This window comes from Mariniflexile soesokkakense, from assembly GCF_039650365.1.
Taxonomy (GTDB): domain Bacteria; phylum Bacteroidota; class Bacteroidia; order Flavobacteriales; family Flavobacteriaceae; genus Mariniflexile; species Mariniflexile soesokkakense.
Genome location: NZ_JAZHYP010000003.1, coordinates 230,685 through 288,355, shown reverse-complemented (window position 1 = coordinate 288,355; position 57,671 = coordinate 230,685). Strand labels below are relative to the sequence as shown.

Annotated in this window: 52 protein-coding genes and 1 tRNA gene (2 of these 53 cut by a window edge); 30 read left to right on the top strand and 23 right to left on the bottom strand. The window is 33.5% G+C overall.

All coding sequences use genetic code 11. The annotated features are described in order from the left end of the window. The 6 genes from VP395_RS08000 to VP395_RS07975 all read right to left on the bottom strand — a co-directional run. Positions 1–1,621, bottom strand: partial view of a glycoside hydrolase family 97 protein gene (locus tag VP395_RS08000; RefSeq protein ID WP_346241302.1) — the 5' portion only. The gene continues 299 nt to the left of window position 1, outside the view; 1,621 of the gene's 1,920 nt are visible here — the first part of the coding sequence; its start codon is at positions 1,619–1,621; its stop codon lies beyond the left edge, outside the window. A gap of 84 nt (positions 1,622–1,705) precedes the next feature. Then, positions 1,706–2,548 (bottom strand): alpha/beta hydrolase family protein, encoded by an 843-nt coding sequence (locus VP395_RS07995; RefSeq protein WP_346241300.1) that lies wholly within the window; start codon positions 2,546–2,548, stop codon positions 1,706–1,708. Beyond that, positions 2,549–5,314, bottom strand: a complete 2,766-nt coding sequence (locus VP395_RS07990) for a PD-(D/E)XK nuclease family protein (protein ID WP_346241298.1) — start codon at positions 5,312–5,314, stop codon at positions 2,549–2,551. Between the two features lie 71 nt (positions 5,315–5,385). Further along, on the bottom strand, positions 5,386–6,735 hold the full coding sequence (locus tag VP395_RS07985) for an OmpA family protein (protein WP_346241297.1): 1,350 nt from the start codon (positions 6,733–6,735) through the stop codon (positions 5,386–5,388). A 144-nt stretch (positions 6,736–6,879) separates the two neighbouring features. Further along, positions 6,880–8,073 carry a glycine C-acetyltransferase gene (gene kbl / locus VP395_RS07980; protein ID WP_346241296.1) on the bottom strand — a complete coding sequence of 398 codons (1,194 nt, stop codon included), beginning with the start codon at positions 8,071–8,073 and terminating at the stop codon, positions 6,880–6,882. Between the two features lie 21 nt (positions 8,074–8,094). Beyond that, the gene (locus tag VP395_RS07975; RefSeq protein ID WP_346241294.1) at positions 8,095–11,226 is read right to left on the bottom strand and encodes a UvrD-helicase domain-containing protein; all 3,132 of its coding nucleotides are present in this window, start codon (positions 11,224–11,226) and stop codon (positions 8,095–8,097) included. Between the two features lie 129 nt (positions 11,227–11,355). Here VP395_RS07975 and VP395_RS07970 point away from each other — a divergent pair, with 129 nt between their 5' ends. After that, positions 11,356–11,964 (top strand): superoxide dismutase, encoded by a 609-nt coding sequence (locus VP395_RS07970; protein ID WP_346241292.1) that lies wholly within the window; start codon positions 11,356–11,358, stop codon positions 11,962–11,964. Positions 11,965–12,355: 391 nt separating this feature from the next. Here the strand turns inward: VP395_RS07970 and VP395_RS07965 are convergent, their stop codons facing one another. The 5 genes from VP395_RS07965 to purN form a co-directional block, all read right to left on the bottom strand. Beyond that, positions 12,356–12,955: a hypothetical protein gene (locus VP395_RS07965; RefSeq protein WP_346241290.1), complete on the bottom strand. Its 600-nt coding sequence runs from the start codon at positions 12,953–12,955 to the stop codon at positions 12,356–12,358. A gap of 559 nt (positions 12,956–13,514) precedes the next feature. Continuing rightward, a complete protein-coding gene (locus VP395_RS07960; RefSeq protein ID WP_346241288.1) occupies positions 13,515–15,413 on the bottom strand; it encodes an amidophosphoribosyltransferase in 1,899 nt (632 codons plus the stop codon). 79 nt (positions 15,414–15,492) lie between these two features. Then, complete coding sequence (locus tag VP395_RS07955) at positions 15,493–16,419, bottom strand: PfkB family carbohydrate kinase (RefSeq protein WP_346241286.1); 927 nt, start codon at positions 16,417–16,419, stop codon at positions 15,493–15,495. A 100-nt stretch (positions 16,420–16,519) separates the two neighbouring features. Continuing rightward, on the bottom strand, positions 16,520–17,161 hold the full coding sequence (locus VP395_RS07950; protein ID WP_346241284.1) for a ribonuclease H1 domain-containing protein: 642 nt from the start codon (positions 17,159–17,161) through the stop codon (positions 16,520–16,522). A gap of 43 nt (positions 17,162–17,204) precedes the next feature. Next, positions 17,205–17,777, bottom strand: coding sequence for a phosphoribosylglycinamide formyltransferase (gene purN, locus VP395_RS07945; protein WP_346241282.1), 573 nt, complete (start codon positions 17,775–17,777; stop codon positions 17,205–17,207). A gap of 272 nt (positions 17,778–18,049) precedes the next feature. Here purN and VP395_RS07940 point away from each other — a divergent pair, with 272 nt between their 5' ends. From VP395_RS07940 to pyk, 5 genes are all read left to right on the top strand, one after another. Next, positions 18,050–18,283: an acyl carrier protein gene (locus VP395_RS07940; RefSeq protein ID WP_007647141.1), complete on the top strand. Its 234-nt coding sequence runs from the start codon at positions 18,050–18,052 to the stop codon at positions 18,281–18,283. Between the two features lie 13 nt (positions 18,284–18,296). Further along, on the top strand, positions 18,297–19,547 hold the full coding sequence (gene fabF, locus VP395_RS07935) for a beta-ketoacyl-ACP synthase II (RefSeq protein ID WP_346241280.1): 1,251 nt from the start codon (positions 18,297–18,299) through the stop codon (positions 19,545–19,547). A 7-nt stretch (positions 19,548–19,554) separates the two neighbouring features. Beyond that, on the top strand, positions 19,555–20,295 hold the full coding sequence (rnc, locus tag VP395_RS07930) for a ribonuclease III (RefSeq protein WP_346241278.1): 741 nt from the start codon (positions 19,555–19,557) through the stop codon (positions 20,293–20,295). Positions 20,296–20,411: 116 nt separating this feature from the next. Next, positions 20,412–20,897, top strand: a complete 486-nt coding sequence (locus VP395_RS07925) for an IPExxxVDY family protein (protein ID WP_346241277.1) — start codon at positions 20,412–20,414, stop codon at positions 20,895–20,897. Beyond that, the gene (gene pyk / locus VP395_RS07920; protein WP_346241275.1) at positions 20,897–22,330 is read left to right on the top strand and encodes a pyruvate kinase; all 1,434 of its coding nucleotides are present in this window, start codon (positions 20,897–20,899) and stop codon (positions 22,328–22,330) included. Before VP395_RS07925 ends, pyk begins: the two co-directional genes overlap by 1 nt. A gap of 77 nt (positions 22,331–22,407) precedes the next feature. Here the strand turns inward: pyk and dinB are convergent, their stop codons facing one another. Further along, entirely contained in the window at positions 22,408–23,505 is a 1,098-nt protein-coding gene (dinB, locus tag VP395_RS07915) for a DNA polymerase IV (protein WP_346241274.1), read from the bottom strand. A 69-nt stretch (positions 23,506–23,574) separates the two neighbouring features. Between dinB and VP395_RS07910 the strand changes: the two genes are divergently transcribed. The 3 genes from VP395_RS07910 to VP395_RS07900 are packed head-to-tail and all read left to right on the top strand — an operon-like array spanning position 23,575 to position 25,458. Beyond that, on the top strand, positions 23,575–24,042 hold the full coding sequence (locus VP395_RS07910; protein ID WP_346241273.1) for a CYTH domain-containing protein: 468 nt from the start codon (positions 23,575–23,577) through the stop codon (positions 24,040–24,042). A gap of 22 nt (positions 24,043–24,064) precedes the next feature. After that, positions 24,065–24,589: a YciI family protein gene (locus VP395_RS07905; protein WP_346241272.1), complete on the top strand. Its 525-nt coding sequence runs from the start codon at positions 24,065–24,067 to the stop codon at positions 24,587–24,589. Next, entirely contained in the window at positions 24,589–25,458 is an 870-nt protein-coding gene (locus VP395_RS07900) for an endonuclease/exonuclease/phosphatase family protein (protein ID WP_346241271.1), read from the top strand. Before VP395_RS07905 ends, VP395_RS07900 begins: the two co-directional genes overlap by 1 nt. On the opposite strand, the gene VP395_RS07895 is transcribed toward VP395_RS07900, so the two are convergent. Beyond that, positions 25,448–25,771, bottom strand: a complete 324-nt coding sequence (locus VP395_RS07895; RefSeq protein WP_346241270.1) for an antibiotic biosynthesis monooxygenase family protein — start codon at positions 25,769–25,771, stop codon at positions 25,448–25,450. The genes VP395_RS07900 and VP395_RS07895 overlap by 11 nt on opposite strands. Before the next feature lie 134 nt (positions 25,772–25,905). Between VP395_RS07895 and amaB the strand changes: the two genes are divergently transcribed. From amaB to VP395_RS07880, 3 genes are all read left to right on the top strand, one after another. Then, positions 25,906–27,459 (top strand): L-piperidine-6-carboxylate dehydrogenase, encoded by a 1,554-nt coding sequence (gene amaB, locus VP395_RS07890; RefSeq protein WP_346241268.1) that lies wholly within the window; start codon positions 25,906–25,908, stop codon positions 27,457–27,459. A gap of 91 nt (positions 27,460–27,550) precedes the next feature. After that, the gene (locus VP395_RS07885; RefSeq protein ID WP_346241266.1) at positions 27,551–28,930 is read left to right on the top strand and encodes a DUF1800 domain-containing protein; all 1,380 of its coding nucleotides are present in this window, start codon (positions 27,551–27,553) and stop codon (positions 28,928–28,930) included. 2 nt (positions 28,931–28,932) lie between these two features. Beyond that, entirely contained in the window at positions 28,933–30,123 is a 1,191-nt protein-coding gene (locus VP395_RS07880) for a DUF1501 domain-containing protein (protein ID WP_346241264.1), read from the top strand. 148 nt (positions 30,124–30,271) lie between these two features. On the opposite strand, the gene VP395_RS07875 is transcribed toward VP395_RS07880, so the two are convergent. Together VP395_RS07875 and VP395_RS07870 are read right to left on the bottom strand one after the other, a co-directional pair. Next, positions 30,272–31,405, bottom strand: a complete 1,134-nt coding sequence (locus tag VP395_RS07875; protein ID WP_346241262.1) for an ATP-binding protein — start codon at positions 31,403–31,405, stop codon at positions 30,272–30,274. Between the two features lie 85 nt (positions 31,406–31,490). Continuing rightward, the gene (locus tag VP395_RS07870; RefSeq protein ID WP_346241260.1) at positions 31,491–32,246 is read right to left on the bottom strand and encodes an SDR family NAD(P)-dependent oxidoreductase; all 756 of its coding nucleotides are present in this window, start codon (positions 32,244–32,246) and stop codon (positions 31,491–31,493) included. 253 nt (positions 32,247–32,499) lie between these two features. Here VP395_RS07870 and VP395_RS07865 point away from each other — a divergent pair, with 253 nt between their 5' ends. The 10 genes from VP395_RS07865 to VP395_RS07820 all read left to right on the top strand — a co-directional run bounded on the left by VP395_RS07865 (position 32,500) and on the right by VP395_RS07820 (position 43,818). Then, the gene (locus tag VP395_RS07865; RefSeq protein ID WP_346241258.1) at positions 32,500–33,492 is read left to right on the top strand and encodes a DUF4382 domain-containing protein; all 993 of its coding nucleotides are present in this window, start codon (positions 32,500–32,502) and stop codon (positions 33,490–33,492) included. A gap of 285 nt (positions 33,493–33,777) precedes the next feature. Continuing rightward, on the top strand, positions 33,778–34,779 hold the full coding sequence (locus VP395_RS07860) for an AAA family ATPase (RefSeq protein ID WP_346241786.1): 1,002 nt from the start codon (positions 33,778–33,780) through the stop codon (positions 34,777–34,779). A gap of 77 nt (positions 34,780–34,856) precedes the next feature. Then, on the top strand, positions 34,857–35,723 hold the full coding sequence (locus VP395_RS07855) for a DUF58 domain-containing protein (protein WP_346241256.1): 867 nt from the start codon (positions 34,857–34,859) through the stop codon (positions 35,721–35,723). A gap of 7 nt (positions 35,724–35,730) precedes the next feature. Then, positions 35,731–37,392 (top strand): BatD family protein, encoded by a 1,662-nt coding sequence (locus tag VP395_RS07850; RefSeq protein WP_346241254.1) that lies wholly within the window; start codon positions 35,731–35,733, stop codon positions 37,390–37,392. Next, entirely contained in the window at positions 37,392–38,399 is a 1,008-nt protein-coding gene (locus VP395_RS07845) for a vWA domain-containing protein (protein ID WP_346241253.1), read from the top strand. Before VP395_RS07850 ends, VP395_RS07845 begins: the two co-directional genes overlap by 1 nt. Before the next feature lie 55 nt (positions 38,400–38,454). Continuing rightward, positions 38,455–39,492: a vWA domain-containing protein gene (locus VP395_RS07840; RefSeq protein ID WP_346241251.1), complete on the top strand. Its 1,038-nt coding sequence runs from the start codon at positions 38,455–38,457 to the stop codon at positions 39,490–39,492. 152 nt (positions 39,493–39,644) lie between these two features. Then, positions 39,645–40,469 (top strand): tetratricopeptide repeat protein, encoded by an 825-nt coding sequence (locus VP395_RS07835; RefSeq protein ID WP_346241250.1) that lies wholly within the window; start codon positions 39,645–39,647, stop codon positions 40,467–40,469. 61 nt (positions 40,470–40,530) lie between these two features. Continuing rightward, the gene (locus VP395_RS07830) at positions 40,531–42,303 is read left to right on the top strand and encodes a BatD family protein (protein ID WP_346241249.1); all 1,773 of its coding nucleotides are present in this window, start codon (positions 40,531–40,533) and stop codon (positions 42,301–42,303) included. A 1-nt stretch (position 42,304) separates the two neighbouring features. After that, positions 42,305–43,054 carry an SH3 domain-containing protein gene (locus tag VP395_RS07825; protein WP_346241248.1) on the top strand — a complete coding sequence of 250 codons (750 nt, stop codon included), beginning with the start codon at positions 42,305–42,307 and terminating at the stop codon, positions 43,052–43,054. A 137-nt stretch (positions 43,055–43,191) separates the two neighbouring features. Beyond that, positions 43,192–43,818, top strand: a complete 627-nt coding sequence (locus tag VP395_RS07820; protein ID WP_346241247.1) for a carbonic anhydrase — start codon at positions 43,192–43,194, stop codon at positions 43,816–43,818. A 25-nt stretch (positions 43,819–43,843) separates the two neighbouring features. Here VP395_RS07820 and VP395_RS07815 read toward each other — a convergent pair whose 3' ends face one another. Beyond that, positions 43,844–44,377 (bottom strand): CvpA family protein, encoded by a 534-nt coding sequence (locus VP395_RS07815; RefSeq protein WP_346241245.1) that lies wholly within the window; start codon positions 44,375–44,377, stop codon positions 43,844–43,846. A 105-nt stretch (positions 44,378–44,482) separates the two neighbouring features. Between VP395_RS07815 and VP395_RS07810 the strand changes: the two genes are divergently transcribed. The 3 genes from VP395_RS07810 to VP395_RS07800 all read left to right on the top strand — a co-directional run bounded on the left by VP395_RS07810 (position 44,483) and on the right by VP395_RS07800 (position 46,438). Beyond that, positions 44,483–44,839 (top strand): hypothetical protein, encoded by a 357-nt coding sequence (locus VP395_RS07810; protein ID WP_346241243.1) that lies wholly within the window; start codon positions 44,483–44,485, stop codon positions 44,837–44,839. A gap of 181 nt (positions 44,840–45,020) precedes the next feature. Further along, positions 45,021–46,040 (top strand): phenylalanine--tRNA ligase subunit alpha, encoded by a 1,020-nt coding sequence (gene pheS, locus VP395_RS07805; RefSeq protein ID WP_346241241.1) that lies wholly within the window; start codon positions 45,021–45,023, stop codon positions 46,038–46,040. Positions 46,041–46,042: 2 nt separating this feature from the next. Further along, positions 46,043–46,438, top strand: coding sequence for a hypothetical protein (locus tag VP395_RS07800; RefSeq protein WP_346241239.1), 396 nt, complete (start codon positions 46,043–46,045; stop codon positions 46,436–46,438). Positions 46,439–46,515: 77 nt separating this feature from the next. Here VP395_RS07800 and VP395_RS07795 read toward each other — a convergent pair whose 3' ends face one another. After that, positions 46,516–47,517 (bottom strand): NAD(P)H-dependent glycerol-3-phosphate dehydrogenase, encoded by a 1,002-nt coding sequence (locus tag VP395_RS07795; protein WP_346241237.1) that lies wholly within the window; start codon positions 47,515–47,517, stop codon positions 46,516–46,518. Between the two features lie 187 nt (positions 47,518–47,704). Here VP395_RS07795 and VP395_RS07790 point away from each other — a divergent pair, with 187 nt between their 5' ends. Then, on the top strand, positions 47,705–48,646 hold the full coding sequence (locus tag VP395_RS07790; protein ID WP_346241235.1) for a nicotinic acid mononucleotide adenyltransferase: 942 nt from the start codon (positions 47,705–47,707) through the stop codon (positions 48,644–48,646). 213 nt (positions 48,647–48,859) lie between these two features. Beyond that, a complete protein-coding gene (locus tag VP395_RS07785; protein WP_346241234.1) occupies positions 48,860–50,386 on the top strand; it encodes a polysaccharide lyase in 1,527 nt (508 codons plus the stop codon). A 102-nt stretch (positions 50,387–50,488) separates the two neighbouring features. Here the strand turns inward: VP395_RS07785 and VP395_RS07780 are convergent, their stop codons facing one another. From VP395_RS07780 to VP395_RS07760, 5 genes are all read right to left on the bottom strand, one after another. Then, the gene (locus tag VP395_RS07780) at positions 50,489–51,103 is read right to left on the bottom strand and encodes a hypothetical protein (RefSeq protein ID WP_346241232.1); all 615 of its coding nucleotides are present in this window, start codon (positions 51,101–51,103) and stop codon (positions 50,489–50,491) included. 105 nt (positions 51,104–51,208) lie between these two features. Then, entirely contained in the window at positions 51,209–51,787 is a 579-nt protein-coding gene (gene nadD / locus VP395_RS07775) for a nicotinate (nicotinamide) nucleotide adenylyltransferase (RefSeq protein WP_346241230.1), read from the bottom strand. A gap of 159 nt (positions 51,788–51,946) precedes the next feature. After that, positions 51,947–52,534 carry a guanylate kinase gene (gene gmk / locus VP395_RS07770; protein WP_379884246.1) on the bottom strand — a complete coding sequence of 196 codons (588 nt, stop codon included), beginning with the start codon at positions 52,532–52,534 and terminating at the stop codon, positions 51,947–51,949. A 73-nt stretch (positions 52,535–52,607) separates the two neighbouring features. Continuing rightward, positions 52,608–53,465 (bottom strand): YicC/YloC family endoribonuclease, encoded by an 858-nt coding sequence (locus tag VP395_RS07765; protein WP_346241229.1) that lies wholly within the window; start codon positions 53,463–53,465, stop codon positions 52,608–52,610. Between the two features lie 151 nt (positions 53,466–53,616). Beyond that, positions 53,617–53,696 (bottom strand) — tRNA-Leu (locus VP395_RS07760). 147 nt (positions 53,697–53,843) lie between these two features. On the opposite strand from VP395_RS07760, the gene VP395_RS07755 reads away from it, so the two are divergent. The 3 genes from VP395_RS07755 (at position 53,844) to pth (ending at position 56,350) form a co-directional block, all read left to right on the top strand. After that, positions 53,844–54,785: a ribose-phosphate pyrophosphokinase gene (locus VP395_RS07755; protein WP_346241227.1), complete on the top strand. Its 942-nt coding sequence runs from the start codon at positions 53,844–53,846 to the stop codon at positions 54,783–54,785. 56 nt (positions 54,786–54,841) lie between these two features. Beyond that, the gene (locus VP395_RS07750) at positions 54,842–55,474 is read left to right on the top strand and encodes a 50S ribosomal protein L25/general stress protein Ctc (RefSeq protein ID WP_346241225.1); all 633 of its coding nucleotides are present in this window, start codon (positions 54,842–54,844) and stop codon (positions 55,472–55,474) included. A 249-nt stretch (positions 55,475–55,723) separates the two neighbouring features. Continuing rightward, positions 55,724–56,350: an aminoacyl-tRNA hydrolase gene (gene pth, locus VP395_RS07745; protein ID WP_346241224.1), complete on the top strand. Its 627-nt coding sequence runs from the start codon at positions 55,724–55,726 to the stop codon at positions 56,348–56,350. A 114-nt stretch (positions 56,351–56,464) separates the two neighbouring features. On the opposite strand, the gene VP395_RS07740 is transcribed toward pth, so the two are convergent. Next, on the bottom strand, positions 56,465–57,671 hold the 3' portion of the coding sequence (locus VP395_RS07740; RefSeq protein ID WP_346241222.1) for a zinc-dependent metalloprotease. Its footprint extends 1,859 nt past the window's final position; only the last 1,207 of its 3,066 coding nucleotides appear in the window; the start codon falls outside the window, past its right edge; its stop codon occupies positions 56,465–56,467.

Here is a 57,671-nt window from a genome sequence, read left to right as displayed (position 1 = left end):
TTGGTTGTTTAGCCATCCCTTCTGGGATTTCGGCAATATGTTGTATACCAGATAAAAACAAAACAGGAAGTGCCAATTCAAAAGCAGCAGTCGTTTTTCTTGTAATGTTTGGAATGGAATCCAAAACCATTGGTGTAAAATCCATAGGATCAAAAACATTACGAGTAAATGGTAACATAGCACAGTGGCTAGGTTGTAAATCGGCAGTTTCTTGAGTAAAAGTTATAAACTCTTGTCCTTTTATGGCTTCGGTGGTTAGTAAATGTGGGTAAGTACGTTGCCAGCCCCTAGGTAATGTAGCTCCATGAAAATTAATCGTCAATTTATGTGCTGCAGCATCTTTTAGAATACCGTGATAATAAGCAATCATAGATTGCCCGTCGCCTCCAAAAAAATCAATTTTTAATCCTGAAACACCTATATTATTAAGTTTTGTAAACTCCTCAACTCTATTTTTATGGGTAAGTAATTTACTTTTTGGATGATAGGGTGTGGTGTTCCAAGAACCAGAAGAGTTGTACCAAAGAATTAATTTTACATTTTTTGTTTTTGCATAATCTGCAAGTTCTTTTATTTTTTCATAACCAATTTTTGTGTCCCAATCGGCATCAATTAAGCAATAGGGCCAATGCATTTCTGAAGCATAATCTATAAACCTCATAGTTGTTTCAAAAGTTGTAAAGTCATCTTTTAACAACACCCAACTCCAAGAGCTTAATCCACTTTTAATAAATGAAGTATCCAAATCTATAGCTTTATCGGCTAAATCTGTACCCAAAGTACTCTCTGTGATGGTTTTTAACGATCCTATTGTAATAATACGCCAAGGTGTAAGCCAAGGTAGTTTAGACTCTGGGTTTAATGCGCCATTAGGGAAAACTTCTTCTTTTTGAGGAAACGTTACCTGTAATGCACTTGCAGTATCGCTGTATTTTAATCTGCTTCCGCAGTAATTTTCGTTTAATGCAGTTTCAGAAATTAAAATCCACGTGTCATCTGTGTTAAATAAAGCAGGATATACCCAACCTTCACCAATGGGTGATTTTGTAGCTACAGGAATACCCATTTGATAATGTTCTTCATAGGATGGATTTGTACTTTCCCAACCTGTTTTTGCTTTGGACATGGGTTGTAACCATGCTTTAGTGTCTTCATTAAAATTATAGGTTGTTTTTTCTTCAACAATATATTTTATATTGTTTGATGATTCAGGAAATTCATATCTAAACGCTATGCCGTTATTAGATAATTGGAAAATGATGTTAATTAGATTTCCTTTTTTATTTTGAAGTTCAACTGTATATTGATTGGCAGTATATGATATATCCTTTCGTTTCCCTTGAAGCATTGAGTAAGAATCAGAAATCAATTTGGGCTGAGAAATCTTAACAATTTTTAAGTTGTTATAAAAGTTAGCATCTTCTCTAATGATGCCGAGTTGTGAAGAGTCTATAACAGTTTTATTGTTATAAAAGGCTTTGTAAAAAGGTGTTTTGTTTGTGCTTAAATTGAATTCTAATTGAATGCTTTTATCTGGGCTTTCAAATACTGTAATGGCTTTTTCTTTATTACAAGCAACTAAAAATAGACTGTAAATAAATAGAATCATGTTGGTTTTCATATATAAGTGTTTAATGTACACTTGTAAAAATACGGAATTGTATCCAATTATATAATATTTCTAGAATTGTTTTTTATAAATGGGTTATTTCATTAAAAAAGTAAGACACTTTTTTACAACTTCCTTTAAATGACTTGGTAAATATTCTTTTTTCCAAGGGTGGTTTGCTCCAAAAACATGATTAGCTCCATCAATAATTTGTAATTCACTATTTGAATTCCATAAGTGAATATTTTCTGCTTCATCCATTAAAACACTGGTATCGTTATTACCATGAATTATAAGATGCGGTATGTTTAGGTTTGAAACAGCACGTTTAATAGTTAGGCGTTCTTCATTAGCTTTAAAATCTTCATAAAACTGATAAAAATGTGGCATTTGTTGGTTGGTTCTGCCATTTATAATATAGGTGACACCAGTTTGTTTCCAAGATTCTAAATCGCAAAGCGCTGTCATTCTACTGCCAAAATCAGAGACACTTGCTAAACTAATTAACTTTTTTACTCTACTATCTTCTTCAGCTTTAATGGAAGCAATGCCGCCGCCTCTACTATGACCTATTATTGAGAGGTTATTTGTATTTGACATTTTTTTTACATCTTCATTATTAAAAACCCAATCTATAACCGTTTCTATATCGTCTAGTTCTTTTGTGTAGTTGTTGTTTCCAAAAGATTCTAAATCGGGAAAATCAATAGGTTGCTTAGCAGTGCCACCATTATATGAAAAGTTGAATTTTATAAAACAAAATCCAGCTTTAGCAAATTCTTTTGCCATTAAGTTCCATGCTCCCCAATCTTTAAAACCTTTGTAACCATGGCAAAATATAATAACGGGTAGGTTTGTTTTATTTTCGGTATACGTAACATCAATTACTATGGGGTTTTGGTGTTTTCCGTTTATAACAATATGTTGTTGTGCGAGCATTTAAACTTCTTTTTCAGTGAAGGGGATTTGCGGGTTACAAATTTCTAAAATAAGCTGTTTTAATTCAACTTCAAAATTATTGATAGCTTCGTTAGTAATCAAGAAATCTTTTTTTGCACCATTGCCAGTTTTGTCTTTTTTAGCAAATTTTAAAAAGCCTGCGCTTAAATTTTTAAAGGACATGATGCCTGCTTCAACAGGTAGATTAATAGCACCCATAAGATGCATCATATAAGCATAAGAAAGTATTTGAAAAGATTTGCTATATTTTTTGTAATCTGTTGTGAGTTCTTCCCAATTTACAATCTCTACTTGGTTTTGTTCTACACGCCCAGTTTTATAATCAATAATTCTAGTAATACCATTGTGCTCGTCAACTCTATCTACTTTTCCAACCAATTTAATTGGGAAATTAAGTTCGGGAATATCAACCATAACTTCGTTATTCGCTTCAATGGCTATTATTTTAATTTGGTTTCCAGCTTTTAAATCTTGAATTTCTAAATCTAAAAAATTGGAGACGTAACGTTTGGCAATTTCAAATACAATTAGGTTTTTCCCTTTTGTAATTTCCCCTTCTTTGTATTCGTTTTTAAAGTGAAATGATACTTTTTCTTCAATTTGAGATTTTAAATTTTTAATAATTTCAGCTGTTATAAACGAGCCAATTAATGGTTTGTAAAAATCTTCAAGTGTATTGTGAATAACGGTTCCTAAAGTGTTGGCAGCAACGGTTTCTTCAACATCATCGTGTTCTTTTATTTTTAATATTTTCTGATAATAAAAATCGATGGGGTTTCTAATATAAGATGTTAATGATGAAGGAGAAAACCCTTTACTTGCAACTTCAACAAGTGCTTCCAAAAGTTTTACATTTTTATCAATTGTTTGTAATGAAGCCTCTATAACGGGTACTTGAGGTGCTATAATTTGGTGATTTATTTTGTGAATGTTTTCTAACTCTAATTGGGTTATAAACCTGCTTTTTTCGCCACCGGTTAATACATCAGCTTCGGTATTGTATAAAATATAAATGTTTTTGGCCCGCTGCAAAAGTCGGTAAAAGTGATAGGTATAAACCGCGTCTTTTTCCTTGTAAGTAGGAAGCTTGTTTTCCAATTTTACGTCAAAAGGTATAAACGAATTATTGCTTTTTCCTGATGGTAATACACCTTCGTTTACTGACGAAATAATAACCGTTTCAAAATCCAAAACCCGGGATTCCAACATTCCCATAATTTGCAAACCCTGTAAAGGTTCGCCTTGAAAATCTAAAGTTTCAGAACTTAATAATTCTTTATAGATACTAAATAGGGTAGAAACATCTTTTATATGTTGGTACTTGGTGTTTAAACGAGAGAGTTCATTAAACAATTCATTAAAGCGAAATAAATACTCTAATGAGAGCAAATTAGCGGCTTTATTACCGTCTAAGTATGTTTTTATACTTAGTATAAGCTGAAAACAATTTTGCAGCGCTAAATCGATTGTTTTGCCCCAATTAGAAAATAAGAGGTTGATAATGGTAATGGACTCTGGCGCTATTTCCTTTAGGCGGTTGGTAGTAAGATAAATAATATTATTGGCATCTATGGTTTCAATTATTTTTGAAGCATAATCTACTTGATCAATATTAAAAAGTGGTCTTATAAATTGATGTGACATCACATTAATAACATCTTTATAATAAAAGCTATTGGAAGGTGTTTTGTGTATGTAAAATAATGCTTCAAATAACCAAGCCAAAGGGATAGACTTTAACGGAAAGCCCATGGTTATATTTAGTGCATCAATATTTTCAGGAAGTGCATTAAGAACAGGAATTAGTAAATTTTCGTCTCCTAAAACAACGGCTGTATTTTGCAATGTTGCGTTTTCATTTTTTAAGCTGTTTAATAATGAACCAATATATTTTGCTTGCCCAATATTTTTAGGAATGCCAAAAGTGGAAATATTTTTTTCTTTTGAATAATTGGTCGTTAACCAATTAAAAGGGTTGTTTTTAAAGTAAGTCCAGTTTTGTTTGTGTTGCCTTGTAAACAAAGCGGCATCGTGGTTTACACTGTTAAAAAAGGTAGTGTCAATATCCCAATAAATTTTTGCTAAATCGTTTTGCAGCAATTTTTGAATAATAGTTTCTTCACAAGTATTAAGAGCGTTAAACCCTAAAAACACATGTTGGTTTTTAGGGTTGTTTTGAATGTAAGTTTCCAAATTCTCAACAGCTTCTCTGTAAATCAATCCTTGGTAGCCTATTTTTTTATTTAGAAGTTGCTTAGTAAAATTGGTGTAATATGTGTGTAGTTTGTTCCAAAAAGACAAATAGTTTTTAATAAAAGTAGTTTGGTTTTCTTCTAAAGACCAATGATGGTTTTCAATTTCCTTAATAGCACTTAAATAATTGAAAATATTTTTTTGAGGAATAAGGTAACGATCAATTTCATTAAAATCTTGAAGTAGAATTTGAGCCCATTTAGAAAACACTTCGAAACTATCGGTTTCTTCTTTTTTTGTTAATTGATTGTAAGTATTGTAAAATTCAAACAGTAATTCAGTATTTGAAATGTTTTTAAGTTGAGATAGTTCTTCAACAAACTCTTCAATACTAATAATGGTGGGTGAAAAAATAGTTTGACTACTAACTCTATGTAGTTGATGTTTTAAAAAAAGACCAGCCCTTTTGCTGGGTAGAATAAACGTTAATTCGGAAAGGTTTTTGTTCTGGTTTTTTAAATCGGTTAGAACATCAAAAATAAAAGTTGTCATTGTATAAAAATAAAAAACGCTTCGGATATCCGAAGCGTTTTAAACTTATTTATTTTTTACTTTAAAAAGTATTATTTAGCTAAGTTAATTTCAACACGTCTGTTGTTAGCTCTACCTTTAGAAGTAGTGTTTTTGTCAATTGGTTTAGACTCACCGTAGCCTTTAGAAGAAAGTCTGAACTCATCAATGCCATTTTTAGTTAAGTAATCTTTAACTGAAAGTGCTCTTGCTTCTGAAAGCTCTTGATTTAATTTATCGCTACCAACGCTATCAGTGTGCCCTTCAACTGTAAATTTAGAATTAGGGTACTCTTTAAGGATTTTAATGATATCAGCTAATACAACTTCTGATTGAGATTTGATAGAAGATTTGCCAGTATCAAATAAAATCGTTTTAGCGTAAGCGTTTAAAGTTTTTTGAACTTCTTCAGAAACTTCAGGACAACCGTTGTTAGCAACAGTTCCTTTTACAGAAGGACATTTATCATCTTTGTCTAATACACCGTCACCGTCAGTATCTGGCCAAGGACATCCTTGGTTAGCAGCAGGACCAGCAGTAGTAGGACATTTATCATCAGCATCGGTTACACCGTCACCATCAGCATCAGGACAACCAGCTAAAGCTTTTAAACCAGCAACAGAAGGACATTTGTCATCTTTATCGGCAACACCATCACCGTCAGCATCAGGACAGCCATTAAGTTCAGCTGAACCAGCCTCGTTAGGACAAGAATCTTTACTGTCTTCAATACCATCACCATCAGTATCAGGACATCCGTTAAAAGCAGCAATACCAGCTACGTCTGGACAAGCATCATCTTTGTCGTATATACCATCACCATCAGTATCTGTTCCACCAAATTTGATAGAAATACCAGCAGTGTGTTGGAAATGAGTACTTAAGTAATCTTCAAATGCATGTTTGTAAGCGGTTTGTAGTGTTAAACCAACATTTTCACTAAACCAAATGTTTAAACCTAAAGTTCCGTTTAATGTTCCTGCTCCAATTTCGTCAACCCAAGTGTAACCACCACCAACACCTAAATAAGGATCGATAGTTGTTCCTTGTAGGAAGTTATATTTAATTGTACCGTCAACACCATAATAAGATAAATCATCTACTGAGGCATCACCAAAGTTTTCTATTTTGTTTAACGAACCCGCTACTCCAAAAGAGAAACCATCACCTAAGTGTTTAGACACAGAAATAGATGATAAAGAAGGTAAAATATTCCAGTGGTCGCTTACATTAAAGAAATCACTAAACATGTCTCCAAGAGGAGCATCTTCTCCCGTTGGGAAGAAATCAACTGCGTTTGCTGCAATTGTAATTTGCCATGGGTTGTTTTTGTCTTGCGCATTAGCGTTGCTATAACCAAGTATAAGCAACATAGCGAACAATAATCTGCTAAGATTTTTCATATTCAAAAGTTTAATTTTTAAGTGTTAATTGTAAACAAAAGTAAGTTGTTAAATTTTATTAACAAAGACAAATATATAAAAAAATTGAAGATTTCGCTTATTCATCCCTATTTCACAATGATTTTACATGATTACAGATTTTTTTTATATAATACCCATTAGCCTTCCAACTTTGGTGAATGCAATAATTGCTTTATCAAGTTGTTGTTTGGTGTGTGCTGCTGATAATTGTACTCTAATTCTTGCTTTTTCTTTTGGCACCACCGGAAAAAAGAACCCGATAACATAAATACCTTCTTTTAGTAGCATATTTGCCATAGTTTGAGATGATTTAGCATCATAAAGCATAACAGGAACTATAGCCGAATCGCCGTCTATAATATCAAAACCGGCCTTTTTCATCCCTTTTTTAAAATAATTGGTATTCCATTCTAAAGCATCTCGCAATTCAGTTTTGTTTGCTAACATATCAAATACTTTTATGGAGGCACCCACAATGGCAGGAGCTAACGAGTTTGAAAACAAATACGGGCGTGAACGCTGACGAAGCATTTCGATTATTTCCTTTTTACCTGTTGTATAGCCACCCATAGCGCCACCTAAAGCTTTTCCTAATGTACCTGTTATAATGTCAATTCTGTTAAAAACATCTTTCTCTTCAAGGGTTCCTCTACCTGTTTTACCTATAAAACCCGCAGCATGACATTCATCTATCATTACCAAGGCATCATACTTATCAGCTAAATCGCAAATTTTGTCAAGCGGTGCCACTAATCCATCCATTGAAAAAACACCATCGGTCACTATTATTTTAAATCGCGCCCCGTTTTTATTAGCTTCAATAAGTTGATTTTCTAAATCTTGCATGTTGCTATTTTCATAACGGTATCTGGCAGCCTTACACAAACGAACACCATCAATAATAGAGGCATGGTTTAAGGAATCTGAAATAATAGCATCTTCAGTGCCTAATAAGGGCTCAAAAACGCCACCATTGGCATCAAAAGCAGCAGCGTATAAAATGGTGTCTTCGGTTTGGTAGAAATCGGCAATTTTTTGCTCCAATTCTTTGTGAATATCTTGAGTGCCACAAATAAATCGTACTGAACTCATTCCGAATCCGTGTGTATCCATAGCATCTTTAGCAGCTTGAATAACATCGGGGTGTGATGATAACCCCAAATAATTATTGGCACAAAAGTTTAAAACGGTTTCGCCTGTATTTAAAGTTATTTCGGGGCCTTGAGCAGAAGTAATGATGCGTTCTTCTTTATAAAGTCCGTCGTTTTTTATGTCTTGAAGTTCTAATTGAAGATGATTTTTTAGTTTTCCGTACATAATTTTGCGTTTTTAGCAAAGTTATACTTCTTTTACTGAAATATCACTATTCACATAAACAAGAATTTTCTTTTTAACATTTATGTTCATATCCTGTAAAACATCTTGATACGATTGTAATTGCTGTACGTATTTTTTATCTTCAGAACCCGTTTTGTAATCAATAATTATCGCTTCGTTTTCAGGGTTTATAACTACTCTATCAGGTCTTAGAATAATACCTTCTTTGGTAATAATATCGTGTTCGTTGTAAATAATATTGCTTGACGTGTAAAAGGCATTAAGTTTTGGATGATTCACTATTTGTACGACCAATTTCTTCAATTTTTCAGCTTGTTTTGCATTAATAGTGGCGGTGTTTGTATAATCGTCCATTACAAAACCAATATCATCTTTGGTGTAAATTTTAGACATGATATTGTGAAGCAGATTTCCTTTTTCAATAGCTTCTTCTTGGTTGGTGTCCCATAGCATGCCCGATTTTGTTACTACTTTTATATGGTGTGTTTCTTTTGCTGTAGAGATAAATTCGTTTTGAACCGTAGTATTGGTTGAAGTTTTTTTTGCTTTTGAAGTTTTTTTGATGTTCCCAAAAGTGTAAACAGTTTGCGCTTCGTTCCAAACGCCTAAATGCTCTAAATAATTAATAAACAGCCCAGAATATTTTTTACTGTTCACATCGCCTTTTGCTGAAATATCTTTAGTTGAAATAACATAGAGCTGTTCCACAGCACGGGTTAATGCTACATATAATAAGTTGATGTTATCCAACTCTTGTTCAGATTTATGGTTGTTGAAAATTTCCAATCCAGCATCACCAAAATTTTCGAAATCTTTATTGAAGTTTAACAGCGTATGCGAGAAACCATTGTAAACATCTTTGTTTATAGGAAACCATTCTTTAGCCTCAAATTCTTTGTAAATATCCAAATCGGCATACGGAAAAATAACCACCGGAAACTCCAAACCTTTCGATTTGTGGATGGTCATAATTTGAACCGCATTTTGTCCTTTAGGCGATACAATACTTAAACTGTCTTTTTTCTTATTGAAATAGTCTAAAAACCCGGAAATATCGGAGCCTTTTTTCTGTGAAAAATCTAAAACAACATCTAAATAAAATTGAATATAAGCGTTGGATGTATTTACTAAATTGAAGCTTCTAACAATAGTTTCGGCCAAATCGTAAAGCGGAAGTTGCAGCAAATTTTGATTATTAATGAACACCTGGTGCGCTTCAAAACTTTTGAAAAGTTGCGATAACGGTAACGGTAAATGGCTGCTAAAAAAATCGTGCTTGTTTTCAATATTAAATAAGCTGGCTAAATAGTTTAAAACAGCAATTTTCAGTTCGTTGTTTTTAGGCTGAATTAACAATCCCAACAAATTGTTTATAAACTGTACTTCGGGCGCATTGTTAATTAACAACGTTTCAGATGATACTATAGGGATGTGGTGTTGGCTTAAATAGTTGGCTATAGCAACTCCTTCTTTTTTCTTTCGTACCAAAATACAAATATCGGCTAGTGTAAAATTGTTCTCTAAACAACGCTCCATGGTTTTTAAAGTGTTTTCACAAAATAACTCGTATCTATCATCATCTTTTTCAATATCTAAAAATGATAATTCAACATAACCATCTTCTTGCTTACTAATATTTTGATGGGCGTTTTCGTATAGATTTCTATAAGTTTCGTTGCTAAAAACCTGATTGGATAAATAATTAAAAAAACCATTGTTGAACGTAACAACTTCTTTAAAACTCCTAAAATTTGAAGGTAAATTTCTTAAATCTTTTTCAACATGAAACGGATTATCATTATGAAATAATCCAATAAACTGTTCAGCTTTTCCACCGCGCCAACGGTAAATAGCTTGTTTAGCATCGCCTACCAACATGGCGGTTCCTTTGTCTGAAGCTAATGAATTGCCTACCAACGGAATTAAATTTTGCCATTGAATGGTTGAGGTATCTTGAAACTCATCAATAAAAAAATGATTGAATTTTTCGCCAATGCGTTCGTAAATAAACGGTGTGGGCTGGTTGCTTATTTCTTTGCTGATAATGCTATTAAATTCTGAAATAAGCATTTTGTTTTGGTCTAATTTTAGTGTGCTTAATTCGTTATTAATAGCGTTTAAAACCGATAATGGCGTAATGTTTCTATAAAAAGCCTTTAGAAATTTAAGATGAAAAACAGCTTGTTTGCTCAAATTAAAAACTGAAGCTATTTGTGGTTGTATTTGTTCTATAGTAGCAGCAATGTTTGGGGTAACACGTTTTGGGTATAAGGTGCTGTTTTCTAAATTTTCTTGCCATTTTGTGCCAAATGAAGCATCAAAATTTTTGTCAGCCAGTTTTTGAAAATGTTTTGGCAAATAGCTTCCAGAGAAATCGTTAAATTCCAATCCACATTCTTCAATTAAAGTTAAAACACTTTGGGCGGTTTCAACAATAGTGGTTTCTGTGGTTTTAGCTTCAGCGGTCAGTTGTTTTTTCAAAGCCAAAAAATCTTCTAAAGTTTTGTCTTTTAAAGTTTCTATAAAAGGCACATCGTTTTCATTCACCAACAGTTTAGCTATTTTATTAAAATCGAACGATACGTCCCAACTTTTATCGTCATCGGCTTTTTCAATAGCAAAATCAACCAACACATTGGTAAGCACTTTATCCGTTCCTGCCTTAGCAATTAAACTGTCCACTGCTTCATTCAAAAGAAATTCTTGGTCCAATTCTACTTCAAAATTTAAAGGCAATTTTAAATCGTAAGCAAAAGTTCTTATAATCCTATGCGTAAAACCATCAATAGTCGAAATATCAAACGCCGCATAATTATGGATAATGTTATTTAAAAGTTTTTTAGATTTTTGGTTAAGGTCGTTTGGCTGCATTTGCAATTCATTACAAATAACTTCAAACATGCTATCTGGTTTTTCTAAAATCTCAATATCAGAAAACGTTTTAAGCACCTCAATAATGCGCTCCTTCATTTCGGCCACGGCTTTATTGGTAAAAGTAATGGCTAGAATCTGTCTGTATTGATTGGGGTTGCTCGATTGAAATAAAATTTTTAAATATTCTTTAACCAACGTAAAGGTTTTGCCACTACCTGCGGAGGCATTGTATATAGTAAATGGATGTTTTTGAGGCATGAATTTTAAAATTTTGCATACAAGATAAAAACTATCAATGGTTTGATAACAATTAATTATTTTTAATTGATGTGTTTTATACGTAAATTTGAAAAAGAAAATAAATACTAATAATAAAAACAAAAAATTATGGCTTTCGAATTACCAGAATTAGGATATGCTTATGATGCTTTAGAGCCTCATATAGACGCTCGTACAATGGAGATACACCACACAAAACATCACCAAGGATATACTACCAATTTAAATAATGCAATTTCAGGAACCGATTTAGATGGAAAATCTATTGAGGATATTCTTGCAAATTTAGATATGAACAATGCCGCAGTAAGAAATAATGGAGGTGGGTTTTACAACCATTCCTTATTTTGGAATGTAATGAACCCAGAAGGAAAAGGTTATTTATCTGGTGAACTAAAAGATGCCATTGAAGCAGCTTACGGTTCTAAAGAAGGATTTATAGATGCATTCTCAAAAGCAGCAGCAACCCGTTTTGGTTCAGGATGGGCATGGTTATGCGTGCAAAAAGGTGGAAAGGTAGAAGTTTGCTCGTCGCCAAACCAAGACAATCCATTAATGCCAGGAGTTGGTTGCGGAGGCACGCCAATTTTAGGGTTGGATGTTTGGGAACACGCTTATTACTTAAACTACCAAAACCGTCGTCCAGATTATATCAATGCGTTTTTTAACGTAATTAACTGGAACGAAGTTGAAAAACGTTACGCAGCAGCGAAATAACATATTTTCACATATTAAAATTAAAGCAAGTTCATAATCGAACTTGCTTTTTTTTTGGCGTTACCCAAAAGGGGTCGGGCTTTCCGTTACAAGTCCTCGCTCGTACCTCGCTGTGGGCTTTCCACTTCAATCCCTTACGCACCTATTTGCAAAAAGTAGTTATTAATTTGAAGCCGTTTTATTATCTACAAATTTCAGAGTTTAGAATTTTCGAAGGTTTGAATGCAGGTTGGTTTGAGTTTATTTTTGATTGTCCCTAATCTATCATAAATTACTGTCTCCTCGAGCGCAGTCGAGAGGTTATCAAACTTAATAACTTCAAAATGAGGTCTCGACTGCGCTCGACCTGACATGGAACATATTATTATGGTTGATTACGGATATTCATAATTTATTTTATTCGTAATGCTAATCCTTCGAATTCTTTTTCCATTTCAATAAAGTTTTCTATCGATTCGTTTAGGTAATTTATTGAAGTAAATCGATTATTAATAACTAATTGGTATGTGTTTTGAAATCCGATTGTGTCATTTTGATTTTTTATAAATGCAAAAGTTAATTTATATGCCTTCGTATTGGTCAAAGCATCATCGTCACTTTCGATTAGTACTGATTTTAAATTATTTTCAGAAGTTGATTCTTCGAATTCATTTACTAAAGAGAACAAATTCGGATTAGAAAGTTTCGGTAATGAGTTAATTTTGATCTTATAATCAGTTTGAAAAATGAAAGCTTTATTTTGAGGTTTATTTGCTTCAACCATTCCGAAACCAAATTTTCCTTGAATTATTTGACTTGTATTTTCACTTAATAATATTTCTTTTGGATTATCATTTTTCCCAATTAACTTGTACTTGGAATCTAAATGAGTTTTAGTCCTTTTATAAATGGTATCGTGCTCAATTACATTAATATTATACAGATTATTTTTTCTGTCTTCTTTACAGGAAGTTAAGATTAAAATCAAAAATATAGTCGTTAATATTCTCATTCTCAAATGTGCTATAACGTGTTAAATAGTAACTTTTATTACTCATATCCCGTAAATAAGTCAGAATATGATAAGTTTTATACTACTGATATACTGTAAATATAATTTTTTAAGATGAGATAAAATACAGAAAAGAAATCCTAATTTTTTTGGAAATTATATAAAATGAAAAAGGTGAACGAGAGTTCACCTTTTTGCCCCAAATCTACCATAAACTTAACCTACTTATGTTATGGTGAGGCAAATATATAGCACCTTAAGCGCTGTGTAAATTTTTTTAGTTAAACTGCTTAAATATTGGCTTAAACGAGTTTAATTCGATTTAATGAAATAAATACAGTTAAAGGGTGTTTTGGGAAACTAAAACGCATAAAAAAAGGCGAACAGATGTTCACCTTTTTTTGCCCCAAATCTACCATGAACTTAACCTACTTATGTTATGGTGAGTCTAATTTATGTGTAATTTAGATAATCTGATTATTTATTAGATAAACGGCATTTTTTTCAGATTAAATACGTTTTTCGTAATATGCAAGGCTATAAATTGATTACATTGTAATTAATATGCACGTTCTTTATTGCCTTCGTAAAAATTAATAAAAGCACGGTTTACAACTCTATTCCCACCAACAGTTGGATAGTTTCCTGTAAAGTACCAATCGCCCAAATGTTCAGGGCATGCTTTATGTAAATTTTCAACCGATTGGAAAATAATTTTAACTTCGGCTTTAATGTTTTCTGGGCTTAAAAGTTCTCCTATTTTATCAGAGATTTGTTCATCTGTAAACGGATCGTAAATTTCTTTAACAAAGTTTTGTACATAAACATCTTCCAATTCCGTTTGTTCTATACATTTATCGTAAACGTCTTTTACAATATCAAATTTATTGGCTTCTTTCAATAGCTCTAATGCAGCTCTAAAAGCAACCAAACTTTCAAGATTGGCCATATCAATACCATAACAATCTGGATAACGAATTTGTGGTGCCGATGAAACGACCACAATTTTCTTGGGATTTAAGCGGTCAAGTATTTTTAAAATACTCTTTTTTAAAGTGGTTCCACGTACAATACTATCGTCTATAATCACCAAATTGTCGTTTGGTTTGATAACACCATAAGTAACGTCGTAAACGTGCGCCACCAAATCGTCTCTACTGCTATCTTCGGTTATAAAAGTTCTAAGTTTTACATCTTTAATGGCAATTTTTTCTACTCGAATACGCTCTTTTAGAATTTCGGTAACTTTTTCAGCAGAAAGAGAACGCTGCCCAGTTAAAATAGCAGCAGTTTTATTTTTATTTAAAGCGGCTTCGGCAGTTTCAATCATGCCATAAAATGATGTTTCAGCAGTATTAGGAATATATGAAAACACGGTGTTTTTTGTGTCGTTATCAATAGCTTCCAAAACCTTCGGCATTAAAAGTTTACCAAGCATTTTACGTTCTTGGTAAATTTCAGCATCACTACCTCTAGAGAAATAAATGCGTTCAAACGAACAAGACTTGCGTTCTAAAGGCTCTAATATTTTTTTGATGATAACTTTCCCAGATTTTTTAGTAATAATAGCGTGACCAGGTTCTAACTCTTTTACATCTTCAAATTTTACATTGAATACGGTTTGGATAACAGGGCGTTCTGACGCTATGGCTACAACTTCATCGTCCATATAATAGTATGTTGGCCTAATCCCTGCAGGATCTCTTAAAACAAACGAATCACCGTGACCAATAAGTCCAGCCATGGCATAACCACCATCCCAATCTTTAGCGGCTTTTCTTAAAACTTTAGCAACGTTTAAGCGTTCAGCTATTAATGGAGAGGCTTCCATTTTGCTAAAGCCTTCCTTTTTTACGTCTTTGTAAATTTTACTAACGGCATCATCTAAAAAGTGACCAATTTTTTCCATAATAGTAATGGTATCGGTGTACTCTTTTGGGTGTTGCCCTAACCTAATAAGGTTTGCGAATAACTCTTTAACATTGGTCATGTTAAAGTTTCCAGCCATAATTAAATTACGGTGCATCCAGTTGTTTTGTCTTAAAAAGGGGTGTACACTTTCTACGCTATTTTTTCCGAAAGTACCATAACGCACGTGTCCTAAAAACACTTCGCCTATATAAGGAATATGTTTTTTTTGTAATGCTACATCATCAGTATATTCAGGATGGTCTATAAACTCTTTGTTAACACGGTCGTTTATTTGAGCAAATATGTCTTGAATGGGCTGTTGTGCAATAGAGCGTACGCGACTAATATAGCGTTCGCCAGGTTTTGTGTCTAACTTAATGCTTGCAAAACCCGCACCGTCTTGCCCACGGTTGTGCTGTTTTTCCATCATAAGGTACATTTTGTTTACCCCATAAAAAGCAGTTCCATATTTTTCTTTATAAAATTCTAAGGGTTTTAAAAGTCTTAAAACGGCTATACCACATTCGTGTTTTATTGAATCACTCATTTTTAAAGATTTTCGCTGTTGCGGAAATGATAAATTATTACTTAAATTAAAAACGCGCTCTATTTTTGAGCGCGCTGGTTTATGCTAATTTTATATCGAATTGTGTTAATTGTTTAAATTGCAACAATCGATTATGTACTTCTTCGCTTTTTAAAGTTTCCATACGTTCGGTTCCAAACTTTTCAACACAAAAGGAAGCCAATGTCGACCCGAAAATGACGGCATTTTTCATGTTTTCAAAAGATGTATCTCCTGTTTTTGCAATATATCCTGCAAAGCCTCCCGCAAAGGTGTCGCCTGCTCCTGTTGGATCAAACACTTCTTCTAGCGGTAATGCTGGAGCATAAAACACATCATCATTATGAAATAATAAAGCGCCATGTTCTCCTTTTTTAATTACTACATATTTTGGTCCCATAGTGTGAATTTTTCTAGCAGCCACAACTAAAGAATATTCTCCAGTAAGCTGTCTAGCTTCTTCATCATTGATGGTAATAACATCTATGCGTTTCATAACGTTGTGTAAATCATCTAAAGCAATATCCATCCAAAAATTCATGGTATCTAAAATAACCAATTTTGGTTTGGAGGTCATTTGATCTAAAACACTAGATTGGACGATAGGATGCAGGTTTCCTAACATAACAATTTCTGCATCACGATAATTTTCTGGTACAACAGGGCTGAAATCAGCTAACGTATTTAATTCTGTAACTAACGTATCACGTGTATTCATATCGTTGTGGTAACGCCCACTCCAAAAGAACGTTTTGCCATCTTTTACAATTTCAACACCCGAAATATCAATATTTTTATTAGATAAAAGGTCTAAATATTTTTGAGGAAAATCGCCACCAACTACTGAAATTGCAGCAGCATCAATATTAAAATGCGAAGCCGCTAAACCAATAAACGTTGCAGCACCACCAAGAATTTTATCGGTTTTACCGAAAGGCGTTTCAATAGCATCGAATGCTACGGTGCCAACAATTATTAATTTGCTCATAAAAGGCGTGTGATAATTTTGTGCAAATATAAGGCTTTTAAATACTAAGGCAAGAATATTTTCATGAATAGTATCGTTTTAAAAAGCAACAAGAAACCTGTTATTTTCGTCCAAAATCGGCAGGAATTTCACCCCAAGCTTTGGTTTCCCATTTAACTATAACAGTAGTATATGTGTTTGTTTTAAGCCAGTTTTCAGCTCTATCTACCAATTCAAAAAGAGAGCGGTTTTTTTCATTACGTTCTAATTTGGTGTTGCAGCGTTTCTTTTTTACCCAACTTATGGCTGTTTTACTATCGGTATATAATATACGGTCGCTGTTATTTTTTTTAAGTAGTGCTAATCCATGTACAAGGGCAAGAAACTCTCCTATATTATTAGTGCCTTCTTCAAATGGGCCTTGAATAAAAAGTTGTTTTTTTGTTTTAGTATCTACGCCACGATACTCCATAATACCTGGGTTTCCACTGGAAGCAGCATCAACCGATATGGAATTGTAATTAGGCTGCCCTATTTTTTTAAGTTTTTCAGTAGATAATTCACTTTTGAAACCGATTTTTTTTCCAACATAGTCAAAATAATTACCTTTTGAAGCTTCTTTGGCGGCATCAAAAGTTTCAAACGATTTATATTGTGCGCCTTCAAAATTGGTGATTTGAGCTTTACAGTCGTTCCAAGTTTCAAAAACACCGGTCTTATGTCCTTTCCAAACGGTATAATATTTTTTCTTTTTTTTAGACATCTTTGTTGTTCACTCAAAGGAGTAATCTTGTAAGAATTAAGATTTAAAGTTTATTTAACAACAGGTTTTCTACTATTTTAGGAAAATGTTCCATCTCCAATTCATGAATTTTAGTAGCTACATCTTTCGCAGAATCATTTTTTTCAACAGTACATTTAGCCTGAAAAATTATAGCGCCTTCATCATAATGCTCGTTTACATAATGTATAGTGATGCCGGTTTCGGGTTCTTTGTTAGCTACTACAGTTTCATGAACATGCATACCATACATGCCTTTTCCACCATATTTAGGTAATAATGCGGGGTGTACGTTTATAACTTTGTTAGGGAATTCATTCAGAATAAATTCAGGAAATTTCCATAAAAAGCCTGCCAAAATAATTAAATCGGGTTTTGAAGCTTTTAAAATATTAAGCACATCATTGGTTTTTGTAAATGCTATTTTGTTGAAAGACAAGGCGCTAACTTCAAGAGTTTTGCATCTGTCTAAAACTTTGGCATGAGGATTGTTAGTTAAAACCAGAATAACAGAAGCATTTTCTCTGTTGTGAAAAAATTTGATTAAATTTTCAGCATTAGTTCCACTTCCGGAAGCAAAAATTACTATACGTTTCATCAGTACATTTTTATTTTTAAATTATTGTCAGATGCAATTCGTAATTAAAATTCAAAGAATGTCTAGTACAATTTTCAAACTCATTTCATTTTACAGACAAGAATGTTAATTATTCGAACAAAAAAAAGAATAATTATTAACAATTAAGAGTTAAATTTGAAATACTTAAAAGTAATTTTAGTAAATTACCAATACATTTTTAACAGAATAGCAAATTATAAAATAAAGTTTTTTATTTTTGCGACTTAATTAAAACTTAAAATTAAAAAATTATGTCAGACATTGCATCAAGAGTAAAAGCGATTATCGTAGACAAATTAGGAGTTGATGAGAACGAAGTTGTAACTGAAGCTAGCTTCACAAACGATTTAGGAGCAGACTCTTTAGACACTGTAGAATTAATAATGGAATTCGAAAAAGAGTTCGATATTCAAATTCCAGACGATCAAGCTGAAAATATAGCAACAGTTGGTCAAGCTATCTCTTATATAGAAGCAGCAAAATAAGCAAAAACACTTTATGGAATTAAAGCGAGTTGTAGTCACGGGTTTAGGGGCTTTAACACCTATTGGCAATACCAAAGAGGAATATTGGGAAGGCTTAATAAGTGGTAAAAGTGGTGCTGCGCCTATAACATATTATGATACTGAGAAGTTTAAAACGAAGTTCGCTTGCGAATTGAAAAACTTTAACGCTACAGACTTCATAGACAGAAAGCTTGCAAGTAGAATGGATAAATTTACGCAATATGCAATGGTAGCAGCCGATGAAGCCATTGCAGATGCTAAATTAGATTTAGATTCTATTAATAAATTGCGAGTTGGCGTTATATGGGGAGCTGGTATTGGCGGATTAGAAACCTTTCAGGAAGAAGTTTTAAATTTTGCTAAAGGTGACGGAACTCCAAGATTCAATCCGTTTTTTATTCCTAAAATGATTGCTGATATAGCTCCAGGGAATATTTCCATTAAATATGGATTTATGGGTCCCAATTACACAACGGTTTCTGCATGTGCATCTTCTGCCAACGCTATGTTTGACGCATTAAACTCTATTCGTTTAGGGCATTGCGATGTGGTTGTAACAGGTGGTAGTGAAGCAGCAGTTACTATTGCTGGAATGGGTGGTTTTAATGCAATGCATGCTTTATCAACTAGAAACGAAAGTCCAGAAACAGCCTCTCGTCCATTTGATGGGACTAGAGATGGGTTTGTGCTTGGTGAAGGTGCAGGAGCACTTGTTTTGGAAGAATATGAGTATGCTAAAGCAAGAGGAGCAAAAATTTATGCAGAGTTTGTTGGAGGGGGATTATCATCTGATGCTTACCACATGACAGCACCACATCCAGAAGGAAAGGGCGTTGTTGTTGTAATGAAAAATTGTTTAGAAAATGCAGGCCTGAAACCAGAAGATGTAGACCATATAAATACACATGGAACCTCTACACCATTAGGAGATGTTGCAGAATTAAAAGCAATTTCAGAGGTATTTGGTAATCATGCCAAGAAAATAAATATTAATTCGACTAAATCAATGACCGGGCATTTACTAGGTGCTGCAGGTGCTATTGAAGCTATTTCGGTTATTATGGCTATGGAGCATGGTATTGTTCCACCAACTATTAACCATACTACAGCAGATGAGAATATTGATCCCGAATTAAATTTGACCTTAAACAAGGCTCAAAAACGCAACATTAAAGTAGGAATGAGTAATACATTTGGATTTGGCGGACATAACGCTTGTGTATTATTCAAAAAATTAGACTAAATCCCGAATGAGAAACATTCGTAACATATTGAATTCCCGTTTTAAACGCAACGGGAATTTTTTTATGGAGTTAACCAAGATTCTTGGGTTTAAGCCAAAAGACATTAAGTTTTATAAAAAGGCGTTTACACACCGGTCCATGAACATAAAAGATAGCAAAGGGCATGCTATTAATTATGAACGTTTGGAGTTTTTAGGCGATGCCATGTTAAGTGCGGTTATTGCTTCTCACTTATATCTTGAAGTACCCGCTGGAGACGAAGGCTATTTAACAAAAATGCGTTCTAAAGTAGTAAGTAGAGAGCATTTAAATGAACTGGGAAAGGAATTAAACTTAATTAGTTTAGTAGAAAGTAAAATACCTCCAGGACAGTTTGGAGACAATATACATGGTAATTTATTTGAAGCTTTGGTTGGTGCCATCTTTTTAGATAAAGGCTATAAGTATTGTGAAAAATTCATTTTTAAACGTGTTATCACACCTTATGTAGATATAGAAACCTTAGAAGGTAAGGTAATAAGTTATAAAAGCTTATTAATAGAATGGTGCCAAAAAGAAAAAAGAACATTTGGCTATAATGTTTATGAAGATACCGGAAATGATGATGTAAGGCACTTTTCGGTTAAACTATCCATAGACAATAAAGTTGTTGCCAAGGCAAGAGCAACTTCTAAAAAAAAGGCCGAAGAGAAAGCTTCAAAACGTGCTTTTTTTGTCTTTCAAAACAAAATGTCTAAAATGATTTAAGCATTTTAATTAAAGCAATTAACTATAACGTTTTAGTTGTTTTACTTGTTAAGATTCACATAACTTTTACAATGGAATGTTTTTAAATACTATATTTACAATGTTTAATATAAGTTATGGCAGTACACAAACTTATTCTTGATGATGTTTTTGAAGAGGTAGATTGCACTTTAATAGCAATCCATTGTACCATTGAAGATTATCGTTTAGCTTATCTTCTAAATAAACACTTGAGTACCAATCTCACTAGAAGAACATCAAATTTAGATTTTAGTTTTGATAATGCCACTTATTCAATTTTTGAATGGGAAGACGCTAAGCAACTTATAACATGGAGTTTGGTGTCTAATATTTGTAAAACAGAGATTTATAAACAAGAAAATTTCAATTCACTGTTTAAAACTGAAGAAAAAGTAATAAGAACAATATATTTAATACCAGAATATAAGGCTGTTAACTATTTTTTAAAAATAGATAACCAATTCAATTTAAGTAAAGAAAAAAATATTTTAAAAAATATTTTAAAAATACAGCAAGTAGCAACAGCCTTTAGTATTGATATTAATCAATTAAAATCAAAAGACAATTTAATTTTTAGCTAATGCCATTAAGAAAAAAAACCAAAATAGTAGCCACATTAGGTCCAGCTACAAGCACTAAAGAAGTATTAAAAGGAATGCTTGAAGAGGGTGCCAATGTATTTAGAATTAACTTTTCACACGCCGATTATAAAGATGTAGCAGAACGTGTACAGATGATACGAGAACTAAATGACGAATTTGGTTTTACCGCTGCTATATTAGCCGATTTACAAGGGCCTAAACTTCGAGTAGGAGTTATGAAAGAGGAAGTGGTAGTAGATTCAGGTGATGAAATTATATTCGCAACAGGAAAACGATTTGAGGGCACAAAAGAACGTGTTTACATGACCTACGACAGGTTTCCTCAAGATGCAAAACCAGGTGAGCGTATTCTTTTAGATGATGGAAAATTAATTTTTGAAGTCGTTTCAACAGATGGTAAATCTGAAGTAAAAGCAAAAGTAATTCAAGGAGGACCATTAAAATCTAAAAAGGGTGTAAACCTACCGAATACCAATATATCGCAACCTGCTTTAACTGAAAAAGACATTGAAGATGCTATTTTCGCAATAAGCCTAAATGTTGATTGGATGGCCTTGTCATTTGTACGTCACGCAGAGGATTTGATGCAATTGCGCGATTTAATAGAAAAACACAGCGAGCATAAAATTCCGATTATAGCAAAAATTGAAAAACCAGAGGCTGTAACAAATATTGATTCAATTGTAGCGCATTGTGATGGTTTAATGGTGGCTCGTGGTGACTTAGGGGTAGAAGTTCCTGCTGAAGAAGTTCCTCTTATTCAAAAGCAATTAGTGCTAAGAGCTAAAAAAGCTAGAATACCTGTAATTATAGCAACCCAAATGATGGAGACAATGATTACAAGTTTAACACCAACACGGGCAGAAGTGAACGATGTTGCAAATTCGGTAATGGATGGTGCAGATGCTGTAATGCTTTCTGGAGAAACGTCTGTTGGTAGTTACCCAGTTCAAGTTATTAGGCAAATGGCAAATATTTTAAAGAATGTTGAAGATTCACCATTAATTAAAGTTCCGCAATTACCTCCACATATTCGTACCAACCGTTATATTACAAAGTCTATTTGTTACCACGCCGCTATTATGGCAAATGAAATTGATGCTAAAGCCATTTCAACGTTAACCAATAGTGGCTATACAGCGTTTCAAATTTCGGCTTGGAGACCATCATGTCATATTCTAGTTTTTACATCAAACAAACGTATTTTAACTCAATTAAGTTTGCTTTGGGGTGTTCAGGCATTCTTTTACGACCGTTTTGTATCTACCGATGATACTGTTGTAGATATTAACAGAATTGCTAAAGCACACAAATATGTGCAAAAAGGAGATATGGTAATCAGTTTAGCCTCCATGCCAATAGCAGAAAAAGGAATGGTTAATACCTTACGTGTTAGAGAGATTTCAAACTAAAATTTTAAGTAATAAAATATTATGAGCGTTATCCATTTTAAAATGGATAACGCTCATTTTTCGTATCTTTTTTGAAGCTAAAATTCAAACTTCAATTGTACACTTACGCTTTTTTGTTCGGGTGTTTTTTTTGTTTCGGTATTTAGGTTAGATATAGAAATGCCAAGTAGCCTCACCGAATTGCTCAGTTTTTCTTGGTACAGTAAATCCTTTGCGGTTTCTAATATTAAAGATTTATCACTAATAAAATAGTGCAAGGTTTTGCTTCGGGTTTGCAAAGTGAAATCGCTATATTTTATCTTTAAAGTTACGGTTTTACCAGAAACTTTGCTTTTTGCTAACCTATTGGAGACTTCCTGGGCAATATGCTCTAGTTTTTCAAGCATGAATATTTCGCTCGATAAATTTTCACTAAAGGTACGTTCAGCAGCTAAACTTTTTCTAATTCGGTTCGGCTTCACTTCACTAGTATGAATACCCCTAACCACATAATAATAGTACCTACCAGATTTTCCAAAATGGGCATCTAAATAATCAATAGATTTTAGCTTTAAATCTTTTCCAGTAAAAATGCCCAATTGATACATTTTTTCAGCAGTTACTTTACCAACGCCATAAAATTTTCGAATATCTAATTGTTCCAGAAAATCAATAACTTCTTCTGGATTCACGGTTTTTTGTCCGTTTGGTTTATTATAATCGCTGGCAACTTTAGCTACAAATTTATTAATAGAAATACCTGCGGATGCTGTTAAGCCTACTTCATTAAAAATACGCTCCCTTATTTCTTTAGCAATTAAAGAAGCACTAGGGTTCCCTTTTTTATTGTGGGTAACATCTAAATATGCTTCATCTAAAGAGAGAGGTTCTACCAAATCGGTATAATCAAGAAAAATTTTTCTGATTTTTTTTGAAATTTCAGCATAACGCTCAAAATGTGGACGTACAAAAATAAGTTCAGGACATAGTTTTATAGCTAAATTTCCAGCCATAGCACTTTTTACTCCAAACTTTCTGGCTTCATAACTTGCTGCACTAATTACCCCACGTTTACCACTTCCTCCAACAGCAATGGGTTTCCCTTTAAGTTCAGGGTTATCCATTTGTTCAACAGAAGCATAAAACGCGTCCATATCAACATGAATAATTTTTCGAATTGGTAAATCGGTTAACATACTGTAAATTTAGACATTATATGCCATTTTTTATTGGCACTTTAACCTGTAAATTAATAGAGATAGTTAATGGTAGAAATTGAACGCAAATTTTTAGTAACTTCAAATAGTTATAAAGATGAAGCTTTTAAAAGCACAAGGATTATACAAGGGTTTTTGAACACACATAAAGAGCGAACTGTAAGGGTTCGGTTAAAAGGAGAAAAAGGGTTTATAACTGTAAAGGGAGCATCTAGAAACAATGGTTTATCTCGTTTTGAATGGGAAAATGAACTGACAAAAGAAGAAGCCGAAGCACTTTTAAAACTCTGTGAACCTGGAGTTATTGATAAAATTCGATATGAAGTAAAATATGGAAAACATATTTTTGAAGTTGATGAATTTTATGGAGATAATAATGGATTGGTTATTGCTGAGGTTGAATTAATGACCGATAACGAAACATTTTTAAGACCAAATTGGTTAGGTGAAGAAGTTACAGGGACTATTAAATATTACAATTCGCAATTAAGTAAAAAACCATTTAAAACATGGTAACGTAAATTATAAGAAAGAAGAGATGAAAAAAATTATAGTAGTATGTTTTTCAATATTGGCAATGGCCTCGTGTAGAAAAGTAGAAAAGGAAAGCATCTTAGTTGAAGAAACGGCTATAGACACGGTAATACCTGACATAGTAGATAAACCAGTTAAAAAATCGGTTAAAGAAATTAGAGAAGCTCTAACAGCAAAAGGTTTCCAAACGTTTGATTATGTTGATGAGAAAACAAAAGACACCATTTTAATGCAGCAATACTTTATAGCTTTTTTAAAAAATGGTTCAATTCGTTCACAAAACGAAGAAGAAGCAGATATTTTACAAAAAGAACATTTGGCTCATTTAAGTAAAATGTACGAGTTGGGGTATGCCGATATTTCTGGTCCTTTTGGAGACAAAGGAGATATTAGAGGCATCACAATTTACAATGTACCAACCCTGAAAATGGCCGATAGTTTAGCTAATGCAGATCCTATGGTAAAGGCAGGACGTTTGGTTATAGAAATGCACCCTTGGTGGGCAGCAAAGGGTTTTCAGCTTAGGTAATGATTAAAATTTTCAAAATTCTTTATTGGATTATTAATGCTGTAATAATTACAGCCCTTTTGGCAGTGCATTTTGTACTAAAAGAACGCAGTTTTTCCGATTCTTTAAATTACTATGCACACCCTTTGCCGTTAATAATATTGGTGGTTTTAATATTATCCATATTTATTAAAAAAAGAAAATACCATTTAATTTTAGCAGGTGTATTATTAATAATTTGGTTAGGAAGAAGTTTTAAAATTCATATTCCAGAATCTATAAATGATTCAGATTTAGAAGTGGTTTTTTGGAACGCATCCCGAGATAATGGTTTTGAAGAGGGATTTAATTTGAATAAAGGTATTCCAGATATATTGGTTTTGGTTGAATCTAAAAGAATTAATATGGAGTTGTTCCATCGAACATATCCAAAATATTTTTTTTATAAATTAAAAAGAGAAATATATATATTTTCTAAAACCGAAATTGAAATTGAAAGTGATAACACCTCTAATTACAACTCTACAGTTGTAAATTTTAAAACAAATGGCATTAATTTTTATGCAGTTGATGTTACGGGAAGTCCCGATGTACCACGTACTTGGGAACTTGATTTTGTCAATCAATTAATAAAAACTAAAGAAAAGACCATTGTTTTAGGAGATTTTAATGTGCCTTATGAATCTAAAAATTTAAAAGAAATTAAAGAAAACTTCAACCACGCATTTAATAAAAAAGGTAATGGTTTTAGAGAAACTTGGTTTTGGAATATACCGCTACTCTCCCTAGACCATATTTGGGTTTCCAAAGATTTAAAAATTCTTAAAACCCAAAAACTGAATACGTTTAAAAGTGATCATTGTATGCTTAAAACTTATATTAAGCAATAGTTTTGGGAGTGTTAAAACTATAAGCCCGTTCAACCTTGCAAATTTTCACATCATACCAATCGTACCAAGTATTTCGCCCTTTTTCTTGTGCCGTTAAATGGTTGTTTTGCTGTTTCCAGTTTGCAATAGCATCCAAACTTTCCCAATAACTTACAGTAATGCCTATGTGTTCTCTGATACTGGTCATTCCTAAAAAGCCTTTTTGTTGTTTAGCCAAAGTTTCCATTTGTTCTGCCATTTCATCATAGCCATCTGTGTTTTTAGAATGTTTAGATGTAAAAATAACAGCATAATAAGGCGGTGTTTTATCCATATTTTCAGAATTAAATTTTAAGTTCAATGCCATATATTAAAGATAAACTATTTTAAAATAAAGCTACAAACTGAAATTACTTTTTATTAGTATCTTTACTCTTTAATTAAATAATTCGCAACCAAATAATAAATATGAGCACTATTTTTGAAAATTTCGGAATTAAAGAAGCGTTAAAGCAATTAGGCATTAAAGCTATAAATGAAGGAACCTCAACAGGATTGATAAATTTTAGTTCAGGAGATATTTTAGAATCATATTCTCCAGTTGACGGACAATTAATTGGAAAAGTGGCTACCACTACAAAGGAAGATTATGAAAAAGTAATGGATGCCGCTACCAAAGCCTTTAAAACATGGAGATTGATGCCATCACCACAACGTGGAGAGATTGTGCGACAGTTTGGTGATAAATTACGCGAAAAAAAAGAAGCTTTAGGTAAACTGGTTTCCTATGAAATGGGAAAATCGTATCAAGAAGGATTGGGAGAAGTACAGGAAATGATTGATATCTGCGATTTTGCTGTTGGTTTATCACGCCAGCTTCATGGGTTGACCATGCATTCCGAACGCCCAGGACACCGTATGTACGAACAGTACCATCCGCTTGGTGTTGTTGGGATTATTTCAGCATTTAATTTTCCAGTCGCTGTTTGGGCGTGGAACACCGCATTAGCTTGGGTTTGTGGTGATATTACTGTTTGGAAACCGAGTGAAAAAACACCACTTTGCGGCATAGCTTGTCAAAACATAGCATCTGAGGTTTTTAAAGCAAATAACTTATCCGAAGGTATTTCGTGTTTAATAAATGGCGATTATAAAGTTGGTGAATTTATGACGAAAGACACCCGAATCCCTTTAATTTCTGCAACAGGCTCTACCAGAATGGGTAAAATTGTGGCACAAACCGTGGCAGCTCGTTTAGGAAAAAGTTTATTAGAATTAGGAGGCAATAACGCAATAATTGTAACACCAGATGCCGATATAAAAATGACGGTTATAGGTGCCGTTTTTGGAGCAGTTGGTACTGCTGGACAGCGTTGTACTTCAACACGTCGTTTAATTATTCATGAATCGATTTATGACCAAGTAAAAACTGCAGTTACGAATGCGTATAAACAACTTCGTATTGGAAATCCATTAGATGAAAAAAATCATGTAGGCCCATTGATTGATAACGATGCTGTGAAAATGTATCAAAATGCTTTAACAAAAGTGATTGAAGAAGGCGGAAACATTATTGTTGAAGGGGGCGTTTTAATAGGCGAAGGGTTTGAAAGTGGTTGTTACGTAAAACCAGCTATTGCAGAGGCAAAACCTGAATTTAAAATTGTACAACATGAAACCTTTGCACCTGTTTTATATTTATTAAAATATACTGGTGATGTTGAAAATGCTATTGACACTCAAAACAATGTAGCTCAAGGATTATCTTCTGCTATAATGACGAATAATTTACGTGAAGCCGAACATTTCTTGTCGGTTGCTGGGTCTGATTGTGGCATTGCCAACGTCAATATAGGGACCTCAGGTGCCGAAATTGGGGGTGCTTTTGGTGGCGAAAAGGAAACTGGTGGTGGTAGAGAATCTGGTAGCGATGCTTGGAAAGTATATATGCGTCGACAAACCAATACCATTAATTATACTGCAGAATTGCCTTTGGCTCAGGGTATTAAATTTGATTTGTAGGCTAATATGTTTTTATATTTAAAAACGTTGTAATTAAACCTTCATAAATAATCCAAGTCTAAAGGATTATACAACTTTATTTGTTTTTCTTGTGAAAGCTAATCATATACAACATCTATATTGGCGCTCAGGTTTTGGCATTTTACCAAACCAATTACATGCTTTATCTAAAAAGAAAAAGGAGGAAGTTCTTGAAAATCTTTTTGAAAACTCGAAAAGAATAACTCCTTTAAAAATTGATACTTCTGAAATAGATAGCATTTTAATTGGAGAAACCAAAATCTCTTCTGAAAACCAAAAAAGACTTCAACAATTAAGCAGGGAAAAAACGATAGATTTAAATGGAGCTTGGGTAAATCGATTAATAAATCCATCAGAACTTTTAAGAGAAAAAATGACACTCTTTTGGGCAAATGTTTTTGTTTGTGAAGATAATAATGTAGTGTACATTCAGCAGTTTAACAATATGTTACGCCAGCATGCTTTGGGTAATTTTAAAGATTTTGTAAATGCTGTTTCAAAAGAAGCTGCCATGACAAAATATCTAAACACCAAACAAAATAAGAAGCAAAGACCTAACGAAAATTTTGCCCGCGAGCTTATGGAATTGTTCACTTTAGGTGAAGGCCATTATACCGAAAACGATATTAAAGAAAGTGCTAAAGCCTTTACGGGTTATAGCCATAATTTAAAAGGTGACTTTGTTTTCAGACGCTATACCCATGATGCCTCTATCAAAACTTTTTTTGGAAAAACAGGCAATTTTAATGGTGAAGACATCATCGATATTATTTTAGAACAAAAGCAATGTGCTAAATTTATTTGCGAAAAAATATACCGCTATTTTGTAAACGATGCATTGAACGAAACACACATAAAACAAATGACAGATGTGTTTTATAGAGACTACAATATTGAGACCCTGATACGGTTTGTGTTTAGTTCGGAGTGGTTTTACAACCCAGAAAATATAGGTACAAAAATAAAATCGCCCATAGAGTTTTTAGTAGGTCTCAATGTGTTGGTCCCCGTAGTATTTAATAACCCAAGGCAACTTTTATATATTCAAAAACAGCTAGGACAAACCTTATTCGGCCCACCAAATGTAGCAGGTTGGAAAGGCGGCAAAAGTTGGATAGATAGTAATACCATTGTGTTGCGTTTAAAACTTCCATCTATACTTTTAAATGATGCCTACATTTCTAAATCTGAATTAGGAGAATCTGACATGATGATGGCCGCTAAAAAATCAGCATTTAAAAATATCTACGGAAAGAGGTTTCAAACACAGCATGATTGGGAAACCTTCAATAAAAATTTCAAACAGGTAGATATAAAAGACTTGCAAGATTATATTTTATTAAGCGAATTAAGTCCTAAGGCAAGCAATTATTTAAATTCATTAAACAAGGTGTCTAAAAAAGAGTATGGTATACAACTAATGTCATTACCAGAATACCAAATGTGTTAGTTATGGATAGAAGAAAATTTTTAAAACAATCCTCTTTAGCGAGCAGCTTATTTTTTGTACCCAGTTTTGTAAAAGCTTTTGAGCAAGTTGCAAGTAGTAGTTTGGGATATAAACGTTTGGTAATTATTCAATTATCAGGTGGAAACGATGGATTAAATACGGTAATTCCTTTCAGAAACGATTTGTATTATAAACAACGTCCCACTTTAGGTATTCCAAAAAATGAGGTTATAAATCTTAATGACGAATTAGGGCTACATAGTAGTTTAGCCCCATTAAAAAGATTATATGATAATGGCTGCTTATCCATTATCAACAATGTTGGATACCCAAATCCGGTGCGCTCGCATTTCAGATCAATGGATATTTGGCAAACAGCAACCGATTCTAACAAGTTTTCGCAAACAGGTTGGTTAGGACGCTATTTAGATAATTATGGAAAACAACCTTATAATGTAATTGAAGTAGACGACACTTTATCCTTAGCATTAAAAGGAGAAAACATAAATGGTATTGCAACCCAAGACCCAAAAGCTTTATTTAATTTATCTAGAGACCCTTATTTTCAAAACCTTGGTAATCATCAAAACGATGCACATCTAAGTGAACATAATTTGGGGTATTTGTATAAAACCATGATTGAAGCACAATCTTCGGCAAAATATATTTACGAAACCAGTAAAACAGTAACATCTAAAAAAGAGTATCCAAACAACAAATTTGGGAAACAACTAAAAACAACGGCGCAGTTTATTAATTCGGGTTTACAAACCAAAGTGTTTTATACTTCTTTGAGTGGTTTTGATACACACGTAAATCAGCTAAATACTCAAAAAAGACTTTTAAAAACCTATGCCGAATCTGTTGAAGCTTTTGTTGAAGATTTAAAAGTTAATAACACATTTAAAGACACAATGGTACTTACTTTTTCAGAATTTGGACGTCGTGTCAACCAAAATGCCAGTCTAGGAACCGACCATGGAACAGCAAACAATGTCTTTATAATTGGGGACAAATTGAAAAAACAAGGCATATATAATAGTACAGCAAGCTTAAATGATTTAGATGATAATGGCGATTTAAAATTTGAAATAGATTTTAGAACTATTTATGCTACTGTATTAAATAAATGGTTGGAAGTTGATGATAACAAAATTCTAAATAGGTCGTTTAACAAAATGGATTTTATCTAATAAAAAAACCTTGCCTCAATGCCGAAATTATTTCGGGAGAAACAAGGTTATATCTTTGAAAAGATTAATAGCGAGACAAATATATGTTTTATTTCGTGAGAAAAAAAGCACTAAAGTTAATTTATGGTTAAGTTTCTTATAAATCAGATTAACTGTATTTCACCTTTCTTAATACACGCATAGATTCTTTATATAAATGATACAATTCTTCACTATGGGCTCTTAAATAAGGTTTAGCTTCTTCCAATTTATCAATGGCTTCATGAAATAAATTTAAATAACAGATCAAGTAGGTAACAGGTAAGTTTTTTAAATCTCTTTCTTCATTTTTTGTAAATGCTAGCCCTTTTTTAAGCTTTTCTAAAAGAGTGTTTGTTGTGTTGTAAATATGGTGCAGTACTTTTTTATCATATTGAGGTGGTTCAAATAAAAGTTTGGTTTCAATGGTATAATTAGCATTGTTTTCAAAATTGATAATAGTTTCTTCTAATTGATAGTATTTATTAGAATTTTGAAATCCCAGATTTACATATTCAATAATTTTAAATGAATCGTCATTAATATAAATAGCAACATCATCTAAAGCTGAAAAAAACAATCTTACCTGTTCGTTTATCAATTCAATATCAACTCTAGAAAAGAAAATTTCATCTTTAATTACTTTTTTTTGTCCTGCCCAACAAACCACAAAATATTCTTTAAAAACTTTGTATTTGGCGTTGTAATCTTTCCGCTTTTTTAAAAAATCGAAAACGCCGTTTAAGGTGTGTTCTATATTGTTTTGCGAGTTGTTTTCAATAGACTCGACAATTTTAGAGTTAACGTCTTTTATTTCGATGTCAAATACTTTGGGCATGCTCATACTACCATCTCTAAAAAATACCGAGCCTCCATAATATTTCCAAATATTTTTCCGCAAAGATGTTATTTTCCCCGTTGGACGAATGGTTACCAAACCAACTACTTTATGGTCTGGTAAATGTGGAAACGGAATATTTTCATATTGAACAATTGGCGGATTGGTTAAATAGGCATTGATGAGGTTTTGTATTTTGCTGTCATCAAAAAAATCGACACCAACAATGTCGTTATCAACATCTTCAACCCCAATAACAATGAATGAGTTGTTCTTGGGGTTGCTGTTAGAAAGGGCACAAACATGCTTTAAAAACTTAGCTTTTCCTTCTTTAAAACTAATATCAATTTTACGCTTTTTATCGTAAAAGCTGTTTTCATCGTTATGCGATAATAGGTTTTTTATAAGTAGGCGTTTGTTAATCATCAGGGCATTATCTATTTTTATTGTTTATTCAAGGTTAATCATATTTTATCCCTTACATTCTTAGTTTTTTAGGTAATTGATAAATTTAGATAATCGATTTATTCAATATGGATGCATTAGCCTGGGCCGTACAAAACATTAAAACATCAGCAATATTAACATGTGCTGGTCTTGAAACGGCAAAATAGACAACTTCAGCAACATCTTTAGCTTGCAATGCTTGAAACCCTTGATAAACGGTATCGGCAATTTTATCGCCTTTAAAACGTACTTGCGAAAATTCGGTTTCAACCAATCCCGGACTAATGGCTCCTACTTTTATTCCATACGGATTCAAATCAATACGCATCCCTTCGGTAATAGCTAAAACAGCATGTTTACTTCCACAATACACATTGCCTTTTGGATACACTTCTTTTCCTGCCGAAGAACCAATATTAATTATGTGTCCCGATTTTCGTGCCGTCATTTGTGGAATGATAGCCTTACTTACATAGAGCAAACCTTTTACGTTTATATCCATCATGGCATCCCAGTCGTCTAAACTTCCAGTATCAATGGGGTCTAAACCATGAGCGTTTCCAGCATTGTTTATTAAAATATCAATCTGTTTAAAATTTTCGGGTAACGATTCTATGGCTTTAAAAGTTTCAGTTTTATCTCTAACATCAAAATTTAAAATGTGAACATGGGTCAGTTTACCAAGTGCTTCTTGTATGGTGTGCAGTCGCTCTAATCGCCTCCCACATAAAACTAAATTTATTCCCTGTTTTGCAAATTCATAGGCTGTAGCATGTCCAATACCGCTTGTTGCTCCAGTTATTAAGGCTGTTTTTGTCATAATTGTTTGTTTTATTTATATTAATTTGTAACTAGCCTTTACAGATTATATATGTTTTTTTTAATTCATACATAAAAATACTTAAAACATACTTAATATTTTACTTTTACCTTTTAAATGTATTTAATGTCTGATTACTAAAGAATTATAGTTTTTTTAAAATTTAAACGTGATCAAAATTTAAAAAAGAAACCAAAACTGTAAAAGCATTCGTATATAAATCGTAATATAAATTCAAAAAAATAGAATAATTATGAAAACTTTAAAAAACTTATTCCCAGTGCTATTCTTAGCATTTGTATTTTCTTGTACGGATTCAGATTCTAATAGTATTGACAAATCGGATCCAACAATATCAGTAAGACTTGTGGATGCTCCGGGCGATTTTAAAGCTGTTAATGTTGAGATTGTTGATGTAATGGTTAAAATGGATGATGATTCAGACAGTGATAGCGGATGGATATCTTTAAATGCTGAAAGTGGAACCGTTAATTTGTTAGATTTTACAGGTGGTTTTAGTAAAGTTTTAGTCGATCGTTTTCCTATCCCAGCTGGAACATTAAGCCAAATGCGTTTGGTATTAGGTGATGGGAATACTATTATTATTGAAGGTGAAATAAGTGATGTTGAGCACGACCTTAAAACCCCTAGTGCACAGCAATCTGGTTTAAAAGTAAAAATAAACACAGTTTTAGAAGAAGGATTTACTTATGATTTTGTGTTAGACTTTGATGTTGAAAAATCCATCGTTATGGCTGGAAATTCTGGCAATATTATATTAAAACCAGTACTTTATGCAAGTGCAGAAGTTAGTTCGGGAATTATTCAAGGGATAGTGAGTCCAACAGATGTGCCATCTATGGCCTCCGTTTTAGTAGATGATAAAGGCACACCAGAAACTGACGATGACTTTATTATTTCAGCAAATACAGATGAAAATGGTGCTTTTGCATTATGGGGTGTCCCTGCTGGAACTTATGAAGTTGTTGTTACACCATTAGATGAGACTTCTAATTATGGTTCTGGAAGCACAATTGTTAGTGTAGCTAATGGAGAAATTACAACTATTCAAAATCCTATTGAGTTACAGTTAAAACCAGGTTCTATTAGTGGAGATGTAACAAATAATATTGTAGTTACAGTTATTGTAAAATTAAAAGATGCAGTTGAGGTTCTAGCCACAGTTAATTCAAATGCTAATGGCGAATTTCTTATTGAAAATATACCGGCGGAACATACATGGTAACAGTTGGTGCGGCAGGTTATGTGTCTCAAGATGTTGAGGCTGTAGTAACATCAAATATGTTAACAGTGTTGGCAGATATAATATTAGTAGCCCAATAAAATTAATTAGTCCATTTATAAATAAAGAGCAGTTTCGTGAGGAATTGCTCTTTATTATTTTAACCAATTATTAACTGTACACTAAAATTATTTTAACCAATATTTAACAGCGTTCAAAGAAAAATTTTAACAATTTGCACTGCTCAAATAAGCTTAGTATATTCGGGCGTTTAAAAATATATAAATGATGGAAGAAACAGGTACAATTGATATTAAGACCATTAATGAGAAAATTGAAAGAGAAAGTGCTTTTGTTGATTTACTGATGCTAGAGATGAATAAAGTCATCGTAGGGCAAAAGCATATGGTAGAACGTTTACTAATTGGTTTGCTAGGGCAAGGGCATATATTGCTTGAAGGTGTTCCTGGTCTTGCAAAAACTTTAGCCATTAATACCTTGGCGCAAGCGGTTGATGGTAGCTTTAGCAGAATACAGTTTACCCCCGATTTATTACCTGCCGATGTAACCGGAACGTTAATTTACAACATGAAGGTTAACGATTTTTCCATTAAAAAAGGACCTATTTTTGCCAATTTCGTTTTGGCAGATGAGATTAACCGTGCGCCTGCAAAAGTACAATCGGCATTACTTGAGGCGATGCAAGAAAAACAAGTAACCATTGGTGATGAAACATTTAAACTTGACAAGCCATTTTTGGTAATGGCAACACAAAATCCTGTGGAGCAAGAAGGAACCTATCCATTACCAGAAGCACAGGTTGACCGTTTTATGCTAAAAACAGTTATAGATTATCCAAAAATTGCCGAAGAGCAATTAATCATGCGTGCCAATATGAAAGGTGCTTGGGATAAAGTAAATCCTGTAGTTTCAGTAGATCAAATACTTAAAGCACAATCTGCCGTTCGTGAAGTATATATGGACGAGAAAATTGAAAAATACATTCTCGATATTATTTTTGCAACACGCTACCCAGAAAAATATAAGCTTGCCGATTTAAAACCACTTATTTCGTTTGGAGCATCACCTCGTGGAAGTATAAATTTAGCTACTGCAGCAAAATGTTACGCCTTCATCAAACGCCGTGGATATGTTATTCCAGAAGATGTACGCGCCGTAGTTTACGATGTGCTAAGACATAGAATTGGTATTACTTACGAAGCGGAAGCTGAAAATGTAACCTCGGTAGACATCATTAACAAAATAGTAAACGAAATAGAAGTACCTTAAAATTGACAATTGATAATTGACAATTGATTATTAAGTGAAAATTAATCAATAATAAATATTCAATAGACAATTGAAAAATGGATACTAAAGAATTACTAAAGAAAGTACGAAAAATAGAGATTAAGACACGCCGATTGTCTGATCATATTTTTGGGGGCGAGTATCACTCAACCTTCAAAGGTAGGGGTATGACTTTTAGTGAAGTACGTCAGTATCAATTTGGTGATGATGTTCGAAATATAGATTGGAATGTTACCGCACGCTACAACGAACCTTATATAAAGGTTTTTGAAGAAGAACGCGAACTTACCATGATGCTTATGGTAGATGTTTCGGGGTCTGAAATGTTCGGTACCGAAGCGCAATTTAAAAATGAAATTATTACAGAAATAGCTGCAACTTTAGCGTTTTCTGCCACCCAGAATAATGATAAAATAGGCCTTATTTTATTTTCGGATAAAGTAGAACTTTACATCCCACCTAAAAAAGGACGTTCACATGTATTGCGCATCATTCGTGAATTGATTGAGTTCGAACCTGAAAGCAAACAAACCAATTTAGCCGAAGCTTTAAAATTCATGCAAAACGTTATGAAAAAGAAAGCTATAGTGTTTGTCTTGTCTGATTTTATTGCTGATGATTACAACCAAACCATGAAAATTGTATCGGGAAAACACGATGTTACTGGTATTCGAGTCTACGATAAGCGCGAAGAAGAGATTCCAAATTTAGGAGTGGTTCAAATGGAAGATGAAGAAACCGGCGAGTATATGTTGGTTAATACATCATCAAAAAAAGTACGTCTTAATTATGCTAAGTTTTACCAAGAAAAGGTAGATTATTACAGAGAGAGTTTTACAAAATCGGGTGCAGGTACTATCGATTGTCGTGTGGACGAAAGTTATGTAAAAAAAATGTTGGGGTATTTTAAAAGAAGAGGATAAACGAATTATGAATTACGAATTACGAATTATGAATATGAAAACCATGGTCATCGGTCATCGGTCATCAGTCTTTCTTTCTTTCTTCTTGTTAGTTTCTTTTTGTTTTGTAAATGCACAGGTAAAATCCTCAATCGATTCCACAAAAATCAAAATAGGGCAACAAATTACCTATAAAATTGAAGTTGAAAGCAAACCAAATAGCTTGGTGGTTTTCCCCGAAGGGCAAACATTTTCGCCTTTAGAAATGATAGAATCGTATGCGATAGATACCATTAAAAAGAACGACAAATACAACCTTATAAAAAAGTATGGTTTAACCCAATTCGATTCTGGAAAATACACCATTCCAAGACAAAAAATAATTATTGGCGATAAAACATTTTTTACCGATTCTTTAAAAGTTGAGGTTAACAATGTGGTTGTAGATACTACAAAACAAGGGCTTTACGATATAAAACCCATTATTGAAGTTGGTAAAAAAGGCAGCGATTGGTGGAAATATTTATTGCTAACGCTTTTAATAATTGGTGTTATCGGGTTTTTAATGTATTGGTTTATTTGGCGAAAAAAACCTTTAACCGAAGCCGAACAAATAGCCTTATTACCACCTTACGATAGGGCAAAATTAGCTCTAAAGAAACTTGATGAAAGTCATTATTTAGAAACCGACTCTATAAAAGAATATTATTCAGAACTTACTTTTATTATTAGGAAATATCTTGATGAAAAAGTATATGATAAAGCTTTGGAAAGTACTACGGATGAGTTGATTACCCGACTTAATTTACTTAAAGAAGGCCATCAAATAGAGTTAAGTAAAGAAGATATTAGAAATTTAGAAAGCATTTTAAAACGTGCCGATTTGGTAAAATTCGCAAAATCTGCCGTAGATGTAGAGCTTGCCAAAATAGATAGAAATACTATTGATATTGAGATTGACCACGTAAAAGAGGCACTTCCAGAACCCACAGAAGAAGAAAAACTTTTAGATGAAAAATATCGAGAAGAGTTAGAACGAAAAAATAAACGTAAAAAAATCATCATAACTGTTGTAATTGGTGTGTTTTTATTAATGGCAACATTTGTTGGTTTTGGTTTAAAATACGGTTTCAATTATGTAAAAGATACCATTATTGGACACGATAGTGTAGAACTTTTAGAAGGCGACTGGGTAACCAGCGAATATGGTTTTCCGCCAGTTACCATTTCCACACCTAAAGTATTGTCACGTATTGAGTTACCGCTTACAGAAGAAATGAAAGCACAAGTAACTCAAACAACCTTTATTTACGGTACTTTACTAGATATATTTAGTATCATGGTAAATACCACATCCTATAAAAATATGGGTGAAAATAAAATCGATATTGAAAAAGCATCAGAAGAAAGCCTTAAAGGTATCGAAGCTCAAGGGGCATATGATATTGTGGTATTTAGAGATAAATTTGTAACACCTAACGGCGCTGAAGGTTTAAAAACATATGGTACATTAAAAGTTAAAAACCAAATAAGTCAAAAAGTGCAAGAAGGGAATTATATATTATTGCAATTTGCTTCAGAAAATGTGTTACAGCAAATTATTATGACCTATCCTATTGATGATGAGTATGCAGAGCAAATAATAGTACGTATTTTAAATTCAATTGAACTTAAAAAAGCAGAAGAATAATGTTTGAAGGTATCGATTTTTTGAATAAACAGTGGTTTTGGGCGCTTTTGGTGTTACCGTTGGCGATACTTTGGTACATTTTTAAACATAAAAAGCAAACAGCCGAACTTAAAATATCCAGCTTAAAAGGATTTAAACTAACCAGTTCATGGTTGCCAAAACTAAAGCACGGTTTGTTTATATTGCGCTTATTGGCATTAGCTTTGTTAATTACTGCATTGGCAAGACCACAAACGGTTGATGTGTCTTCCAAAACAAAAACAACCAGAGGTATTGATATTGTAATGGCTATTGATGTATCGGCAAGTATGTTGGCTAAAGATTTATCACCAAACAGATTAGAAGCCTTAAAAAATGTTGCTGCAGAATTTATAAAAGGTAGGCCAAACGACAGGATAGGGCTCGTAGAATATGCTGGTGAAAGTTATACAAGAACCCCTGTTACTAGCGATAAATCTATTGTACTGCGTTCATTAAATGATATTAAATATAATACTATTATTGAAGGTGGAACTGCTATTGGTATGGGTTTAGCAACTGCAGTAAACCGCTTAAAAGATAGTAAAGCCAAAAGTAAAGTGATTATTTTGTTAACCGATGGGGTTAATAATACTGGTTTTATAGACCCTAAAATAGCCAGTGAACTAGCTATGGAGTATGGGATAAAAACCTATACAATTGGTTTGGGTACCAATGGTATGGCATTATCGCCAGTGGCCTTAGACCCCAGAACGGGCGGATTTCAATATGCACGTGTTCAAGTAGAAATAGACGAAGTACTGCTAAAAGAAATAGCAGCAGTTACTGGAGGAAAATATTTTAGAGCCACCAATAATAAGAAGTTAGAGGAAATATATGGTGAAATAAACAAACTTGAGAAAACGGATGTGGAGGAGTTTAAATACTATAATTACGAAGAAAAGTACCGCCCGTTGGTATTATTTGCGGGTTTATTTCTGTTAATAGAATTTTTACTTAGAAACACCCTTTTTAGGAGTTTTGTTTAGAAGAAAAAGATAAAAGACCTATGACAGAAGATAAAATTAAGAACCAAGAACCGACATGTATCAATTAGACGAAAAAATATGGTTTTGGGCATTAGGAATTATTCCAGTAATAATCCTATTCTTTTTGCTGCTTCAATTTTGGAAACACCGTACCCAACGTAAATTTGCCGATAAAGCATTACTTAAGAAATTAAGTCCTAATAGATCATTATTCAAATCAGTTTTAAAAATAGTGGTGTTAAGTTTAGCTTTTGCGTGTTTAGCCATTGCACTTGTAAACCCAAAAATAGGCACAAAGTTAGAAACCATAAAACGAGAAGGGGTTGATATTGTTTTTGCAGTGGATGTTTCTAAAAGTATGCTTGCAGAAGATATTGCACCCAATCGATTGGATAAAGCAAAACAATTAGTAACCCAAATCATCAATAATTTGGCAAGCGACCGCGTGGGTATTATTGCTTACGCAGCAAAAGCATTTCCCCAGTTACCCATTACTACCGATTATGCTTCCGCAAAAATGTTTCTTCAAGGCATGAATACAGATATGCTATCATCACAAGGGACGGCTATTAATGAAGCTATAAAATTGGCTACCACTTATTTTGATGACGAAGAACAAACGAATCGCATTCTAATTATTATTTCAGATGGTGAAGACCATAGTGAAGAAGCTGCTGCAGTAGCTGAAGAAGCTAATGAAGCTGGTATTAGAATTTTTACCATAGGTGTAGGGGATGTAAAAGGAGGCCCTATACCAGAAAAACGCAACGGTGTGGTTTTAAATTATAAAAAAGATAACCAAGGAGAAACCGTTATTACGCGTTTAGATGAAGAAACACTTAAAAGTATTGCCGCTGAAGCCAATGGGGTATATTTAAATGGTAAAAACACCAATGATGTCGTTAAAAAAATAGGTGATATTTTAAACGCAATGGATAAGAAAGAGTTTGAAACAAAGGAATATGCCGATTTTAAAGACCAATTTCAATGGTTTTTAGTGTTTGCCATTTTCTTTTTATTGGTAGATATTTTCTTGTTGGAGCGCAAAACAGCATGGTTGAAAAAGTTGAATTTATTCAACGAAAACCTATAAATGTAATTATGAAGTACGAGTTGCAATTTTTAAATTGGAGTGTAAAGTAATCGTAAATCAAACATCGCAATTCGTAAATTATTTTATAAAATCTTTAACGATAACCAGTTATTAGGTTTTGTAAATTTATAAGTTGAACAAAGCATTATAAAATGAAGTATATATTATTTATCATAATAACATTAACCGCTATCTTTTCTTTCTCTCAAGACAAAGAAAAAGAAGCTTTATTGGCGGCTAAAAAGGCTAATAATTATGTGTATGAAGGAAATAATTTAATTAATGAAGATGATTTTGTTTCGGCAGAAAAGGAATATAGAAAAGCCATTTCAGAACAAGGAACAACCGTAGCAGGTATCTATAATTTGGGAAACTCTTATATAAAAAAAGGAAGCTATGAAGAAGCCTTGTATCGTTTAGACCAAGCGGCTAAAATTGCGACCTCAAAAGTAGAAAAACACAAAGCATACCACAACATAGGCAATGTGCTTATGGAAAATAAAAAGTGTAAAGAAGCTGTTGAAGCTTATAAAAATGCCTTGAGAAACGATCCATCCGATGAGGAAACACGTTATAATTTGGGTTTAGCTAAAATATGTGCAGAGCAGCAAAAGGATAAAGAAGACGATAAGAAAGACGATAAAGACAAGGATAAAAAGGACGACAAAAAAGATCAGGAAAAAAAAGAAGGCGACGATAAGAAAGACCAAGACCAAAAAGATAAAGGCGATCAAGACAAAAAAGAAGGCGACGATAAGAAAGATGATAAAGGAAAGCCTAAAGATGAAAAAAACGATAAGGGAAAAGGAGACGAAAAAGAAAAACAGCAGCCTCCACAGCCACGTCCAGGACAAATGTCTCCACAACAGGTTAAGAGTTTGTTAGAAGCCATGAACAATCAAGAACAGAAAGTTCAAGAAAAAGTAAATGCTGAAAAGCAAAAAGGCTACAAAATAAAAACAGAAAAAGATTGGTAAAACGAATTGCGAATTTTGACCTAAATAGTTTCAAAATCGTTAATCGTTGTTCGTTAGTCATATGAAATTTATAAAACACACATACATACTATTATTCATACTTGTTACAAGTATGGCTTCTGCTCAAGTTAAGTTTGATGCCAAAGTGAGCAAACAAAAGCTTGGTGTTAATGAGCGTTTACGTATCGATTTTGAAATGAATCAAGATGGCGATAATTTTAATCCGCCAGATTTTTCCAATTTCACCGTAGTTGGTGGTCCCAATCAATCGGTAAGTAATTCATGGATAAATGGAGTTAGAAGTTTTAAAAAAACATACAGTTATTTCTTAGCGCCTAAAGGCCGAGGTAATTTTACCATTGCTCAGGCAACTATTAATATTGGGGGAGAAACTTATAAAACAGTGCCTATTACCGTTGAAGTAACTGCCGCTGTAGAAATACCAAAAGACCCAAATAATCCAGACTATATAGCTTCAGAGAATATTCATTTGGTGGCTGAAATTTCAAAAACCAATCCGTATTTAAACGAAGCGATTACTGTGGTTTACAAACTGTACGTGTCTCCAACCATTGCCGTTGATAATTGGAATGAAATTGATAGTCCACGTTACAACGATTTTTGGAGTCAAAATATCAACACACAAGGTCAAAAAGTACAAAACGGGACCTTTAAAGGAGAAGATTACCGCTTTTTAGTTTTAAAGAAAGTCGTGCTATACCCTCAAAAAACAGGGAAGCTTGATATTGAACCTTTAAGTTTAGACATTGCTTTACGCGTGCCTACAAACAGACGTGATATTTTTGGAAGTCTTTTAATGACGCGTACAAACAAAGTTGTCTCTGCTGGTAATAGCACTATTACAGTTAAGACATTGCCAGAAGAAGGAAAACCTTTAGATTTTTCTGGAGCCGTTGGTAATTTTAGTTTTGAAGTTTTACCTTCAAAAACTAGCTTAGATGCTTCCGAATCTTTGGAATTAAAAGTAGCTGTTAGTGGAAACGGAAATTTAAAGCTTTTTAAACTGCCTAAAGTGTCGTTACCAAGCTCTTTAGAGGTTTATGAGCCTGAGCATAAAGAAGAGGTCAATACAAGTCTATCAGGTATGCAGGGAACTATTTCTGACAGTTATACCATCGTACCTCAATATAAAGGCAAATACCCCATACCAAGTATTTCTTTTTCGTATTTCGATTTAAAAACTGAAAGTTATAAGCGTTTAACATCCAACGAAATTATTTTAGATGTTTTAGCTGGTCCAATAAACAATGCCAATGCTAATAGTTCAGCTGCTACTAGTAATGGTAAACAAACTGTTGTACTTAATAAAGATCAGTTTGCATATATTAAAACAAGCACCAATTTTGTAAGTGTAAATAATTCGGTGTTTTTTAAAACAACAGTTTTTTGGAGCTTGTTATTGCTGCCTTTTTTAGCTATTCCGTTAGCTATTGTTATAAGAAACAAAAAGGCAACAAGAGATGCCGATGTGTATGGAAATAAAATTAGAAAAGCCGATAAATTAGCTAGAAAATACTTGAGCAGTGCTAAAAAATCGCTTGGTAAAAAAGAAGAGTTTTACATAGCTTTGGAAAAAGCACTACATAATTATTTAAAAGCGAAATTACATATTGAAACCTACGAATTAAGTAAAGAACGAATAGACACCTTACTTATCGAAAAGCAAGTAGATGCAGCGGTGGTTAAAGATTTCATTAGTATTTTAGAAAGCTGCGAATTGGCACGTTACACACCAATAGACATTGTAGCCATGCAAGAAGATTATGATAAAGCAGCTAAAACCATTTCATTAATTGATAAACAAGCACGTTAAGATGAAAAAGCTATTTTACATACTATCGTTTTTGTTCAGCTTTGTTTTATTTGCCCAAAACGAAGTCATTTTCGAGCAGGCCAATGCCTTATATAACGCTGGAAAATATGGTGAAGCTATCGATAAGTATAAAACTATTTTAGATACTAAAAACCACTCGGCAGAACTGTATTTTAATTTAGGGAATGCCCATTATAAATTAAACAATATTGCACCAAGTATTTATTATTACGAAAAGGCGTTACAGTTAGCACCTAATGATGAAGAGATACAAAATAATTTAGCTTTTGCACAAAACATGACCATTGATGCCATTGATGTAGTTCCAGAAGCAGGGTTGTCTAAAATATTGAATAACGCCACTAACAGCATGACTTTTGATGGGTGGGCAAAAGTTTCTATAGGCTTTGTATTTTGTTTTGTAATTTTATTTTTGGTATACTATTTTTCCTTTTCATCATTAAGAAAACGCCTTGCTTTTTTAGGTAGTTTAACCTCTTTGGCTGTTATGTGTATTGCCTTATTGTTTGCTTTCCATAAATTTAATTTAGATAAAAAAGACAAGCCAGCAATTGTATTCGCAAAAGAAACTTTGGTAAAAAACGCACCGAATAACAGAAGCGACGAGTCGTTTAGGTTGCACGAAGGCACTAAAGTACAGGTATTAGATACCGTTTCTAATTGGAGAAAAATCAAACTTCAAGATGGTAAAACAGGATGGGTTTCTTCAGAAGATATTAAAGCACTTTAATTAAAAAAGTTCCAATTTTTGAATTACGAATCACAATTTTTTTTTAAAAACAATTAAACTGATGCTGTTTTTATTCGTTAATCGTAATTTAAAAACCGTAAATTCAAAATAGGCTACTATCAAAAAATTATTTTACTATGAACCTAGATAAAGTATTTCAGAATAATAAAAAATGGATTAAAGAGAAGTTAGATGCCGAAGCAAATTATTTTGAAAATTTAGGTGAAGGTCAGAGTCCCGAATTATTATTTATTGGGTGTTCAGACAGTCGTGTTACCGCCGAAGAATTAATGGGCTTGGGTCCTGGAGATGTTTTTGTGCATCGTAACATTGCCAACATGGTAATTAGTATCGATTTAAATGTAATGTCTGTAGTTAATTATGCGGTAGAACATTTAAAAGTAAATCATGTTGTGGTTTGTGGGCATTATGCTTGTGGTGGTGTAAAAGCGGCAATGCAGTCGGCTGATTTGGGCATCTTAAACCCATGGTTGCGTAACATTCGTGATGTGTACCGTATTCATAAATCCGAGTTGAACGCTATTAGCGACGAAGAAAAAAAATATGAACGCCTTGTTGAACTTAATGTACAAGAGCAATGCGTTAACCTTATTAAAACGGCAGCAGTTCAAAAAGCAGCCAGAGAGTGTGGATTAAAAGTACACGGTTGGGTGTTCAATATACATACAGGCGAACTGATAGACTTAAAAATAGATTTTGAAAATATTCTTGAAAGTATTCGAGAGATTTATCATTTAGATTAGATAAATTATTCATTACAAAAAATCTTTATGATTTATTTTTTATAACTCCATCTTCCACGTCATCGGCAATAGGTTTTCCATTCACAATTAAACTAGGGAAAATTAGAGGAATAATAGATTTTAACGGGCTATAAAGTGTCGAAGCTTCTTTGTCTTTTTCGGCAGTAAAAGGAATCGTTCTGTTCATTTTTTCAAAAATAATAAGAAGAGCACTTAAAATTACAGCAATTTTCAATCCGCCAAACAGCGCACCCAACCCTTTATTAACCAGTCCAAGTGCAGCAAAATCGGCAATTTTTGTTAAGGCTTTTCCAGCTAAGGCTATAGCTAAAATTATAAGAATCAATGTGCCAAAAAAAGCTACAATATTTATGGTGTTTTCGTTCCAATCAACTTTTTCTTTTAAAAATTCAGAAGCAAAATCACTAAAATGAAACGCACCATAAACACCAGCCACCAAAGCCACTAACGAGGCTATTTCAACAAAAAATCCACGCCAAAAACCCCTTGCCAATCCAAGAATTAAAAAGGCTAATAAAACAATATCTAAGGCATTCATAAAACGGTTTTTGTAAATATATAATTTTTTAAACAGAGAAGCTATATAGAGACATATAGGTTTACTAACTTTGCAGCTTCAAACATTAAACTTTCCACTCGACAAATGTCTAGAGACGAACAATTAAAAGAACGCTGGGAATTGGTAGTAAAAAAACTATCCAATCAATTTGCCGATGGCGATATGCTCGACCTCGATGCTATTATATATTTAATAGGTGTGCAAGAATTAGGTCAGTTAGACAGAGAATTTAAAAAAGACCATAAACTCGATTTAATGCATATTGCCATTTGCAAGTTGCTAACGCCGTATGGCTATTACCAACTCGATTTTGTCGATGCCGAAGGGTGGCCACATTACAAAACCCTAGAAGAATTACCACATTTAAAAGCGGGCGAGCAAAGTATTTTAATGAAAGAAGCTATTGTAAACTATTTTTTAGATACCGAGTATATAAATTAGTCTATGGGCGTTACTACTCCCAATAGCTATCGGGACGGGAGGTCGGGCTTGAAGTTTATTTTGATCGAAGTCGAAAAGGCTACAATCTTTTTTGTTTTAAATGGCAAAAAAGGATTTCTGCTACAATCGCTAACGCACTTATCACAAAAAGTAGTAAATTTGCCAACATTTTAGGGAAGTTATGATAGACAAGATAAAAGAACTTATTGCCGAAGCCGAAGCCTTTAAAGCACAAACCAAAGAAGAAGTAGAAGGTTTCAGAATAAAATACTTAGGAAAAAAGGGATTGCTAAACGATTTTTTTGCCGAGTTTAAAAACGTAGCCAATGACCAAAAAAAGGAATTTGGTCAAACCATAAATACCCTTAAAAAAGTAGCAGAAGAGAAAGTAAATGCCTTAAAAGAAGAGCTTGAAAGCAAAGAAGAAGTAAAAGGCATTTATGGCGATTTATCGCGCCCAGGAAGTCCTGTTCAAATAGGTGCCCGTCACCCAATTTCCATAGTAAAAAATCAAATAATCGATATATTTTCTAACATTGGTTTTAATGTAAGTGAAGGCCCTGAAATAGAGGATGATTGGCATAATTTTACAGCACTAAACTTGCCAGAATACCATCCAGCACGTGATATGCAGGATACGTTTTTTATTCAAACAAATCCAGATATTTTATTGCGTACCCACACCAGTTCGGTACAAGTGCGTTATATGGAAAATAACCAACCTCCTATTCGTACTATTTCACCGGGGAGAGTATATAGAAACGAAGCTATATCGGCACGTTCGCATTGTTTTTTCCATCAATTAGAAGGTTTGTATATTGATAAAGACGTTAGTTTTGCCGATTTAAAACAAACTCTTCAATATTTCACCACCCAAATGTTTGGAAAATCTAAGATACGTTTGCGTCCATCTTACTTTCCATTTACAGAGCCAAGTGCGGAGATTGATGTGTATTGGGGATTAGAAACAGAATCTGATTATCGCATTACCAAAGGTACCGGTTGGTTAGAAATAGGTGGTTGTGGAATGGTAGATCCTAATGTTTTAGAAAACTGTAAAATAGATTCCAAAGAATACTCTGGTTTTGCTTTTGGTGTGGGAATAGATCGTATAGCCATGTTGCTTCACCAAATAAATGATATTCGTTTGTTAAGCGAAAATGATGTTCGGTTTTTAGAACAGTTTAAGTCTGCACTATAGTATTGAAAAAAGATATCCATATCCCAAAAGTTGAAGGTGTTTACGTAGCGATTGTAAACGAGTATAACGCCATTTACAAAACCCAAGATTGGAACGCCTATATAATTAATGATAAAGACATTGATTTAGAAATGGTTCTTATTGTTACCACAGGTTATTCCGAAAAAAAAATAACGTCGACTTTTAGAAAGAAATTAGATACACTTCCTAAAAAAAGTTATGCCAAAATAGAGTTAATGCAAGAAGAGTTGTTTGCATTAAACAACACGTTTAAGGTGTCTTTTTTTGAAGGGAACGCTATGTTTGATAAAACCTATTTGTTTAGAAAAAACACTATTAATTTAAAGGCATTACAGGCTATTCCTTTAATGGATGCTAAAGGTGTTTTGGTAAAGTAAAGCCCTTCCGTCTTTCATTTTTATAAAAAATGAAATCCACCTTCCCTTAGCCAAGGCAAGGAATTAAAGTAGCATTATTAATCCAACTTCTCAGTTAACTTTTTAAAGGTTTTTTTAGGGTCTTTACCTTCGTAAAGTATTTCGTAAACCGCATTTATTATAGGTAATCGTGTTTTCTTTTTGTTTTTTTCGTTTAGTAATTGGGCACTTTTGGTGGCGTAATAGCCTTCGGCAACCATACTCATTTCCATTTGTGCAGATTTTACGGTGTAGCCTTTTCCAATCATGTTTCCAAACATGCGGTTTCTTGAAAATACCGAATAACCCGTTACTAATAAATCGCCCAGATATGCCGAATTATTAATGTTACGTTTCATTTTATGCATTTTCTTAATAAAACGTTTCATTTCCCGAATGGAGTTGCTCATAAGCACACTTTGAAAATTATCGCCATAACCCAATCCATGAGCAATACCCGCAGCAATAGCATAAATATTTTTAAGCATTACAGCGTATTCAACTCCAATAATGTCGTCGCTAATTTTAGTTTTTATATAATCGCTCGATAAACTATTGGCAATAGTTTGTGCTTTTTTAGCATCGGAACACGAAATGGTTAAGTACGATAAACGCTCTAAAGCAACCTCTTCGGCATGGCAAGGACCGGCAATAACCGCAATATTATTATATGGGACTTTATAAGCTTCATGAAAATGTTCGCCTAATAATAAACCAGATTCTGGTAAAATACCTTTAACTGCCGAAACAACTATTTTATTAGAGATATCAATATTTAATTTTTCTAGTTCGGCGTGAATAAATGCTGAAGGAATAGCAAATATTAAAACATCGGCATAATTGGCAATTTCATTAATATTGTTGCTTAGTTTTAGTTGGTCTATATGAAACTCAACCGAACTTAAATAATTGGGGTTGTGGTACTCTCTTAATAAATGTTCTTTGGTGTAAACACTACGCATATACCAGCCTACTTCATCTAAATTTTCACAAAGCATTTTCACAATAGCTGTTGCCCAACTTCCTGCACCAAAAACCGCGTATTTTAAAGGTTTGTTCATATATAGTTTCGTTGTTTATATTTCAAAAATACGTAAAATATTTTTCCATATTGGGAACAAAGCCCTATAAATAAATGCTAATAATGCCATACTGAATGTACGGCAACTGCAATTCAAAACTGTGGCTAATTTTTTTTGGCACGCGTTTTGAAAACCATAAAAGTATAAATACTAAAAACGATTGATTATGAAGACTATAAAATTACTTTTTACATTTGCTTTAACAGCCACTCTATTTACTTCTTGTTATACAGAAGTTATTGTAGATGATTACAACCCTACCCCACAAATATCTTTAAACCAATTATTGGGTTCGTACGAATTGTGGTATGTAGATATTAATGCCACTAAAGGTTATGGCGAAACACCTTTTTTGCAAAAAGCCTTTACCATGTCATTTAGAAATGGGGGTGTTTACGCTAATAATAATATAGTGGGTCTTGGTAATACAGGTAACGGGTTTGGGATAAAAGTTGGTACGTATGATGCGTATGATATGATTTTAGATGTGTTTCATGTTATAGATGGCTTTGAAACTTTTGATATTTATCAAATTGACAATAATACCATCGAGCTTTATAACCCCAATAACGATACGTCTTACTTTTTAGATGGTTACCAACGTAGCAATTTTGATTACGACTTTGTTTTCTATGATAATATTCATTATTTCTTGCAAGAATATAATGCTTGGGAAAAAGTATATACCAGTGATTACGGTGCTATAAACGAGTTTGATAACGAAATCTTTTTACAGTTTTTATCTGGCGGAAACGACTCAGAGTTTAGAAGCTCTCAAGATGCTAATGGTACCAGTTCAAATAACCTGTATTGGGATTATACTGGTGTGTATGGTGTTGGAAATGTAACTGGTAATAACAAGCTAAAAACTTTAACATTAGATTATGATTATTTCGACAATGAATATTTCGAATTGAGCGTTATAAATGATAGTAAGATAGAATTGTATCACCCTGCATCGGGAACCGCTTATGAGTTTGTGGGAAGAGGCTACATTCAATTTATGAAAACCACAAATACAAAAGGAAAAACCACAACTACGGAAAAATTGCGTAAGTACAGAAAAGATAAAGTAGAAAACCCAAGAGAAAACACCAGGGTTTTATAAAAGTTTGGTTGGTTATTTAGTTTAGAAACCGTTTAAAGATTTATTCTTTGAGCGGTTTCTTTTATTAGTAATTGTTTGTTAACCTGTTTAAAAGTTTAATATAATTGGTCGCCGTTCAAAAAAAGCAATTTGTTATTGATATAATAACCATATTAGCAGTATCCTTTTAAGGTTATCTTGAAAACTATTGAAATAATAAATTAAAAAAGTATAATGAAAATCAATAAAATAATTAGTACAAGTTTACTTATTTTCGCCCTTCTTTGCACAGTATTGAGCTCCAATGCACAAAACGCGAGTGTTTCTAAAGAACAACCTGAACTAGGTCAGATTCCCCCACATCCACCAAGATTACCAGAAGGTGTAATCCCTGCATTTCCTGGTGCATGGGGCGGAGGCATGTTTACAACAGGTGGGCGAGGTGGAAAAGTTATGGCAGTAACAAATCTTAACGATAGTGGTGAGGGCAGCTTACGTGTGGCACTTGAAGCAAAAGGCTCTCGTATTGTTGTATTCCGCGTAGCGGGGACAATTAAAACAGAAAGTGACCTCAATATCAATCATCCAGACATAACCATTGCTGGTCAGTCGGCACCAGGTGATGGTATTTGTATAGCAGGAACCTTAAATATTAATACATACAATGTTATTGTGCGCCATATTCGTGTGCGTCGGGGTGTTCCTATAGGCGGACAAGGGGACGATAATATTGGTGGAAATCCAGATCATCACATCATCATCGACCATTGTTCTACAAGTTGGGGAATGGACGAAAACATTTCGCTATACCGCCACATGAGACCTTCACTTGACGGCAGTACTGAAATTAAAGACCCTGCACAGAATATTACCATTCAATGGACCATTTCTAGTGAAGCACTCGATGCTAAAGGTCATGCTTTTGGTGGTACTTGGGGGGGCAATCCTTCTACATTTCATCATAACCTTTTTGCCTGCAATACGGCTAGAAACCCGTCTATAGGTATGTCTGGCGACTTTGATTTTCGTAATAATGTCATCTACAACTGGCGCCATCGTACGATGGATGGTGGCGACGAAAGTTCTCAAATAAACGTCATCAACAATTACTATAAACCTGGTCCAGCAACCAATGAAAACATGCGTGCTGTTTTTGCACGGATAGAGCAACGTAGCATGTATTCACCGGGAAGTGCGTGGGCTGAAGGAGATTGGTACCCAAAGGCTAAAAGTAGACCGGGCAAATGGTATGTTGCAGGAAATATTATGGATGGAAATGAAGAACTTATTAATAACAATTGGGCTGGTATGCGAGGTCCAGAGGAAATTGCACGCGTGAATACGCCGTTTGTAGGCTGGCCAGTTTCACCACATGACACCGCTGAGGTTGCTTTTGAATCTGTACTGGCAAAAGCAGGTGCTACATTACCAAAGCGAGATGCTGTAGATAAGCGAGTTGCCAACATGGTTCGTACAGGAAAACCTATCACCGGGACGGGTATTATTAAAGATATTTCGGAAGTTGGAGGTTATCCTATATTGACTTATGTCCCTTCTTCTGTACCTGTTGATACAGACGGCGATGGAATGCCAGATGAATGGGAAATGAAGAACAAGTTTAATCCTAAAAATGCATCAGATGGTGCTCTTGATACTGATGGCGATGGCTATACAAATATTGAAGAATACCTGAATGGTACAAACCCGAACGAAAAAATAAATTACCGCAACCTTGGTAATAATATAGATACTATAAGTTAATTAAAGTTAGTTTTATTTAGTTTAAAACCGCTTGAAGATTTATGCTTTGGGCGGTTTTTTTTTTAAAGTATTCCTTTAATTCGTGGATATGGAAAATTGCTATTATGCTATTTGTTCAATTCTAGCTCCTTCGCATAGTGGATAAGAATCTACAAATTCCTGAATTGATTTTTTCATTTCGGTAAAAGATTCAGAATAATAATAAAGAGCAGTTTCATTTCCTCCTTCCCAGTATTTTGTAATTTCAGAATTGTCATTTGTCAATCTTTTTATTTCTGAAATCACAAAATTAATATCAGAATTTTTATATACTTCAGGGTCTAAATTTACACCATCAATATAAATTCCCAATCCTTCTTTTTGTCCGAATTCTATTTTTTGATTCGTCTTTTCTATTGTCAATTTTGAACCTTTTGGTGCTCCAAGTTCCTCCAGTTTTTTAATTATTAACTGAATATCATTTTCATTAATTTCGTTTGAATTTAGTTTAATTTCTAAATCGCAATATTCCAATTCTCCAGTTTTCAATTGCATGGTTCCGCCGCCGGTTACTTCTCCAATTCCATTTGACTGAAGAAATTCTTCTAACGGGTCTTCATAAATTTCCCCTCTGTCTAGTGGCATTATTTTATCATTCAAAGTTGCCACGATAAAATTACCAGAGTATTCTTCTTCCTCGGTTTTCTTTATTCCGAAAATTTTTTTAATGAAGTTCATATATTTATTTAAGCTTATTTAAAAGCAAATATAAAGTTCAATTCCAATAAACTTTATCTGCTCCAAACGAATTTAGATAATTTTTCCGACAAAACAAAGTGACGTTTACTTGTAAAAATTCATCTCATCCATATACTCCCAAACGTGTTCTGGCAGCATGGGTTTAACATTTTTTCCTTTTTTTATGGCGTTGCGAATATGGGTTGAAGAGAGTTCCATAATAGGCGCATTAATATGATGAATTTTTTTATGCCCATCAAATTGGGTTTCAATTTTTTCTTTTGAAACTCTGGGGTACACATAAATATAGTGGTTTTCTAAAATAACCTCGTAGTTTTTCCACTTGTGGAAACTCTTTAAATTGTCTTCACCCATAATTAAGGAAAACTCGTAATCAGGGTATTTTTCTTGTAAATAAACAAGGGTATTTATGGTGTAATTGGGTTGCGGTAAGCTAAACTCTATATCGCAGGGTTTTAGTTTAGTGTAGTCTTTAGTGGCACGGTACACCATTTCCAAACGTTGGAAATTATCCAGCAAACTGCTTTTCTTTTTAAACGGGTTATGTGGTGTTACTACAAACCAAACTTCATTTAAATTACTGTATTCGGCAAAGTGGTTTGCAATAACCAAATGCCCAATGTGTATGGGGTTGAAAGAGCCAAAATACAATCCGATTTTCATGAAAAATGATTATAATTTAAAATAAGTTCAACTAACTATTGTCAGGTCGAGCGCAGTCGAGACCTTTGTAATTTTAGATATTTATAGACCTTTTGACTCCGATCGAGGGGATATGGTCCTTTCGTTTAATATTTAAATAAATATTGTTTTTAAAATACTTTATTTTACAAAATTGCTTACCAATTTTTCGGCCTCAACCAGTGCTTTTTTCAAATCGTCGTTCACCACAATAACATCAAAAAGTGGTGCGGTTGCTAACTCAGCCGATGCTTTGGCAACACGCATATTTATTTTGTCTTCAGTTTCAGTTTTACGATTTTTAAGTCTGATTTTCAACTCGTCAATACTTGGTGGTTTTACAAAAATAGCCAGTGTTTCTTCAGGGAATTTACGTTTAATACGCAGTCCGCCCGATACATCAATATCAAATATAACGTTTTTGCCCATGGCCCAAATGCGTTCCACCTCGGTTTTCAACGTACCATAAAAGTTATCCCTATATACTTCTTCCCATTCTAAAAAAGCATCGTTTTTAATGTTATTTTTAAACGCTTCCAACGATAAAAAGTAGTAGTCTTTGCCATCTACTTCGGTACCGCGTTTTTCTCTGGAAGTTGCCGAAATGGAGAACTCTAAGTTTAAATTTTTTAAACCTAATAAATGCCTAACAATAGTTGTTTTTCCCGACCCTGATGGAGCCGAAAACACAATAAGCTTTCCTTTTTTTGAGGTATTTTCTTTTATCACGAATATTTGTTTTTTGTTATATGCTTTAGGCTGTAAGCTCTAAACTAAGTACATACCTATAGCATAAAGCTTTTTAAAGCACATTCAATAATTGTTCCTTAATTTTTTCCAGTTCATCTTTCATTTGCACCACCAATTGTTGCATAGGCGCATAATTACTTTTAGAACCAATGGTGTTTATTTCGCGTCCCATTTCCTGACTTATAAATCCAAGTTTTTTTCCGTTGGAATCTTTGGAATTTATACATTCAATAAAATAATTCAAATGGTTTTTTAAACGTACTTTTTCTTCGGTAATGTCAAATTTTTCAATGTAATACACCAATTCCTGTTCAAAACGGTTTTCGTCGTATTTATCTTTAAGTTCTTCAACACCTTTCAGCAATCGTTCGCGCACACCAACAATACGGTCGGGGTCCATGGCAATAACTTGGTCTAACAAATCATCAATAATAGTCACGCGTTTATTAAAATCCTGCTCTAAAACTTTGCCTTCATCCAACCTGTGGTTGTTTAAATCGTCTATGGCTTTGTTAATTTCAACAGCTATAATTTGCCACTCGTTTTCGTCAATTTCTTCACGCACCGTGTTTAAAGCATCTGGAAAACGTACCGCCATTTTAAGCAATTCAATATCATTTCCACTAACTACTTGTCGTAATTGCTCGATATATTGTTTAACAACAGGCGTGTTAATTTGTGTTGAGGTGTCTTCTGCAGTCGCTTCCACATAAATAGAAAAATCTATTTTACCACGTTCTAAATTATCGGCAAGCAATTTTCTAATAGCAAGCTCCTTTTCTCTATAAATGGAAGGCATTCGAGCATTTAAATCTAAGCTTTTACTATTAAGTGATTTCAGCTCTATCGTCACTTTTTTGGTGGGCAATTGCAAAACAGATTTTCCGTAACCTGTCATCGAATATATCATAACGTGTGTATTAAGTTATGCAAATGTAATTAAAACCTAAGGGATAGAAAACACTTAGCAGGGCGTTAAACAGAATTAGTTAGTTCGAAGTATATATTATAGAAAACAAAAAAAACTGCAATTGCCTTATAATAAGTAAATTGCAGTTTTGTACTCAAGGCGGGAATCGAACCCGCACTCCGAAGAACCGGATTTTGAATCCGGCGCGTCTACCAATTCCGCCACTTGAGCATAAATAGGACCGCAAAAATATATATTTTTTCTATAATATTCATAAAAATACTAGTGAATATACTTTTTAGGTTAAAATAAATGTATAAATTTGCACCTCGATTAAAATAAGGTGTGCTTTTACACTATAAAACAATAAGTTAACCTATGCCAATTGTTATAACAGAAGCTAAAATTTTTGCATGTACTCAAAGTAAAGTATTGGGTGAAAAAATAGCAAAGTCTTTCGGGACTGAATTAGGCAATGTTATTACTTCGACTTATAGTGATGGTGAATTTCAACCTTCTTACGAAGAATCAATCAGAGGGACACGAATTTTTATAATAGGTTCTACCAATCCAGGGCCAGAGAATTTAATGGAAATGTTGTTAATGATTGATGCTGGAAAACGTGCTTCGGCAAGACACATTACAGCGGTATTACCTTATTTTGGATGGGCAAGGCAAGACAGAAAAGATAAACCTAGAGTGCCTATTGCCGCTAAATTAGTGGCAAAAATGTTGGAAGCAGCAGGAGCAACTCGAATTATTACAATGGATTTGCATGCAGACCAAATACAAGGTTTTTTCGAAAAACCAGTAGATCATTTATTTGCATCGACCATTTTTCTACCTTATTTGCAAAGTTTGAATTTAGATAATTTAACCATCGCTTCGCCAGATATGGGTGGTTCTAAAAGAGCCTACGCATATTCAAAAGCACTAGAAAGCGATGTGGTAATATGTTACAAGCAACGCGCTAAAGCCAATACCATTTCGCATATGGAGTTAATTGGAGATGTTACAGGTAAAAATGTAGTATTGGTTGATGATATGGTTGATACCGCAGGTACTTTAACAAAAGCAGCCGATTTAATGATGGAACGAGGTGCATTAAGTGTAAGAGCTATTTGTACACATCCTATTTTATCTGGAAAAGCATACGAAAATTTAAACAATTCTAAATTAGAAGAACTTATAGTAACCGATTCCATACCTATTAAACCTTTAAGTAATAAAATTAAAGTGCTAAGTTGTGCAGATTTATTTGCCGAGGTTATGGAAAAAGTGCACAACAATAAATCTATCAGTTCAAAATTTGTCATGTAAGCTTAAAAAGCTCACAAAAAAAAAAGAATAATTATTAATAACTATATATTTTAAAAATGAAATCAATTACAATCAACGGATCTCAAAGAGAAAGCGTGGGCAAAAAAGCAACAAAAGCCTTACGTAATGCTGGTCAGGTTCCTTGCGTATTATACGGAGGAGATAAGCCAGTTCATTTCAATGCAGAAGAATTAGCGTTCTCATCACTTGTATACACCCCCAATGCGCATACAGTTGTGATTGCTCTAGAAAATGGCGACAAATACAACGCTGTTTTACAAGACATTCAATTTCACCCAGTAACAGATAAAATTTTACACATAGATTTTTATCAGTTATTCGAAGACAAAGAAATTACTATGGAAATTCCAATCAGTTTTATTGGAAACTCGCGTGGTGTTAAGAATGGTGGTGTATTGCGTAAAAACCGTCGTAGCTTACGTGTTAAAGCATTACCAGCTAATTTGCCAGATTTTATTACAGCAGATATTACACCACTTAAAATTGGTAACAAGCTTTATATTACTACATTACAGAATGATGCATATAAGTTTATGCACCCAGACAATACAGTAGTTTGTCTTGTAAGACGTTCAAGAGCATCAGTAGACGCATTCGATGAAGAAGAGGAAGAAGCAGCAGCAGAGGCAGCAGAAGAAGCAGCAATTGAAGCAGCAGCTCAAGAATAGACAATATTCTAATTAGATACTAAAAGCATCCTGTATTATTCGGGATGCTTTTTTTTACAATTAAAATTTGGGCATTACCCCAAGGGGTCGGGCTATCCACTACATGTCCTCGCTCCCCGGAAAAGTCGGGGTCGCTGTGGGCTTTTCACTTCTATCCCTAACGCACCTATCCGCAAAGATTTCACCCAGTCATAAGTTTTAGTAAACAAAAATGTATTTTTGCTAAAATTTTAAAAATTAAAGAAAACTATGTGGCAATTTTTATTAAACGTATTTAAAAAGAAAAGCCACCAAGTTCAACAAGATTCCATGAAAAAGTATTTAATAGTAGGTTTAGGAAATATAGGCGAAAAGTATGCTAATACCCGTCATAATATAGGATTCAAAATTTTAGATCATTTTGCTTCACAAGAAAACCTAACATTTCAAACCCAAAAACTAGGAGATGTTGCCACCTATAAGCTAAAAGGAAGAACCTTTATCTTTTTAAAACCAAGTACCTATATGAATTTAAGCGGAAAGGCAGTACAATATTGGTTAGCAAAAGAAAATATACAGTTAGAAAATTTATTGATAGTAACCGATGATTTAAATCTATCATTTGGAAGCATCCGCGTAAAAACAAAAGGAAGTGATGGTGGTCACAATGGCTTAAAAGATATTCAAGATAAGCTAAACACTGTGGGGTATAATAGATTTAGGTTTGGCATTAGCGATGCATTCAATAAAGGGCAACAAGTAGATTATGTATTGGGTGAATGGACCGATGAAGAAAATGAAAAACTTAAAGAACGTTTAGATAAATCTATCGAACTTATAAAATCGTTTGGATTAGCAGGCATCAATATTACCATGAACACTTTTAATGGGAAGTAAATTTTCAGGTTGTCCAGATAACTATCGGGAGCAGTCGAAGCCTAATTAATAGTAACCTTATTTATAGTTCTCGACTGCGCTTGAACGGACACCATTTTTTTAGTTAACTTCTATTTATTCAATAACAATCTTTTTAGTAGATTTCCTCAGACCATCACTTACAATTAATATATACATTCCTGATTGTACATTGCTTAATTGCAATTCCTGTTTAAAATCGCCAACATTGGGGAATACATTTTTATAAATATTTCTTCCTCTAATATCAAAAACAGCCACATTAATCGCGCGTTCTAATGAACCATTTAATTGAATAACAAACCTACCGTTATTTGGGTTTGGAAACACCTTAAAATTATCGAAACCAAACTCTTCAATAGCTAACGTAGGCATAATATTTAAAGTATAATCTTCAACCTCACCATCAAATCCGTTTTCGCAAGAATTAGGCAGGCCATCATCATTAAATTTTGTACTTACTCTCATAATGGTATTTCCTAAATTGGCCCCTACAGGAATAGTAATTGAAAGCGGCGAGTTGCTAGTAGAACCATTAGTTGCATTTGTAACGGTGCCTAAATTATACTCTTCGCCGGCATCATTAAAACTACAATTCTGGTTCCAATCTATCCACACCTTGGTACTTGTATCAAAATCACCGTCGGTATTGGCTTTAATGGTTAAATTATAAGCGTTACTTCGGTTAACATTTGTAGAGATGTTTGTGTAATTATTATAGCCAGAAGGTTTTCCAGATGAGTTATTAATAGTATTAAATTGTACCAATGTGGTACTAGTTTCGTATTCGGTACTAGCAATTGAATTACAGAGGCCATTAAAAAAAGGAAGGTTTATGTCCTTGTTTTTTGTAGTAGAAAGTGATGTTCCGACAATGGTAGGCGTATAGTATCCTTCGGTAGATAAATTATTTATGGTCATTGTAACTGTTCCAGAATTAGCTAACTGAGTTGGTGAAAAAACAGCAGAAGCACCAGAAGGAAGATTAGTGGCACTAAACACTGTGTTTTCCGAAAAACCATTTGCAGCAACATAATTAAAATGAAATGTAGCAGTTGTTGCAGCACACGCAATGGGGTCTAAAGTTTCTTCAACCATAAAAAAATCTGGGTTTGGAGAAATTGAAAAATCAAAATTAGAAACATCGTAAAAAATATTATCGGCAGCTTCAACTAATAATCTAGCTGTACTTGTATTTGGTATTGTTGGTACTGTATAAGTATATGTCCCATCATTAAGGGTGTTTGATGCGATGATAGTTGGAAATGTTAAACCACCATCGATGGAAAGTTTAATATTTACA

What these genes read in the sequence shown, in the direction of transcription:
- VP395_RS07995 (WP_346241300.1), bottom strand. Translation starts at nt 2,548, where the DNA reads ATGCTCGCACAACAACATATTGTTATAAACGGAAAACACCAAAACCCC.
- VP395_RS07990 (WP_346241298.1), bottom strand. Translation starts at nt 5,314, where the DNA reads ATGACAACTTTTATTTTTGATGTTCTAACCGATTTAAAAAACCAGAAC.
- VP395_RS07985 (WP_346241297.1), bottom strand. Translation starts at nt 6,735, where the DNA reads ATGAAAAATCTTAGCAGATTATTGTTCGCTATGTTGCTTATACTTGGT.
- kbl (WP_346241296.1), bottom strand. Translation starts at nt 8,073, where the DNA reads ATGTACGGAAAACTAAAAAATCATCTTCAATTAGAACTTCAAGACATA.
- VP395_RS07975 (WP_346241294.1), bottom strand. Translation starts at nt 11,226, where the DNA reads ATGCCTCAAAAACATCCATTTACTATATACAATGCCTCCGCAGGTAGT.
- VP395_RS07970 (WP_346241292.1), top strand. Translation starts at nt 11,356, where the DNA reads ATGGCTTTCGAATTACCAGAATTAGGATATGCTTATGATGCTTTAGAG.
- VP395_RS07965 (WP_346241290.1), bottom strand. Translation starts at nt 12,955, where the DNA reads ATGAGAATATTAACGACTATATTTTTGATTTTAATCTTAACTTCCTGT.
- VP395_RS07960 (WP_346241288.1), bottom strand. Translation starts at nt 15,413, where the DNA reads ATGAGTGATTCAATAAAACACGAATGTGGTATAGCCGTTTTAAGACTT.
- VP395_RS07955 (WP_346241286.1), bottom strand. Translation starts at nt 16,419, where the DNA reads ATGAGCAAATTAATAATTGTTGGCACCGTAGCATTCGATGCTATTGAA.
- VP395_RS07950 (WP_346241284.1), bottom strand. Translation starts at nt 17,161, where the DNA reads ATGTCTAAAAAAAAGAAAAAATATTATACCGTTTGGAAAGGACATAAG.
- purN (WP_346241282.1), bottom strand. Translation starts at nt 17,777, where the DNA reads ATGAAACGTATAGTAATTTTTGCTTCCGGAAGTGGAACTAATGCTGAA.
- VP395_RS07940 (WP_007647141.1), top strand. Translation starts at nt 18,050, where the DNA reads ATGTCAGACATTGCATCAAGAGTAAAAGCGATTATCGTAGACAAATTA.
- fabF (WP_346241280.1), top strand. Translation starts at nt 18,297, where the DNA reads ATGGAATTAAAGCGAGTTGTAGTCACGGGTTTAGGGGCTTTAACACCT.
- rnc (WP_346241278.1), top strand. Translation starts at nt 19,555, where the DNA reads ATGAGAAACATTCGTAACATATTGAATTCCCGTTTTAAACGCAACGGG.
- VP395_RS07925 (WP_346241277.1), top strand. Translation starts at nt 20,412, where the DNA reads ATGGCAGTACACAAACTTATTCTTGATGATGTTTTTGAAGAGGTAGAT.
- pyk (WP_346241275.1), top strand. Translation starts at nt 20,897, where the DNA reads ATGCCATTAAGAAAAAAAACCAAAATAGTAGCCACATTAGGTCCAGCT.
- dinB (WP_346241274.1), bottom strand. Translation starts at nt 23,505, where the DNA reads ATGTTAACCGATTTACCAATTCGAAAAATTATTCATGTTGATATGGAC.
- VP395_RS07910 (WP_346241273.1), top strand. Translation starts at nt 23,575, where the DNA reads ATGGTAGAAATTGAACGCAAATTTTTAGTAACTTCAAATAGTTATAAA.
- VP395_RS07905 (WP_346241272.1), top strand. Translation starts at nt 24,065, where the DNA reads ATGAAAAAAATTATAGTAGTATGTTTTTCAATATTGGCAATGGCCTCG.
- VP395_RS07900 (WP_346241271.1), top strand. Translation starts at nt 24,589, where the DNA reads ATGATTAAAATTTTCAAAATTCTTTATTGGATTATTAATGCTGTAATA.
- VP395_RS07895 (WP_346241270.1), bottom strand. Translation starts at nt 25,771, where the DNA reads ATGGATAAAACACCGCCTTATTATGCTGTTATTTTTACATCTAAACAT.
- amaB (WP_346241268.1), top strand. Translation starts at nt 25,906, where the DNA reads ATGAGCACTATTTTTGAAAATTTCGGAATTAAAGAAGCGTTAAAGCAA.
- VP395_RS07880 (WP_346241264.1), top strand. Translation starts at nt 28,933, where the DNA reads ATGGATAGAAGAAAATTTTTAAAACAATCCTCTTTAGCGAGCAGCTTA.
- VP395_RS07875 (WP_346241262.1), bottom strand. Translation starts at nt 31,405, where the DNA reads ATGATTAACAAACGCCTACTTATAAAAAACCTATTATCGCATAACGAT.
- VP395_RS07870 (WP_346241260.1), bottom strand. Translation starts at nt 32,246, where the DNA reads ATGACAAAAACAGCCTTAATAACTGGAGCAACAAGCGGTATTGGACAT.
- VP395_RS07865 (WP_346241258.1), top strand. Translation starts at nt 32,500, where the DNA reads ATGAAAACTTTAAAAAACTTATTCCCAGTGCTATTCTTAGCATTTGTA.
- VP395_RS07860 (WP_346241786.1), top strand. Translation starts at nt 33,778, where the DNA reads ATGGAAGAAACAGGTACAATTGATATTAAGACCATTAATGAGAAAATT.
- VP395_RS07855 (WP_346241256.1), top strand. Translation starts at nt 34,857, where the DNA reads ATGGATACTAAAGAATTACTAAAGAAAGTACGAAAAATAGAGATTAAG.
- VP395_RS07850 (WP_346241254.1), top strand. Translation starts at nt 35,731, where the DNA reads ATGAATTACGAATTACGAATTATGAATATGAAAACCATGGTCATCGGT.
- VP395_RS07845 (WP_346241253.1), top strand. Translation starts at nt 37,392, where the DNA reads ATGTTTGAAGGTATCGATTTTTTGAATAAACAGTGGTTTTGGGCGCTT.
- VP395_RS07840 (WP_346241251.1), top strand. Translation starts at nt 38,455, where the DNA reads ATGTATCAATTAGACGAAAAAATATGGTTTTGGGCATTAGGAATTATT.
- VP395_RS07835 (WP_346241250.1), top strand. Translation starts at nt 39,645, where the DNA reads ATGAAGTATATATTATTTATCATAATAACATTAACCGCTATCTTTTCT.
- VP395_RS07830 (WP_346241249.1), top strand. Translation starts at nt 40,531, where the DNA reads ATGAAATTTATAAAACACACATACATACTATTATTCATACTTGTTACA.
- VP395_RS07825 (WP_346241248.1), top strand. Translation starts at nt 42,305, where the DNA reads ATGAAAAAGCTATTTTACATACTATCGTTTTTGTTCAGCTTTGTTTTA.
- VP395_RS07820 (WP_346241247.1), top strand. Translation starts at nt 43,192, where the DNA reads ATGAACCTAGATAAAGTATTTCAGAATAATAAAAAATGGATTAAAGAG.
- VP395_RS07815 (WP_346241245.1), bottom strand. Translation starts at nt 44,377, where the DNA reads ATGAATGCCTTAGATATTGTTTTATTAGCCTTTTTAATTCTTGGATTG.
- VP395_RS07810 (WP_346241243.1), top strand. Translation starts at nt 44,483, where the DNA reads ATGTCTAGAGACGAACAATTAAAAGAACGCTGGGAATTGGTAGTAAAA.
- pheS (WP_346241241.1), top strand. Translation starts at nt 45,021, where the DNA reads ATGATAGACAAGATAAAAGAACTTATTGCCGAAGCCGAAGCCTTTAAA.
- VP395_RS07795 (WP_346241237.1), bottom strand. Translation starts at nt 47,517, where the DNA reads ATGAACAAACCTTTAAAATACGCGGTTTTTGGTGCAGGAAGTTGGGCA.
- VP395_RS07790 (WP_346241235.1), top strand. Translation starts at nt 47,705, where the DNA reads ATGAAGACTATAAAATTACTTTTTACATTTGCTTTAACAGCCACTCTA.
- VP395_RS07785 (WP_346241234.1), top strand. Translation starts at nt 48,860, where the DNA reads ATGAAAATCAATAAAATAATTAGTACAAGTTTACTTATTTTCGCCCTT.
- VP395_RS07780 (WP_346241232.1), bottom strand. Translation starts at nt 51,103, where the DNA reads ATGAACTTCATTAAAAAAATTTTCGGAATAAAGAAAACCGAGGAAGAA.
- nadD (WP_346241230.1), bottom strand. Translation starts at nt 51,787, where the DNA reads ATGAAAATCGGATTGTATTTTGGCTCTTTCAACCCCATACACATTGGG.
- VP395_RS07765 (WP_346241229.1), bottom strand. Translation starts at nt 53,465, where the DNA reads ATGATATATTCGATGACAGGTTACGGAAAATCTGTTTTGCAATTGCCC.
- VP395_RS07755 (WP_346241227.1), top strand. Translation starts at nt 53,844, where the DNA reads ATGCCAATTGTTATAACAGAAGCTAAAATTTTTGCATGTACTCAAAGT.
- VP395_RS07750 (WP_346241225.1), top strand. Translation starts at nt 54,842, where the DNA reads ATGAAATCAATTACAATCAACGGATCTCAAAGAGAAAGCGTGGGCAAA.
- pth (WP_346241224.1), top strand. Translation starts at nt 55,724, where the DNA reads ATGTGGCAATTTTTATTAAACGTATTTAAAAAGAAAAGCCACCAAGTT.